The 57,671-nt window shown below is 43.1% G+C and carries 53 protein-coding genes and 1 tRNA gene (2 of these 54 running past the window's edge); 24 read left to right on the plus strand and 30 right to left on the minus strand.

The window, feature by feature from the left end; all coding sequences use genetic code 11:
- The 5 genes from gpmI to L0P89_RS02890 form a co-directional block, all read left to right on the plus strand.
- Positions 1 to 1,247, plus strand: partial view of a 2,3-bisphosphoglycerate-independent phosphoglycerate mutase gene (gene gpmI / locus L0P89_RS02870; protein ID WP_235266892.1) — the 3' portion only. 256 nt of this gene lie to the left of the window's left edge; only the last 1,247 of its 1,503 coding nucleotides appear in the window; the start codon falls outside the window, past its left edge; it ends in the stop codon at positions 1,245 to 1,247.
- A 7-nt stretch (positions 1,248 to 1,254) separates the two neighbouring features.
- A complete protein-coding gene (locus tag L0P89_RS02875; protein ID WP_235266893.1) occupies positions 1,255 to 3,393 on the plus strand; it encodes a glycoside hydrolase family 97 protein in 2,139 nt (712 codons plus the stop codon).
- Between the two features lie 55 nt (positions 3,394 to 3,448).
- On the plus strand, positions 3,449 to 4,264 hold the full coding sequence (gene map / locus L0P89_RS02880; protein ID WP_235266894.1) for a type I methionyl aminopeptidase: 816 nt from the start codon (positions 3,449 to 3,451) through the stop codon (positions 4,262 to 4,264).
- A gap of 10 nt (positions 4,265 to 4,274) precedes the next feature.
- Entirely contained in the window at positions 4,275 to 4,652 is a 378-nt protein-coding gene (locus L0P89_RS02885; RefSeq protein WP_235266895.1) for a GxxExxY protein, read from the plus strand.
- Between the two features lie 522 nt (positions 4,653 to 5,174).
- Complete coding sequence (locus tag L0P89_RS02890; RefSeq protein WP_235266896.1) at positions 5,175 to 5,939, plus strand: class I SAM-dependent methyltransferase; 765 nt, start codon at positions 5,175 to 5,177, stop codon at positions 5,937 to 5,939.
- Here the strand turns inward: L0P89_RS02890 and L0P89_RS02895 are convergent, their stop codons facing one another.
- The 8 genes from L0P89_RS02895 to L0P89_RS02930 are packed head-to-tail and all read right to left on the minus strand — an operon-like array spanning position 5,940 to position 13,464.
- Entirely contained in the window at positions 5,940 to 6,944 is a 1,005-nt protein-coding gene (locus tag L0P89_RS02895; protein WP_235266897.1) for an FAD:protein FMN transferase, read from the minus strand.
- The gene (locus L0P89_RS02900) at positions 6,941 to 7,309 is read right to left on the minus strand and encodes a Na(+)-translocating NADH-quinone reductase subunit F (protein ID WP_235266898.1); all 369 of its coding nucleotides are present in this window, start codon (positions 7,307 to 7,309) and stop codon (positions 6,941 to 6,943) included. Before L0P89_RS02900 ends, L0P89_RS02895 begins: the two co-directional genes overlap by 4 nt.
- 53 nt (positions 7,310 to 7,362) lie before the next feature.
- Positions 7,363 to 8,670, minus strand: coding sequence for an NADH:ubiquinone reductase (Na(+)-transporting) subunit F (nqrF, locus tag L0P89_RS02905; protein WP_235266899.1), 1,308 nt, complete (start codon positions 8,668 to 8,670; stop codon positions 7,363 to 7,365).
- The gene (gene nqrE, locus L0P89_RS02910) at positions 8,667 to 9,413 is read right to left on the minus strand and encodes an NADH:ubiquinone reductase (Na(+)-transporting) subunit E (RefSeq protein ID WP_235266900.1); all 747 of its coding nucleotides are present in this window, start codon (positions 9,411 to 9,413) and stop codon (positions 8,667 to 8,669) included. The genes nqrF and nqrE overlap by 4 nt, the downstream gene beginning before the upstream one ends.
- Positions 9,414 to 9,425: 12 nt before the next feature.
- A complete protein-coding gene (locus tag L0P89_RS02915) occupies positions 9,426 to 10,073 on the minus strand; it encodes an NADH:ubiquinone reductase (Na(+)-transporting) subunit D (protein WP_235266901.1) in 648 nt (215 codons plus the stop codon).
- A gap of 1 nt (position 10,074) precedes the next feature.
- On the minus strand, positions 10,075 to 10,827 hold the full coding sequence (locus L0P89_RS02920) for a Na(+)-translocating NADH-quinone reductase subunit C (protein ID WP_235266902.1): 753 nt from the start codon (positions 10,825 to 10,827) through the stop codon (positions 10,075 to 10,077).
- Positions 10,828 to 10,829: 2 nt separating this feature from the next.
- On the minus strand, positions 10,830 to 12,110 hold the full coding sequence (locus L0P89_RS02925) for an NADH:ubiquinone reductase (Na(+)-transporting) subunit B (RefSeq protein WP_235266903.1): 1,281 nt from the start codon (positions 12,108 to 12,110) through the stop codon (positions 10,830 to 10,832).
- Position 12,111: 1 nt separating this feature from the next.
- Positions 12,112 to 13,464 (minus strand): Na(+)-translocating NADH-quinone reductase subunit A, encoded by a 1,353-nt coding sequence (locus tag L0P89_RS02930; RefSeq protein WP_235266904.1) that lies wholly within the window; start codon positions 13,462 to 13,464, stop codon positions 12,112 to 12,114.
- Between the two features lie 157 nt (positions 13,465 to 13,621).
- Between L0P89_RS02930 and L0P89_RS02935 the strand changes: the two genes are divergently transcribed.
- The 5 genes from L0P89_RS02935 to L0P89_RS02955 all read left to right on the plus strand — a co-directional run bounded on the left by L0P89_RS02935 (position 13,622) and on the right by L0P89_RS02955 (position 18,860).
- Positions 13,622 to 14,866: a type IX secretion system plug protein domain-containing protein gene (locus L0P89_RS02935; protein ID WP_235266905.1), complete on the plus strand. Its 1,245-nt coding sequence runs from the start codon at positions 13,622 to 13,624 to the stop codon at positions 14,864 to 14,866.
- 32 nt (positions 14,867 to 14,898) lie between these two features.
- Complete coding sequence (locus L0P89_RS02940; protein ID WP_235266906.1) at positions 14,899 to 16,092, plus strand: DUF3667 domain-containing protein; 1,194 nt, start codon at positions 14,899 to 14,901, stop codon at positions 16,090 to 16,092.
- A gap of 5 nt (positions 16,093 to 16,097) precedes the next feature.
- Complete coding sequence (gene apaG / locus L0P89_RS02945; protein ID WP_235266907.1) at positions 16,098 to 16,484, plus strand: Co2+/Mg2+ efflux protein ApaG; 387 nt, start codon at positions 16,098 to 16,100, stop codon at positions 16,482 to 16,484.
- 75 nt (positions 16,485 to 16,559) lie between these two features.
- Positions 16,560 to 18,188 carry an L-glutamate gamma-semialdehyde dehydrogenase gene (gene pruA / locus L0P89_RS02950; protein ID WP_235266908.1) on the plus strand — a complete coding sequence of 543 codons (1,629 nt, stop codon included), beginning with the start codon at positions 16,560 to 16,562 and terminating at the stop codon, positions 18,186 to 18,188.
- Positions 18,189 to 18,317: 129 nt separating this feature from the next.
- Positions 18,318 to 18,860 (plus strand): DinB family protein, encoded by a 543-nt coding sequence (locus L0P89_RS02955; protein WP_235266909.1) that lies wholly within the window; start codon positions 18,318 to 18,320, stop codon positions 18,858 to 18,860.
- Between the two features lie 29 nt (positions 18,861 to 18,889).
- Here the strand turns inward: L0P89_RS02955 and rsmG are convergent, their stop codons facing one another.
- Positions 18,890 to 19,525, minus strand: coding sequence for a 16S rRNA (guanine(527)-N(7))-methyltransferase RsmG (rsmG, locus tag L0P89_RS02960; RefSeq protein ID WP_235266910.1), 636 nt, complete (start codon positions 19,523 to 19,525; stop codon positions 18,890 to 18,892).
- A 110-nt stretch (positions 19,526 to 19,635) separates the two neighbouring features.
- Here rsmG and L0P89_RS02965 point away from each other — a divergent pair, with 110 nt between their 5' ends.
- Positions 19,636 to 20,736: an acyl-CoA desaturase gene (locus L0P89_RS02965; RefSeq protein WP_235266911.1), complete on the plus strand. Its 1,101-nt coding sequence runs from the start codon at positions 19,636 to 19,638 to the stop codon at positions 20,734 to 20,736.
- A 15-nt stretch (positions 20,737 to 20,751) separates the two neighbouring features.
- A complete protein-coding gene (locus L0P89_RS02970; RefSeq protein WP_235266912.1) occupies positions 20,752 to 21,939 on the plus strand; it encodes a pyridoxal phosphate-dependent aminotransferase in 1,188 nt (395 codons plus the stop codon).
- Between the two features lie 69 nt (positions 21,940 to 22,008).
- On the opposite strand, the gene L0P89_RS02975 is transcribed toward L0P89_RS02970, so the two are convergent.
- Both L0P89_RS02975 and trkA read right to left on the minus strand, forming a co-directional pair.
- Positions 22,009 to 23,499, minus strand: a complete 1,491-nt coding sequence (locus tag L0P89_RS02975) for a TrkH family potassium uptake protein (RefSeq protein WP_235266913.1) — start codon at positions 23,497 to 23,499, stop codon at positions 22,009 to 22,011.
- A complete protein-coding gene (gene trkA, locus L0P89_RS02980; protein ID WP_235266914.1) occupies positions 23,499 to 24,848 on the minus strand; it encodes a Trk system potassium transporter TrkA in 1,350 nt (449 codons plus the stop codon). The genes L0P89_RS02975 and trkA overlap by 1 nt, the downstream gene beginning before the upstream one ends.
- A gap of 196 nt (positions 24,849 to 25,044) precedes the next feature.
- Between trkA and ubiE the strand changes: the two genes are divergently transcribed.
- Positions 25,045 to 25,773, plus strand: a complete 729-nt coding sequence (gene ubiE / locus L0P89_RS02985; protein WP_235266915.1) for a bifunctional demethylmenaquinone methyltransferase/2-methoxy-6-polyprenyl-1,4-benzoquinol methylase UbiE — start codon at positions 25,045 to 25,047, stop codon at positions 25,771 to 25,773.
- A 4-nt stretch (positions 25,774 to 25,777) separates the two neighbouring features.
- Entirely contained in the window at positions 25,778 to 26,476 is a 699-nt protein-coding gene (locus L0P89_RS02990) for a porin family protein (RefSeq protein ID WP_235266916.1), read from the plus strand.
- A gap of 27 nt (positions 26,477 to 26,503) precedes the next feature.
- On the opposite strand, the gene L0P89_RS02995 is transcribed toward L0P89_RS02990, so the two are convergent.
- Positions 26,504 to 27,229, minus strand: coding sequence for a TrmH family RNA methyltransferase (locus L0P89_RS02995; RefSeq protein ID WP_235266917.1), 726 nt, complete (start codon positions 27,227 to 27,229; stop codon positions 26,504 to 26,506).
- A 23-nt stretch (positions 27,230 to 27,252) separates the two neighbouring features.
- On the opposite strand from L0P89_RS02995, the gene L0P89_RS03000 reads away from it, so the two are divergent.
- The 3 genes from L0P89_RS03000 to accD all read left to right on the plus strand — a co-directional run bounded on the left by L0P89_RS03000 (position 27,253) and on the right by accD (position 31,863).
- A complete protein-coding gene (locus tag L0P89_RS03000; protein WP_235266918.1) occupies positions 27,253 to 29,850 on the plus strand; it encodes a BamA/TamA family outer membrane protein in 2,598 nt (865 codons plus the stop codon).
- Between the two features lie 72 nt (positions 29,851 to 29,922).
- Positions 29,923 to 30,990, plus strand: coding sequence for a class II fructose-bisphosphate aldolase (fbaA, locus tag L0P89_RS03005; RefSeq protein ID WP_235266919.1), 1,068 nt, complete (start codon positions 29,923 to 29,925; stop codon positions 30,988 to 30,990).
- 12 nt (positions 30,991 to 31,002) lie between these two features.
- On the plus strand, positions 31,003 to 31,863 hold the full coding sequence (gene accD, locus L0P89_RS03010; protein WP_235266920.1) for an acetyl-CoA carboxylase, carboxyltransferase subunit beta: 861 nt from the start codon (positions 31,003 to 31,005) through the stop codon (positions 31,861 to 31,863).
- 52 nt (positions 31,864 to 31,915) lie between these two features.
- Here accD and L0P89_RS03015 read toward each other — a convergent pair whose 3' ends face one another.
- Positions 31,916 to 32,803: a hypothetical protein gene (locus L0P89_RS03015; protein WP_235266921.1), complete on the minus strand. Its 888-nt coding sequence runs from the start codon at positions 32,801 to 32,803 to the stop codon at positions 31,916 to 31,918.
- A 198-nt stretch (positions 32,804 to 33,001) separates the two neighbouring features.
- Between L0P89_RS03015 and rpsO the strand changes: the two genes are divergently transcribed.
- The 7 genes from rpsO to L0P89_RS03050 all read left to right on the plus strand — a co-directional run bounded on the left by rpsO (position 33,002) and on the right by L0P89_RS03050 (position 40,308).
- Positions 33,002 to 33,271 (plus strand): 30S ribosomal protein S15, encoded by a 270-nt coding sequence (gene rpsO / locus L0P89_RS03020; RefSeq protein WP_235266922.1) that lies wholly within the window; start codon positions 33,002 to 33,004, stop codon positions 33,269 to 33,271.
- A gap of 200 nt (positions 33,272 to 33,471) precedes the next feature.
- Positions 33,472 to 35,682: a polyribonucleotide nucleotidyltransferase gene (locus L0P89_RS03025; protein ID WP_235266923.1), complete on the plus strand. Its 2,211-nt coding sequence runs from the start codon at positions 33,472 to 33,474 to the stop codon at positions 35,680 to 35,682.
- Between the two features lie 156 nt (positions 35,683 to 35,838).
- Positions 35,839 to 36,702 carry an RNA polymerase sigma factor RpoD/SigA gene (locus tag L0P89_RS03030; protein WP_235266924.1) on the plus strand — a complete coding sequence of 288 codons (864 nt, stop codon included), beginning with the start codon at positions 35,839 to 35,841 and terminating at the stop codon, positions 36,700 to 36,702.
- 219 nt (positions 36,703 to 36,921) lie between these two features.
- A complete protein-coding gene (locus L0P89_RS03035) occupies positions 36,922 to 37,698 on the plus strand; it encodes a leishmanolysin-related zinc metalloendopeptidase (RefSeq protein WP_235266925.1) in 777 nt (258 codons plus the stop codon).
- A 52-nt stretch (positions 37,699 to 37,750) separates the two neighbouring features.
- Positions 37,751 to 38,410, plus strand: coding sequence for a ribulose-phosphate 3-epimerase (rpe, locus tag L0P89_RS03040; RefSeq protein ID WP_235266926.1), 660 nt, complete (start codon positions 37,751 to 37,753; stop codon positions 38,408 to 38,410).
- A complete protein-coding gene (locus L0P89_RS03045; protein WP_235266927.1) occupies positions 38,410 to 39,375 on the plus strand; it encodes a YpdA family putative bacillithiol disulfide reductase in 966 nt (321 codons plus the stop codon). Before rpe ends, L0P89_RS03045 begins: the two co-directional genes overlap by 1 nt.
- Before the next feature lie 192 nt (positions 39,376 to 39,567).
- A complete protein-coding gene (locus L0P89_RS03050; RefSeq protein WP_235266928.1) occupies positions 39,568 to 40,308 on the plus strand; it encodes a hypothetical protein in 741 nt (246 codons plus the stop codon).
- Between the two features lie 27 nt (positions 40,309 to 40,335).
- Here the strand turns inward: L0P89_RS03050 and L0P89_RS03055 are convergent, their stop codons facing one another.
- From L0P89_RS03055 to L0P89_RS03130, 17 genes are all read right to left on the minus strand, one after another.
- The gene (locus L0P89_RS03055; protein WP_235266929.1) at positions 40,336 to 41,094 is read right to left on the minus strand and encodes a flavodoxin family protein; all 759 of its coding nucleotides are present in this window, start codon (positions 41,092 to 41,094) and stop codon (positions 40,336 to 40,338) included.
- A gap of 309 nt (positions 41,095 to 41,403) precedes the next feature.
- Complete coding sequence (locus L0P89_RS03060) at positions 41,404 to 42,606, minus strand: M50 family metallopeptidase (RefSeq protein ID WP_235266930.1); 1,203 nt, start codon at positions 42,604 to 42,606, stop codon at positions 41,404 to 41,406.
- A complete protein-coding gene (locus L0P89_RS03065) occupies positions 42,581 to 44,512 on the minus strand; it encodes a prenyltransferase/squalene oxidase repeat-containing protein (protein ID WP_235266931.1) in 1,932 nt (643 codons plus the stop codon). Before L0P89_RS03065 ends, L0P89_RS03060 begins: the two co-directional genes overlap by 26 nt.
- 25 nt (positions 44,513 to 44,537) lie before the next feature.
- Positions 44,538 to 45,710, minus strand: a complete 1,173-nt coding sequence (locus tag L0P89_RS03070) for a carboxypeptidase-like regulatory domain-containing protein (protein ID WP_235266932.1) — start codon at positions 45,708 to 45,710, stop codon at positions 44,538 to 44,540.
- Between the two features lie 138 nt (positions 45,711 to 45,848).
- Positions 45,849 to 45,989: a hypothetical protein gene (locus tag L0P89_RS03075; protein WP_235266933.1), complete on the minus strand. Its 141-nt coding sequence runs from the start codon at positions 45,987 to 45,989 to the stop codon at positions 45,849 to 45,851.
- A gap of 27 nt (positions 45,990 to 46,016) precedes the next feature.
- Positions 46,017 to 46,148 carry a hypothetical protein gene (locus L0P89_RS16955; protein ID WP_262911461.1) on the minus strand — a complete coding sequence of 44 codons (132 nt, stop codon included), beginning with the start codon at positions 46,146 to 46,148 and terminating at the stop codon, positions 46,017 to 46,019.
- A gap of 576 nt (positions 46,149 to 46,724) precedes the next feature.
- Positions 46,725 to 46,798 (minus strand) — tRNA-Arg (locus L0P89_RS03080).
- Between the two features lie 7 nt (positions 46,799 to 46,805).
- Complete coding sequence (locus tag L0P89_RS03085; RefSeq protein WP_235266934.1) at positions 46,806 to 47,258, minus strand: GatB/YqeY domain-containing protein; 453 nt, start codon at positions 47,256 to 47,258, stop codon at positions 46,806 to 46,808.
- 102 nt (positions 47,259 to 47,360) lie between these two features.
- On the minus strand, positions 47,361 to 49,301 hold the full coding sequence (gene ftsZ, locus L0P89_RS03090; RefSeq protein ID WP_235266935.1) for a cell division protein FtsZ: 1,941 nt from the start codon (positions 49,299 to 49,301) through the stop codon (positions 47,361 to 47,363).
- Between the two features lie 39 nt (positions 49,302 to 49,340).
- Positions 49,341 to 50,666 carry a cell division protein FtsA gene (gene ftsA, locus L0P89_RS03095; protein WP_235266936.1) on the minus strand — a complete coding sequence of 442 codons (1,326 nt, stop codon included), beginning with the start codon at positions 50,664 to 50,666 and terminating at the stop codon, positions 49,341 to 49,343.
- A 3-nt stretch (positions 50,667 to 50,669) separates the two neighbouring features.
- Positions 50,670 to 51,389 carry a cell division protein FtsQ/DivIB gene (locus L0P89_RS03100; protein WP_235266937.1) on the minus strand — a complete coding sequence of 240 codons (720 nt, stop codon included), beginning with the start codon at positions 51,387 to 51,389 and terminating at the stop codon, positions 50,670 to 50,672.
- Positions 51,379 to 52,731 (minus strand): UDP-N-acetylmuramate--L-alanine ligase, encoded by a 1,353-nt coding sequence (gene murC / locus L0P89_RS03105; protein ID WP_235266938.1) that lies wholly within the window; start codon positions 52,729 to 52,731, stop codon positions 51,379 to 51,381. Before murC ends, L0P89_RS03100 begins: the two co-directional genes overlap by 11 nt.
- A complete protein-coding gene (gene murG, locus L0P89_RS03110; RefSeq protein ID WP_235266939.1) occupies positions 52,731 to 53,816 on the minus strand; it encodes an undecaprenyldiphospho-muramoylpentapeptide beta-N-acetylglucosaminyltransferase in 1,086 nt (361 codons plus the stop codon). Before murG ends, murC begins: the two co-directional genes overlap by 1 nt.
- A complete protein-coding gene (locus L0P89_RS03115) occupies positions 53,803 to 55,011 on the minus strand; it encodes an FtsW/RodA/SpoVE family cell cycle protein (protein WP_235266940.1) in 1,209 nt (402 codons plus the stop codon). Before L0P89_RS03115 ends, murG begins: the two co-directional genes overlap by 14 nt.
- A 4-nt stretch (positions 55,012 to 55,015) precedes the next feature.
- Positions 55,016 to 56,350 (minus strand): UDP-N-acetylmuramoyl-L-alanine--D-glutamate ligase, encoded by a 1,335-nt coding sequence (murD, locus tag L0P89_RS03120; protein ID WP_235267985.1) that lies wholly within the window; start codon positions 56,348 to 56,350, stop codon positions 55,016 to 55,018.
- 2 nt (positions 56,351 to 56,352) lie between these two features.
- Positions 56,353 to 57,573 (minus strand): phospho-N-acetylmuramoyl-pentapeptide-transferase, encoded by a 1,221-nt coding sequence (gene mraY / locus L0P89_RS03125; RefSeq protein ID WP_235266941.1) that lies wholly within the window; start codon positions 57,571 to 57,573, stop codon positions 56,353 to 56,355.
- 6 nt (positions 57,574 to 57,579) lie between these two features.
- Positions 57,580 to 57,671, minus strand: partial view of a UDP-N-acetylmuramoyl-L-alanyl-D-glutamate--2,6-diaminopimelate ligase gene (locus tag L0P89_RS03130; protein ID WP_235266942.1) — the 3' end only. 1,372 nt of this gene lie beyond the right edge of the window; 92 of the gene's 1,464 nt are visible here — the last part of the coding sequence; its start codon lies beyond the right edge, outside the window; the stop codon is at positions 57,580 to 57,582.

Here is a 57,671-nt window from a genome sequence, read left to right on the forward strand (position 1 = left end):
AAGAAGATACCCTAAAAGATGAAAAAGTGCTTTTTGAAGCCTTTGAACATGCCAAAAACAACAACAAAGCCGTCCATTTTTTAGGTCTGGTAAGCGATGGCGGCGTACACAGCCATATCGATCATCTAAAAGCACTGATAAAGGCAGCTGATGAAAGTGGTGTTCAAGCATCATATGTTCACGCCTTCACAGATGGCCGCGATGTGGATCCAAAAAGCGGAAAAGGTTTTCTACAAGAAGTGGTCGATTTCAGTAAAGATAAGAACACAAGGCTGGCGTCGGTCATCGGCCGTTATTATGCCATGGACCGGGATAAAAGATGGGAACGGGTGAAATTGGCGTATGACCTCATCGTCAACGGCAAAGGTGAGCCTTTTGATGATATTACCGAGGCCATGCAGAAAAGCTATGACAATGACATCACCGATGAATTTATAAAACCGATTCTTTTAGAGGGCAACGGAATCATAAAGGAAGGTGACATCGTTATTTTCTTCAATTTCAGGACCGATCGCGGCCGAGAGCTCACCCAAGTGTTGAGCCAACAAAACATGCATGAGCACAACATGCACAAACTGAACCTTTATTATGTCACCATGACCAATTATGATGACACATTTGAAGGTATCAAAGTAATCTACGGCAAGGAAAATATAAGGGAAACCCTGGGTGAGGTACTCTCAAAAGCCGGTAAAAAACAGATCAGGATCGCAGAGACGGAAAAATATCCCCATGTGACCTTCTTTTTCAACGGTGGAAGGGAAGAACCTTTTGATGGCGAGGAGCGCATTCTATGTCCTTCGCCCAAAGTGGCCACCTATGATCTGAAGCCAGAAATGAGTGCTTACGAAGTAAGGGATGCCATTGTTCCGAAATTGAAGGATAGCGTTGCTGACTTTGTCTGTCTCAATTTCGCAAATCCAGACATGGTAGGCCATACAGGTGTCATGAAAGCTGCCATCAAAGCATGTGAAACCGTAGACGAATGTGCCCAAGCCGTCATCAATACAGGATTGGAAAATGGTTATTCGACCATTGTCATCGCCGACCACGGCAATTGCGATACCATGGTCAATGCTGACGGTAGTCCGAATACGGCCCATACCACCAATCCGGTACCCCTGATTATGGTAGATAATGAAATCAAACAAATAAAAAGTGGGGTTTTGGGAGACATTGCACCGACCATCTTAAAAATGATGGGTATTGAAAAACCGCAATTGATGACACAAGAACCGTTGATATAGCTTTGAAATGAAAAGATTTTCTCTTGTACTGACATTTATCTCCATTTCCATTTTTGGTCTGGCCCAAGAACTGCAATCTCCCAGTGCCAATTTTTCGATGACATTTTCTTTAGAGGATGGTAGGCCTACCTATGAACTATCGTTAGAGGGGAACAAAATCATAGCGCAAAGTAGCTTAGGGTTTGAATTGAAAGATATGCCGGCATTGTTGGATGGCTTTACCGTTATCGATACCAAAACCAGTACTTTCGACGAAACCTGGAAACCCGTATGGGGCGAATCCAACAGTATACGCAATCATTACAACGAATTGTTGGTAAAACTGGCGCAGCCTGCCACCAACCGTTTCATGAACATTCGATTTCGGCTTTTTGACGATGGTCTGGGCTTTAGGTATGAATTTCCCGAACAACCGAATCTGATCTATTTTGTCATCACCGACGAAAAGACCCAGTTCGCCATGACGGGCGACCACAAAACCTTTTGGATTCCCGGTGATTATGACACCCAAGAGTATGATTACACAACCTCAAAACTATCCCAGATTTCAAGTCTGATGCCCAAAGCGGTAACACCCAATGCCTCACAGACACCGTTTTCAAAAACAGGGGTGCAAACCGCTTTGTTGATGAAAACCGAAGAGGGAACCTATATCAATTTGCACGAGGCCGCACTAATCGGCTATTCTTGCATGCACCTTGAACTAGATGAGGAAAATCTCATCTTTGAGTCACATTTGACACCTGATGCGATTGGCAATATGGCCTATATGCAGGCACCGGCCAATACCCCTTGGCGTACGGTCATTGCCAGTAAAAATGCTGCTGACATTCTCTTGTCGAACATGACCTTGAACTTGAACGAGCCCTGTGTCTTTGAAGACACCTCTTGGATAAAACCGGTAAAGTACATAGGGGTCTGGTGGGAATTGATCACGGGTAAAAGCTCATGGGCCTATACCGACGAACTACCAAGTGTCAGACTAGGGGAAACCGATTACACCAAAACTACCCCAAACGGAAAACATGCCGCCAATACAGAACATGTAAAAAAACATATCGATTTCGCCGCCCAACATGGTTTTGACCAGGTTTTGGTAGAAGGTTGGAACCAAGGATGGGAAGACTGGTTCGGCAAATCGAAAGATTTTGTCTTTGACTTTCTGACACCCTATCCCGATTTTGACGTGAAAGAATTAAGAGACTATGCAAAAGAAAAAGAAGTTCGCCTTATGATGCACCATGAAACTTCAGGATCGGTGAGAAACTATGAACGCTTCATGGATGCCGCCTACGATTTCATGGTCGAAAACAATTACAATTCAGTGAAGAGCGGCTATGTAGGCGATATCATTCCAAGGGGTGAACATCATTATGGCCAGTGGATGATAAACCACTACCTCCATGCCATCACCGTGGCTGCCGAACACCATATCATGGTCAATGCCCATGAAGCGGTACGACCTACAGGTTTGCGTAGAACCTATCCTAATTTAATAGGCAACGAATCGGCTAGGGGCACTGAATATGAAGCTTTTGGGGGCAACAATGCCGATCATACGACCATTTTGCCCTTTACCAGGTTGATCGGCGGACCTATGGATTATACCCCGGGAGTATTCGAGCCAGATGTCAGTAAATATAACCCTAACAACCGTTCTTGGGTGAATACCACAATAGCCAGGCAATTGGCATTGTATGTGACCATGTACAGCCCCTTACAAATGGCCGCAGACCTACCCGAGACGTATGAAAAGCACTTAGACGCTTTTCAATTTATAAAGGATGTGGGGCTTGATTGGGATACCAGCTTGGTACTCGAAGCAGAACCAGGTGATTACATCACTTATGCCCGTAAGGAAAAGGATACCGATAATTGGTTTGTAGGCCGCACCAATGATGAAGAGCCAAGAACTTCGACCATTTCCTTTGATTTTTTGGATGACGACAAAAAGTATGTGGCGACCATTTACGGTGATACCAAAAACACCCATTACAAAGAAAATCCGAAAGAATATCAAATTCGAAAATATCAGGTTACCAGTAAATCCAAACTAAAGCAATTTTGTGCTCCTGGCGGGGGTTATGCCATCAGTATTATGGCCACTTCTGATAGAAATGACCTGAAGGGCCTAAAACGGTTATGATGTAGGTGAGCATGGTGTGAAAACCGTTTCGGCATTTCAGCTTATCTTTGCGCCCATGATCAATATCAAGACAGCAGAAGAAATCGAACTCATGCGCGAGAGTGCTCTGGTCGTTTCGAAGACCTTGGGTATGCTGGCTTCTGAAATAAAACCAGGGGCCAATCCTTTGAAGCTCGATAAAATGGCCGAAGAATTCATTCGCGGCCAAGGTGCCGAACCGGGTTTTTTGGGTATGTACGATTTTCCGAACACCTTGAATTGGAGTCCGAATGCCCAAGTGGTGCACGGTATTCCGAATGAAGAGCCCTTAAAGGAAGGCGATATCATCTCTGTTGATTGCGGTGCATTGAAAAATGGTTTTTACGGTGATCATGCCTATACCTTCGAAGTCGGCGAAGTGACAGAAGAAACCAAAAAATTGCTACAGGTCACCAAAGAGTCGCTTTATGTCGGTATTCGTCAGTTTAAATTAGGAAATCGGGTCGGTGACGTAGGTTATGCCATTCAGAATTTTTGCGAGAGCCACGGGTATGGTGTTGTACGTGAACTGGTTGGCCATGGTTTGGGCACCAAACTCCATGAAACCCCTGAAATGCCCAATTATGGAAAACGGGGCCGAGGAAAGAAATTCGTAAACGGAATGGTCGTTGCCATAGAGCCCATGATCAATATGGGTACCCGTCGCATCAAGCAGCTAAATGATGGTTGGACCATACTCACCGCAGATGGTAAACCCAGCGCACATTTTGAGCATGATGTGGCCCTGATCGATGGTAGACCCGAGCTACTATCGACTTTTCAGTACATATACGATGCCTTGGGCATAGTGTCTGATGAAGAAGTAGAGTTCAAAAGACACGAATTTCACTAATTGCACAGATTTGTCAAACAAACTGATTTATAAAGACGAATCATACTTTATCATTGGTTTGTGTATGGATGTTCATAAAGAGCTGGGAAAAGGATTTAGTGAAATCGTGTACGGCGATGCTTTGGAATTAGAACTGAAATCGAATGGGGTTCCATACAAACGAGAGGTAAAATTCGAAATTCAGTATAAAGGAAATGTGCTTCCCCATCATTACTTTGCAGATTTTGTGGTTGATGACAAAATTATATTAGAACTTAAGGCAATCGAATCATTAACCAAAAGCCATATCAAACAAACACTCAATTATTTGGCAACTTCAAAATTGAAATTAGGTCTTTTGGTCAATTTTGGCGAAGACAGTTTAGCCTATAGAAGAGCAATCCTTTAAAATTAGTGGGTATTCGTGCAATTCGTGTCAAAAACATTAAAATACCTCCTTACTTTTATGCCTGAATCAACAAACCCTTAATTACATGACAGCCCCAAAATTGAAGTTGGGCCCAGTAGTAAATTTTAGAGAAGATAGTTTAGCTTATAGAAGAGCAATACTTTAAAATTAGTGGGTATTCGTGCAATTCGTGTCAAAACATTAAAATACCTCCTTACTTTTATACCTGAATCAACAAACCCTTAATTACATGACAGCCCCAAAATTGAAGTTGGGCCCAGTAGTAAATTTTAGAGAAGATAGTTTAGCTTATAGAAGAGCAATACTTTAAAATTAGTGGGTATTCGTGCAATTCGTGTCAAAAACATTAAAATACCTCCTTACTTTTATACCTGAATCAACAAACCCTTAATTACATGACAGCCCCAAAATTGAAGTTAGGCCCAGTAGTAAATTTTAAAGAACATAGTTTCTCCTATAAAAGTGTAATACGCTAACCATTTGTAAAAATTCGTGTAATCAGTGTCATCGATATTCAAATACACCCTTAATCTCTTGCCTAGGCCATGGCTGATCAAATTGAGCTATCTGGCAAGACCCGTTCTGGCCTTTTTTCTTAAAGGGAACGAGTATACCGACCCCATTGACGGGCAAAGTTTTCGAGCCTTTTTACCCTATGGATATGAAAATACCAGGGAGAACGTGCTATCGCCCTCTACCCTATCGCTTGAGCGTCATCGTTTGCTCTGGCTTTACCTCAAAAATGAAACCGACTTTTTCTCCAGTAAGCTAAAAGTGCTGCATTTTGCCCCTGAACAAGCATTCTATAAGCGATTCAAAAAGCTCAAAAATCTACAGTACACCACGACCGACCTCAATTCTCCCCTAGCGGATGTCAAGGCCGATATCTGTGATCTACCTTTTGATGACGGTTCTTTTGATGTCATTCTTTGCAACCATGTCTTAGAGCACATTACCGATGACAGAAAGGCAATGCGAGAACTGTATCGCATCATGACACCTGGTGGATGGGGCATCTTTCAAATTCCTCAGGACCTGGGTCGCAAAACCACTTTTGAAGACGATTCCATTACCGACAAAAAAGAACGGACCAGAATTTTTGGGCAATATGACCATGTGCGCATTTATGGTCGTGATTACTTTGATAAATTAAGAAGTGTCGGTTTTACGGTCGATGAGGTCGATTATACCAAAAAACTCTCTCAAAAAGAAGTGGGCAGATATCGTTTGGCCAAAGGGGAAATCATTCCTTTGGTATCAAAATGATCATTCTTCGACCAATTTTTCAAAGCCTGAAGTCATATATTCTTTGGTCTCTCCTTCATCATCCAAATAGATGATATACGCTTCCAGTACAGGTTGTTCTTTTAAGATATTTTTTGAGCGCTCCAAATCCATCGCCATAAATGCCGTGGCATACCCGTCGGCAGTGGCACAATCGTCTGCTATGACACTAGTGGCCAAAACCTTTGCATTTTTGGTGAAGCCGGTTTTTGGATCTATGGTGTGCACAAATTTCTCTCCTGTAACCGAATCGATGCGAAACTTTCGATAATTGCCCGACGAGGCCATTGCCCTATCTTTTAGGAAAATGATCCGTTTCAGTCTTCTACCTCCCTCAACCTGTGGGTCATCGATACCTACCGTCCATCGTTTACCTGAGATCTTATTGGTGCCCTTGGCCAATAGCTCCCCTCCGACCTCAACAAGATAGTTATCGATCTTTTTTTGGTCTAAAAGGCTTCCCAATCGGTCAATGGCATAACCCTTGGCAATGGCGTTAAAATCAAAACGAATGTTCGCATACCTTTTTGTGATGGTATTGTCGGGGTTCAGTTGTACTTTTTCCCATCCTACAAATCGCAATAGACTATCCACTTTGGCACTGTCGAGGTTGAGTTGCTCACCGGGGCCAAAACCCCAGGCATCTACCAAGATTCCCACAGTGGGATCAAAATAACCATCTGTGCTTTGGTATATTTCCTTAGAAATTTGAAATACCTCTTTGAACATGGCATCTACCGTTACCGTAGAATCACCGTTATTGATCTTAGAAATATCAGAGGTGGGAATATAAGTGGACATTGATTGGTTGACCACCGCGAAAACTGAGTCGATTTCTGACTGGTAATCAAGTTGTTCGTCCGCGATATAAGTGATGGCATAGGTGGTGCCCAAAGCTTGCCCAAGGTTTTGGTTCTTGACCCGTTCATCAGGGCCACAGCTCATTGAAACAATCAAAACAGTAAGAAATAGAAATGTCCTTATCATAAAACCTCGATCAATCCTTGATATTCAACAATGTATTCTTCGTTCAAATATACCGGAAGTTTTCTGTCTGCCGCATTTGAAAGACCGACCCCGGCATAATAGGTTTTGGCCTCAAACTTCATGGCTTGGTTCTTCACTTTTTGCATCAAGTTTTCATCATAGATCTTAGGGTCTCTTGGGTACTCGACGCTTCTGACCACAACAAAGTGCAATTGCTTTTCTTTTAGGCAGACAAATTGGGGGTTTTTCTTTGGTTTGCTGTTCACGGCCATGAATTCAAAGCCTTTTGATTCGAGTTCTCGACCAACGATGTTCATCGCCAGATTGTGCAATTCTTGTTCGGTAAGTATGCGTCTTTTTTCCATTTACAAAAAAACCGATACGGCAGGTATCGGTTTGGTTCTATTTTTATGAAGTTTTATCCTCCAAAATCATCGAATCGTATATTCTCATCAGGAATACCAAAATCCTCACCCATTTTCTGAACCGCCTTGTTCATCAGGGGTGGTCCGCAGAAATAGAGTTCGATATCTTCGGGCGCATCATGGTGGTTCAAATAATTATCGATTACACAGTTGTGGATAAAACCAACAAACCCGTCACCTTCGTCATCGATGTCTTTCTTGACCTTCCAGTTATCTTCTTCCAAAGGTTCTGAAAGGGCCATATAGAACTTGAAGTTCGGAAATTCTCTCTCTAACTCCCTAAAGTGCTCAATATAGAACAGTTCACGTTTTGAACGACCGCCATACCAGAATGTCACCTTTCTATCGGTCTTCATTGTCTTGAACAAATGATAGAGGTGCGACCGCATGGGGGCCATACCTGCACCACCGCCCACATAGAGCATCTCGGCTTCGGATTCATTGATGAAAAACTCGCCAAACGGACCTGAAATAGTCACTTTATCGCCTTCTTTACAATTGAAGATGTATGATGAGGCTATACCCGGGTTTACATCCATCCATCCATTTTTTGAACGATCCCATGGTGGGGTGGCAATACGAACGTTCAACATGATTTCACGTCCTTCGGCAGGATAGGAAGCCATCGAATAGGCGCGTTCTACCGTTTCGGTGTTCTTCATGACCAAAGGCCAAAGGTCGAACTTGTCCCATTCAGTCTTAAACTTATCAGGTGTTTCGTGTTCTTCTGGGTGCGCGGTGATATCAATATCTGAATATTTGATCTCGCAAGGAGGAATCTCAATTTGGATGTATCCTCCCGCCTTATAGTTCATATCTTCAGGAATCTCTACGACAAACTCTTTGATAAACGAGGCCACGTTATAGTTTCTCACCACTGTAGCTTCCCACTTCTTGATACCAAAAACCTCTTCGGGAATGGTGATCTCCATATCTTGTTTGACCTTTACCTGACAAGCCAAACGGGCCCCTTCTTGCAATTCCCTTTTAGAAAAGTGTGGCGTTTCGGTAGGCAATGCTTCCCCACCACCAGAAAGCACGTGACATTCGCATTGAATACAGGTACCCCCACCACCACATGCCGATGGCAAAAAGACTTTCTTATTGCCCAAAGTGGCCAACAAAGAACTGCCCGATTCGACCTGCATCTGTTTTTCACCATTGATGGTAATGGTCACCGGGCCCGATGGGGAAAGCTTCTCTTTGGTAAAGAGCAACAGGGCCACCAAAAGCAAGATCAATATAAGAAACGCAACTACTGTAATTAAGATAGTACCTCCCGTACTGGTAGCTAGAATCATTTTTGTTCGTTTATGACTTCGTTATAAGAGACTTCTTTGTCTTTGTCTTCCATCTCTTTTTCAATTTCCTCTTTATTCACTTTTTCAACCGTTGTTGGGGTCGGTTGCTCGGGCGGTTCGTTATCGCCCGTCAGCATCCCTCCGAAGCTTTGAAAACCAATGCCCATCAAACCTGTGATGATAAAAGTGATACCCAATCCACGAAGTGGGGCGGGTACATTTGAATACCTTATTTTCTCACGGATGGCGGCTATGGCCAAAATCGCCAAGAACCAACCGATACCCGAGCTTACCCCATAATTGAGGGCCAAGCCCAAAGACGGTATTTCCCTTGCCTGCATGAACAGCGAGCCACCCAAAATGGCGCAATTTACCGCAATCAACGGCAAGAAAATACCCAAAGAGTTGTATAGTGCCGGTGAAAATTTCTCGACCACAATTTCAACCAATTGCACCATGGTGGCGATGGTGGCAATGAAAAGTATAAAGGAAAGGAAGCTCAGATTATAATCGGCATATTCGGGGCCCAACCATGCCAAAGCGCCTTCTTGTAAGAGATATTGGTCCAGTAACCAGTTCAAAGGCACCGTTACGGCCAATACAAAGATCACGGCCGCACCCAGGCCCACAGCCGTACTCACCTTTTTTGAAACGGCCAAATAGGAACACATTCCCAAAAACACGGCAAATACCATGTTATCGATAAAGATGGATTTGAAAAATAATTCTATATGCTCTAACATCTCAATACTATTTTAAGCTTCTTCAATCAATGCCCTGTTACGGGAGCGCTGTACCCATATGATGATACCGACCACGATCAATGCGGCGGGCGGTATGATCATGAAACCGTTGTTCTCGTAACCTATGGAATAAAGTCCGGTTTTTGCAATGGGGTCTCCCAAGACAGGAAAACCGAACAGCGTACCCGAACCCAAAAGTTCCCTAAAGAATCCCACGATGATCAGAATGACGCCATAGCCCAAAGCGTTGCCGATACCATCTAAAAACGATCGCCATATACCATTGCCAAGGGCAAAGGCTTCAAAACGGCCCATGATGATACAGTTCGTAATGATCAACCCGACGAAAACTGAAAGTGTCTTGCTCAATTCATAGGCAAAGGCCTTCAATACCTGGTCAACAATGATTACCAGTGCGGCTATGACCACCAGTTGCACAATAATCCGAATCTTTGAGGGAATAATATTTCGCATCAATGAAATCACCACATTGCCGACGCCCATTACGAACAGCACCGATATGGCCATAACTACCGAGGCTTTCAATTCGGCGGTAATCGCCAGGGCTGAACAAATACCCAAGACCTGAATGGTAATCGGGTTGTTGTCAGCTAATGGATCTAATATCAGATTTGTATCCTTCTTTGAAAGTAGTGCCATATTATTGGTTTCTAATCGTTTTTAAATAAGGCCTGTATAGCCTAAGGGTCTCTTTGATCATGGCGGTCACCCCATTTCCCGTAATGGTGGCACCAGCAAGTGCATCGACCTCATTGTCATCTTTGGTCTGGTTCAAGGGATCGTTGTTACCTTTGACCACCGCTATTCCTTTATACTGGTTGCCATCCAAAACATACTCACCCTCAAAGTCATCCATAAAAAAGCGCATCTTGATATTCGCGCCCAGACCGGGTGTTTCAGATTTATGGTCGAAATATACCCCTTGCACCACCATATTCTCATCGAGTGACATATAACCCCATATGGCATCCCAAAGTCCTTTTCCGTAAAGCGGTAAAATATAGTATTGTTGGCCATCTTTTTCACCCAAGAACAAGGGCAGTTTGGCTTCGTTGCCCTTTTTAATGGCATCCAATTGTTTTTTGAAGTCGATCAAGAAAGCCTCTGGATCTTCGGTGGCGTTGCCACTTTGGTCCAATACGATCTGTTTGGTAACGTATTTCAAAAACTCATCTTCGACCCTATTGGTCGGTACAAAATTTACGCTTCCGGCGCCTTCGTTCTCATTTACGCCCATAGCATACAGAATGTTCTGTTGCTTTTCAAAACGCTCGTTTTCTTTGATGGCAGGTCTTAGACTAGAGGCAAGAAATGCCAAGATCGAACCTACCACCACTACCATGAGGGTCGCAAAGATTACGGTATAAACGTTCTTTTCAGTATTGATCGCCATAATTATACTGTTTCAGCTTGTAATTCTTCTTTTCCTTCTGACAACTTTGGATAAACAGTGGCATTCTGGGCCCTTTTAAGACGTCTTCTCACATTGCCCCTGATTACATAATGATCGATTGTCGGTGCAAAGACGTTCATTAGCAAAATTGCCAAGAAAACCCCTTCTGGATAGGCCGGATTGAACACACGGATCATCACGGAGATAAACCCTATCAAAAAACCGTAGATCCACTTTCCCCTATTGGTCTGCGAGCCCGTTACGGGATCGGTCGCCATATAGACAATGCCAAATGCCAGACCGCCCACAATCAGATGTTGCCAGTAATCAAGGCTCATCAGACTATGAAATTTGCTGTACTCGGCAATCCATCCCGCATCGACGATCCAGTTAAAGATCAAGCCCATTAGCAATGACCCTATTACGGCACTGACCATAATGCGCCAACTTGCAATTTTACTAAAGATCAAGAACAGACCGCCCAGCAAAATCAGTAAGGCCGAGGTCTCGCCCACCGAACCTGGGATAAATCCGAAAAACATATCGGCCACATCATACTTCTGTGCCATTTCTGCCGTGTTGCCCTGGGCCAGATAGCCCAGTATTGTCTCACCAGATATGGCATCTGCGGTACCGGCCCGCTCTACGGCACCATGCACCCATACCTTATCACCGCTCATCCACGTTGGGTAAGCAAAGAATAAAAAGGCCCGAATGGTCAACGCCGGATTCAAAATATTCATTCCTGTACCGCCAAAGACCTCCTTACCGATAACAACCCCAAAGGCGACCGCCACGGCCAACATCCAAAGCGGTGTATCAACGGGTATGATCAATGGAACCAACATACCGGTCACCAAATAACCCTCTTCTACTTCTTGCCCTTTGATCACGGCGAACAAGAACTCGATGGCAAGCCCAACCCCATACGAAACGATGACCAAAGGCAGTACCGTTATGGCACCCAACCAAAAATTGTCCCAAGTCAAGAAGTGCTCGAACAATGAGAAATTTTCAGGAAAACCATTAATGGCCGAGTAGTGCTGGTAGCCGGTATTGAACATGCCGAACAACAAACAGGGCACCAAAGCCATAATAACAGTGTTCATGGTACGTTTCAGGTCATCGGCAGCTTTTACATGGGTACCCCGACCGTGGGTGGTCTCGTCAGGCATGTACAGAAATGTGTGCAACGCATTGAATGCCGGTGCCCATTTACTGCCCCTATAATGGTGCTTTAGAATGTGCAATCGTTTTTTGAAAGTCAATCTTTTATCACTCATTTTATCCTATTTCTTGGTGTAATAAATCGAGGCCGTCCCTAATTATTTTTTGGTGGGGCTGTTTTGAGACACATACGAATTCGGTAAGGGCAAAATCTTCTGGCGCCACCTCATAGAGACCCAATTGCTCCATCTCGTCCAAATCTTTTACCATGCAGGCCTTCAACAACTGAAGTGGGTAGATGTCCAATGGAAATACTTCTTCATATAAGCCCGTGACCACAAATGCGCGATGCTCACCGTTGGTATTGGTGTCGAGGTCATATTTCTTGTTGGGCCGCATCCAAGAAAAGGTCAAGGCCCTTGTCGTCGAAATTTTGTTGAAAACCGGTTTGTTCCAACCGAAAAATTCATAGTCATCACCTTCTGGAATAGCGGTAACGGTATTATTGTAAAACCCTACATATCCGTCGGGCTTTACTTTCGACCCTGTCAACACATCGCCATTGATGAGCCTAAACTTCTTCATGCTCACCCCACTGGCATACAAAAAAGTGGATATCTCGGCCCCGATCTTGGTAGTGTAGTATTTGGGTGCCTTGACGGCCGAACCGGTCAACGCAATGGTTCTCTCTGCATTGAATTTTCCGGTCAGTAGCCACTCACCGATAATGATAAGGTCTTGGGGAGATATGGTCCATACCACTTCCCCTTTGTTGATCGGGTCAATTTTATTGATCTGCGTTCCGACCAAACCCGCTGGGTGCGGACCTGAAACCTTGTGAAGGTCAATGCCCTCCATTTTACTGAAAGGTGATGTCGAAGTATTGCCGACCGAAACGTGGATCGAACCCGGGGTCATCTTTGCAAGAGCATTGATGGCCGTCTGTATTTCTTTCTCCCTTCCCCTTAAAACATAGTCAACTTCCGCGGCCAAAGGCGCTGTCGTATAGCCTGAGATGAAAATGGCCTTGGGCACCATGTCTGGATCGGCGATGATGTCATAAGGTCGCTGTTTGATGAATGGCCAGCAACCTGATTTTAGCAATGCCTCCCTAATTTCGTTTCCATCTGCCTTGGCCAGGTCGATCTTCTGACCGTTATGGAACTCTTGTTCTTTATCGGCCAAAATCTTCAAGGTCAAGATGCGCCTTCTTGCCCCCCGTACGATCTCTACCAACTCTCCACTGACCGGAGAGACGAAGAGCATATCTGCAATCTTCTTGTTGTAAAAGATGGGTTCGCCAGCTTTGATCTCAGCACCCTCTTTCACCAACATTTTGGGTGTGATGCCATGAAAATCATCTAAATTGAGAGCGTAAACGTTACTGATGACGGCTTTTGAAGTTGTCTGTTCTGCAGCCCCGACAAGGTTGATGTCCAACCCTTTTTTGATCCGGATGTCTCTAGACATATTGAATATTGACCTTAAGTGGTTATCAAAAAATGCACGCAAATTTACTACTTAAAGCATTGTTTTCATAATTATCGACCTATAAAAATGGTATTATGACGAGCTTACTTTGCTCGGCATACTTTTTGTTTACCTTTACCCCCAAAATAAGCGGTATATGCGGTTTTTGATTAAACAAATATCCTTTCTACTTATCTCTATTTCAGTGCTTGGCCAAGTACAGGAAGAGGTAAATCCGCCCCCGCATATCAAGACTGTGGTCTTCAAGGGACCGACCGAAGATCAATTTCCTATCATACGGTTGGGCGAGCGCATTACCTTAGAGTTTGATGATCTTTCTGCGAGTGAACAAGACTATTACTACAAGATTATTCATTGTGATTATGATTGGACCCCCTCCCAATTATTGAAATCACAGTATTTAGAAGGCAACGATAACCAGCGTATCATCGACCATCAAAACAGCTACAATACACTTCAACCCTATTCGAACTATCGCCTGGCCATACCCAACAACGAAGTTAGGCTCAAGGCCAGTGGCAACTACGTACTCGAGATCTATAACATGTTCAACGAACTTCAATTCTCGAGGCGATTCGTGGTCTATCAAGATTTGGTGAAAGTGGGCGCCACCGTGAAACGGTCAAGGGATTTCAACTACGTCAACACGAAACAAGTTATACAGTTTACCATAAATACTGCTGGCTTTCAGGTGATAAATCCCAAGAAAGAGATAAAAGTGGGCATTATAAAAAACCATTATTGGCCCACAGCCATTTACAATATAAAACCGCAGTTTACCATAGGCAATGAGCTTGTTTACCGATATGATCAAGAAACGGCTTTTTTCGGGGGCAATGAATTCTTGAACTTTGACACCAAAGATTTACGGGCTCCTTCGTTTGCCATCTCGAGGGTCGAGTTCAAAGACCTCTACCACCATTATCTCTTCACCAACGATTACCGTTATGATCAAGAATATACCTTTTTCCCAGACATCAACGGTGATTTTGTGGTCCGCACCCTTCAGGGAGATGATGTGGCACGTGAGGCCGAGTATTCAGAGGTGCATTTTAGCCTACCGTACAATGAACTACTTGGATTAGATGATGTTTATGTCGTGGGCAGGTTCAACAATTTTGACTTTAGTGAAGAGAACAAGATGTCGTTTAATGAAGAAAGTGGGAATATGGAGCTCATTTACCCCATTAAACAAGGTTTCTACAACTACAAGTATGTGGTCAAAAAAGAGAATGGCGAGATAGATTTCAATTTGGTCTCGGGCAATTTTCATTTTACGGAGAACAATTACCTCATTTTGGTGTATTACCGAGATTTCGGTGAGCTTTACGACAGTATCATCGGCATCGGCTCTACCAACTCTCGAGATATCAGCAATTGACTTATCTTTAGCGCTAAAACCGACCAAAAAAGATGGGCAAGGGCAAGGGCCTTATCACCAAAGGCAGATATGAGCTTTCGTATCGTGGCACCAAATGTTTGAACTGCGGTCATCCTTTGGATGTCAGTGACAAATACTGCCCCAACTGTTCGCAGGCCAACAGCACCAAAAAATTGGTGCTCAAAGATTTTTTCGACGAGTTTTTTTCCAGTCTCGTCAATTACGACTCAAAGCTGCTCAAAACGCTTTATGCGCTTTTGGTGAAACCCGGCACCATTACCAAAGATTACGTTAGGGGCAAAAGAGTTTCTTACACCAATCCGTTTCGGTTTTTATTGAGTTTGGCATTCATCTATTTTTTGATGTTTACCTACAACAACAACTTCTCGAGATTAGATAGGTTTGGCAAACAGCTCAACGACAACATCAAACAAACGGGGCCTTTTTCCTTTTCTATGGAATCTGGAACGTTCACCAATGACAATACCGCCCTCAGAGAGGAAATTGACAAAGCCTTGAAACAACAGGACTCCCTAGGCCAGAATACCACAATGATCAAAGAACAGATCAACAATCTGGATTCTTTGATCACCACGGGGCAAAAAAAGGAAATCGAACAAGATTCCTTAATCTTGGCCGACCCTAAGGCCTATTTCAAAACGATCGGTGATAGCACAGACTCAAATATATTCTATGAAAAGATGGGCTATTTCAGTTTGTTGATGCGAAACGACTCCATAGAAAGCTTTCATGATGCCCAAACCAAATATGGGATTGAAAATTCAGCTTCAAACAGAATGGCTTTCAATTTTTCAAGTAGTGCCCTACGAGCTATTGAAAAGCCAGGTTCATTCATAAACACCACCATTTCAAGGTTGCCGTTCGTCGTATTTTTCTTCTTACCAGCCTTCGCTGTTTTTATTTGGGTGGTGTACATCCGTAAAAAATACACCTATACCGATCATTTGATCTTTAGTTTTCACAACCAATCGTTATTATTTATCTTGCTCATCCTTAGCTTGATAGTAGATGCTATTTTCAATACGGCCAGTGCAGGATTGTTTTTGTTGGTTTTTGCCATTTACCTGTACAAGGCCATGCGAAGATTCTATGGACAAGGTAGGTTCAAAACGATTGTTAAATATATCTTTCTGAACACGGTTTTTGCATTTTTGGCCCTTTTGACCATTATGTTACTGTTTACAGGAAGTGTCTTTACCTATTGAAGATTATGATTACGCAAGTCACCAAAGGAATAAAAGTCTCCATACATACTAGTTTTGAGGGCACTTTCTTCAAAAACTATAAGATGCACTATGCTTTTGGCTACACCATTACCATAGAAAACCAAGGTAAGGATGTGGTACAGTTGACCGCTAGGCATTGGGACATTCTTGATTCTTTAAAGGAAAAGGAGACTGTCGACGGTGAAGGCGTAATCGGCAAAAAACCGGTCATTCAACCTGGCAAATCGCATACCTATAGTTCTGGTTGCCTCTTGGCCTCGCCCATAGGGGCTATGCGCGGCTTTTACAACATGGTGAATTTTTCATCATCAGAGGAATTTGAGGTTGAAATTCCGACCTTCAAGTTTGCCGCTCCTTTTGCGATGAACTAAGCCCTTTTTCATTTTACTTTCGACATCCCTTTCACTACCTTTGTGGGCATTGTTCAATCCATAAAAATTTCCACGATGGGTAAAGGTTTTTTTCAAGTTCCTATAGCAGTCAATGAACCGATAAAGAGCTACGCTCCGGGCACTCCTGAACGAGAGGGCGTGCTTAAACAATACCGGGCATATTACAATGCACAAGTTGAAGTTCCACTCTATATAGGATCTGAAGAAATCACGACGGGCAATACCCGCCCTATGACGCCCCCCCATGAGCACCAGCATATTGTGGGCAACTACCATACTGCCGAGAAAAAACACATTGAAAATGCCATTGCCAATTGTTTGGAAGCCCGAAAAAAATGGGCCGATCTTACTTGGGAGCAGCGGGCGGCCATATTTTTGAAGGCTGCAGACTTAATTGCCGGTCCGTACCGGGCCAAGATAAATGCCGCCACCATGATGGCCCAGTCCAAGACCATTCATCAAGCTGAGATTGATTCTGCCTGTGAACTGATAGATTTTTTACGGTTCAATGTAGCTTTTATGAGCCAGATCTATGAAGAGCAGCCCTACTCTTCAGAGGGTACTTGGAACCGTGTCGAATACCGACCCTTGGAAGGATTTGTCTATGCCATCACCCCGTTCAATTTTACGGCCATTGCCGGGAATTTGCCCGCCAGTGCGGCCATGATGGGCAATGTAGTGGTATGGAAGCCCAGCGATAGCCAGGTCTATTCTGCAAAGGTAATCATGGATGTCTTCAAAGATGCAGGCCTGCCCGATGGTGTTATCAACATGGTCATGGGCGATCCCGTAATGATCACCGAGACCATTTTGGCAAGTCCTGATTTTTCTGGCTTGCACTTCACAGGTTCGACCATCGTGTTCAAAGAGCTTTGGAAGCAGATTGGCAACAATATCCACAACTACAAGACCTACCCCAGAATTGTGGGCGAAACAGGTGGAAAAGATTTCATCATTGCGCACCCTACGGCCAAACCCAAACAGGTGGCCACGGCCATATCAAGAGGTGCCTTTGAATTTCAGGGCCAGAAATGCAGCGCCGCCTCACGGGTCTACCTGCCCAAATCGACCGCTAATGAGATTTTAGATCTGGTCAAAAAAGATGTTGAAAGCTTTAACAAGCCCGGTTCACCTGAAGATATGTCTAACTTCATCACAGCTGTCATTCATGAAGGCTCATTTGACAAGCTTGCCAAATACATCGATCAGGCCAAAGCTGATAAAAATGCGGAAATCGTTGCTGGTGGAGGGTATGACAAATCGGTCGGCTATTTCATTGAACCCACGGTCATTTTAACCACAGACCCCAAATATACCACCATGTGCACCGAACTTTTCGGACCTGTGGTCACTGTGTATGTGTATGAAGACAAGGATTGGAGCAAAACTCTTGAACTGGTCGATAGCACTTCTGAATATGCCTTGACAGGTGCTGTACTCTCACAAGACCGTTACGCCATCGATGAGGCTACAAAAGCTTTGCAAAACTGTGCAGGAAACTTCTACATCAATGATAAGCCAACGGGTGCAGTGGTAGGGCAACAACCCTTTGGCGGGGCCCGTTCTTCAGGCACCAATGACAAAGCCGGTTCGGCCCAAAACCTATTGCGTTGGGTATCGCCTCGATTGATCAAAGAAACCTTTGTCAGCCCTGAAGACTATCGATATCCTTTTCTAGGGTAAAACAACCAATTTGGTCAGATGTCTCAAACGCCCCCTATTTTGGCTCAAATGGGCCGTAATTTGCCCATTATAATTCCATATATTTGATAAAATCCCTGAAAATCAGGTTTTAACAATAAAACACTATCAATGAAAAGAGTATTTCTGATTACATTCTGCTTGTTATCTTTTGTGGCCTTTTCACAAGAAGACACAACAGTACAAACGACCATTCAAGGTATGGTCGCAATGATGCAGGGCCAGGTCGTTCAGTTGGCTGAGGCTTTCGGCGAAGAACAATACGATTGGCGCCCTGCCGAAGGGGTGCGTTCGGTAAGGGAATCTATCTTGCACATTGCCGTCGCCAATTACTTTCTGGCTTCGAAAATGGGTTATCCCCCACCAGAAGGTGTTGATTTCATGACCATGGAGTCTAGCATAACCGGTAAAGACAATGTAATTGCCGCCCTAAAAAAATCCAACGAGTTTGTTTTAAGCAAGATCAGTGAAGAAGAGACGTCCAAATTGGGCGAGGAAGTCGATTTTGGTTTTATGAAACTCAACAGATTGGGAGGTCTACTCGTGGTTCTTGAGCATAACGGGGAACACAAGGGCCAATTGATCGCCTACGCCCGTTCAAACGGGGTCGTGCCCCCTTGGAGCCAACCAAGTGAAGGTTCAGGTGAAGAATAGATGCCAAAGCCCCATCATCGGGGCTTTTTTCATGGCTTAAATTTCTGGGGCAGATAGACTACCTTCTTCGTCTCGAAAAAAGGCTCATTGAAAAATTCGCCCAATTCAAATTGTTGGGCGTTTTTGTAATTTTTCAATTCCTCGGTCAAGTCTCCCCCTTTTAAATATAAAATGCCATTTTTTCGTTCATGGGCCGAGTCTTTTTTGATTTTTCCCTTGGTCCAATGCACAAAAGTGGGCATGGCGGCCACCGCACGGCTTACGATAAAATCGAATTGACCGGGTAAATCTTCCACCCTTTTGTGATGGGCCGTGACATTTTTCAATTGCAGCCCATCGACCACTTCTTGAACCACCTTTATTTTTTTGCCAATGGCATCGACCAAGATAAATTCGGTGTTCGGGAACAAAATAGCCAACGGAATACCGGGAAAACCGCCTCCCGTACCCACATCCAATACCTGACCACCCTCATTGAACCGTTGTATTTTGGCGATGCCCAAAGAGTGCAGCACATGACGTAAGTAGAGTTCGTCGATATCTTTTCTTGAAACCACATTTATTTTTTGGTTCCAATCTTGGTATAGCTGTTCTAGCGCAAGAATCTGTTCTCTTTGAATCGCCGTTAACTCTGAAAAATACTTGAAAACTAAATCTGCCTTCATTAAAATCATGCTAATTCCGGCAAAAATAATACTTTTGGCAACCAACAAACGTTTTCATCTTAGGCAACCCGATTCGCTTTAAGTTGGTTACCTTTGCAAAAATTCGGTGCATGCAGAACAAAACGATACGCTTCTCGAGAAAAGATTCAGCACAATTTTTTAAGACCCTGAACCGACGGGTAAATCAATATTTCAAGGAACAAAACATCAAAAAGACGGGCAATTGGAAACTGCATCTGAAAACCATTATTATGTTCAGTTGCTATCTGACCCCATATTTTTTATTGTTATCCCTAGACCTTCCAACATGGGCGCAATTGTTATTGACCATTTTGATGGGCGTCGGCATGGCCGGGGTGGGCATGAACGTGATGCACGATGCAAACCACGGCTCATATTCCACTAAAAAATGGGTCAATAAACTGATGGGGGGCAGTATGTACCTTTTGGCCGGTAATGTCTATAACTGGCAGGTGCAACATAATGTATTGCACCATACCTACACCAATATTCACGAGCATGATGAAGATATGGAAGCAGGCCGTATAATCCGCTTCTCTAAACATGCAGAGTGGAAAAAACATCATAAGTTTCAACACTGGTACTCTATCTTTCTATATGGGCTCTTGACCTTCAATTGGGCGATTACCACAGATTTTAAACAAATGTACCGCTACACAAAGCGCAAGCTTTCGTTCGGAAAATTTCCCAACCCAGTTCTCAATTGGAGTACATTGGCCATCACAAAAGCATTGTATTTTACCGTATGGATCGTGCTGCCGATATTATTCTTTGACATACCCTGGTGGCACATATTGATAGGCTTCTTTATCATGCACTATGTAGCAGGGCTCATTCTCAGCATCGTCTTTCAATTGGCCCATATTGTCGATGAGGCAGAAACTCCGTTGCCCGATGAGTCAGGGGGCATGAAAAATACGTGGGCCATTCACCAATTGTTGACAACCGTCAATTTTGGCACAAAAAACAAAATTGTGAATTGGTTCACCGGTGGACTCAACCACCAGGTCGAACATCACATCTTTCCACATATTAGCCATATACACTACACAAATATTTCCAAAATTGTGAAACAAACGGCGAAGGAGTTCAATTTGCCCTACAACGAGTACAAAACTACCAGAAAAGCCATAATTTCGCACTTCAAGCATTTAAAGGAATTGGGCAAGAAGCCTGTTTTGCAATACTGATAAACGAGCACAGAGATGAGCAACCAACTGTCTGAAAGGGTACAGAAAATGTCCACTTCGGCCACACTGGCCATGGCCGCCAAGGCCAGGGAACTTCGAAATGAAGGCAAAGATATTATTGGGCTTAGCCTTGGCGAGCCCGATTTCAACATCCCTGATTTTGTCAAAGAAGCCGCCAAGCAAGCGATTGACGACAATTATAGCAGCTACACCCCGGTCGATGGCTATGCCGAACTGAAACTGGCCATTTCAAAAAAATTCAAACGCGATAACGACCTCGACTATGGTGTAAAGCAAATTGTGGTCTCGACCGGTGCCAAACAATCGCTCTTCAATGTGGCAATGGTGGTTTTAGATGCTGGAGACGAGGTCATTCTACCTGCACCCTACTGGGTCAGCTACAGCGATATTGTAAAATTGACCGAGGCCGTACCTGTCGAAGTGCCGACCAGTATCGAGACCGATTTTAAGATGACCCCTGAACAATTGGAGGCTGCCATCACCCCCAAGACCAAGATGCTTTGGTTCAGCTCACCCTGCAACCCAAGTGGATCGGTCTATGGAAAGAAAGAGTTGGAAGCATTGGTCGAAGTATTGAAAAAATATCCACAGATCATTGTCGTTTCAGACGAAATATACGAGCACATCAATTTTAAGGGCAGTGGCCACGTGAGTATAGCGGGCATCGATGGCATGTACGATAGAACAGTGACCGTAAACGGTGTCTCAAAAGCTTTTGCCATGACAGGTTGGCGTATCGGTTACATCGGTGCACCTGAATGGATCGCAAAAGGCTGCACCAAACTACAGGGCCAGGTCACCAGTGGGGCCAATGCCATTGCCCAGCGTGCCACGATTGCAGCTTTGGAGGCTTCTAAAAGCAGGATCCAATACATGATCGACAAGTTTCACCAACGTCGCGATTTGGTGCTCGGTTTATTGGATCATATCGATGGCTTCAATGTCAATGTGCCCGAGGGTGCTTTTTATGTGTTTCCCGATGTTTCGGCTTTCTTCGGAAAGACCTTGAACGGCACCAAAATCAGCAATGCCTCAGATTTCGCCCTTTATTTGTTAGAGCATGCCAATGTGGCCACCGTTACCGGGGAAGCGTTCGGCAACCCGAACTGCATTAGAATTTCGTACGCCGCGTCTGAAGCCGAATTGAAGGAAGCGATTTCGAGGATAGCCAAAGTGGTTTGACCTTTTTCACCATTTGTTTAAAATGATTGTAAAATGTCTTTCTCTCTAAGCCAATAAGCTAGAGCAGTATTACGTACGTTTCCAGAAAACAGGGGTCAAGACAATCAATACGGTAAACAGTTCAAGACGCCCCAAGAGCATCAAAAAGGCGCACCACCACTTGCCAAAAGCGGGCAAACTGCTAAAATTCACCACAGGGTTCAGATCACCCAATGCCGGACCCACATTGCCCAAAGAAGAAGCGGCACCCCCTATGGCCGATTCAAAATCGAGTCCTAAATAGCCTAGAACCAGTGCCCCGATGATGAACAAGAGCATATAGAGTACGAAAAAAGCGATGATGTTATATACAATGTGCTCTGAAACCGACTTGTTATTATAGCGTACAGGTATGATGGCATTGGTGTGCAAGGTGCGCTTAAACTCTAGAATTCCGTTTTTGATGATGAGTATATGCCGCATGACCTTAATGCCCCCAGAGGTCGAGCCTGCCGACCCTCCCAAGAACATCAATCCGAAGAAAAAGACAGTGAGAAAAGGCGTCCAATTCGTGAAATCTGCCGTTACAAAACCTGTTGTGGTCACAATGGCCAAAACCTGAAAAAGACCGTGGCGCACAGCGCTTTCAAAATCACCCAACACCTTTGGGTGGTAATCTGATACCGGAACATCGGCCTGAAAGTAAACGACAAGAGCCGCTATAATGGTAAACACCAAAAGGAAGAGCGCATAAAATTTAAACTCCTCATCTTTTATGATACGCTGTACCTTGCCTGTAAAGGCAAAGTAACTGATGACAAAGTTGGTGCCCGCCAAAAACATGAATACAATGATGATGTACTGTATCAAGGGCTGGTCGTTCCAGTAAGCTACACTAAGGTTCTTGGTAGAAAAGCCTCCAGTAGATAAGGTAGAGAGCGAATGGTTGATGGCATCAAAAAAAGTCATGCCCGCCAATTTCAACAGAAGCGTTTCAGCTATGGTATAGCCCACATAGATCAACCACAAACGTTTGGCCGTATCGGTAATACGGGGATGCAGCTTATCGCCTCCCGGCCCAGGGGCCTCTGCAGCGAAAAGCTGCATACCCCCAATACCCAATAGTGGTAAAATGGCAATGGCAAGCACGATGATCCCCATTCCACCTATCCAATGGGTCAGGCTGCGCCAAAAAAGGATTCCTTCAGGAAGGGATTCTATGTCGTTCAATATCGATGCTCCCGTGGTCGTATAGCCCGACAAGGTCTCGAAAAAGGCATTTGTCAAGGTAGGTATGGCCCCTGAAAAAAGATAGGGCAGCACACCTGATAACGACATGATAATCCATCCAAAAGTGACAATGATATAGCCCTCTTTGCGTTTCACCTCCTTTTTATGCCCCCTTGTGTAGAACATGGCCATCACCCCGACAAACAATGTCACTAAGGCCGCCAAGGTAATATCCAATGTTGCACCGTCTTGGTATATACCGCTCACCAATGCGGCCAAAAGCATAAAAGAGCCATTGCACAATAGCAAAAGGCCCATGATATGAACGATAATCCTAAGGTTGAGCCCCATTAGAGAAACAACTTTTCAATTCGCGGAATGGCTTTTGGCAGACAACAGACCACTACCCTATCACCTTGTTGTATTTTAAAATCTCCCAAGGCGATAATGCCTTTGTTATCGCGTATCACCCCACCGATAATGGCCTCACGCGGAAAATCAAGTTCTTTGATGATCTCTCCGTTCACAAGGGAAGTGGGTTTGACGATGAATTCCAATATCTCAACGTTCAGATTGTTGAGACGGGTCAGGGCGACCACTTCACCCCTTCTGATATACCTGAAAATATTGTTGGCGGCCAAGAGCTTTTTGTTGATCAACGTATCAACGCCAATAGATTGTGAGAGTTGAAAGTAGTCCATGTTCTCGACCATGGCAATCGTCTTCTTGATGTTTTTTGACCGTGCCATGAGACATGACATGATATTGGTCTCTGAGTTTCCGGTCACGGCGATGAAGGCGTCCATAGATTCAAGGCTCTCTTCTTCAAGTAATTCAACATTTCGCCCATCGCCATTGATGACCAGCGCATTGGGCAGATTATCGGCCATATCAAAGGCTTTATCTTTGTTCTGCTCAATCAGCTTAACGTTGAACTTGTTGTTGCAAAGGTCTCGGGCCGTTTTGAAACCGACCTTGCTTCCACCAAGAATCATGACATTCTTGATTTCTTTTCGCTGCATGCCCGTCAGTTTATAGAGTTCATCGACACCCTCATCAGAAGTGATGAAATAGACCAGATCCCCTTCCTTGAAAACTGTATCGCCGCGTGGAATATGGGTATATTGGGTACCCATACGCTGCAGGGCAATGGGCATGAAATGCAACTCTGGGAAAACCCTTGCGGCCTCTTTTACCATTTTGCCCACAAAAGGGGCATTTTTAGGCAAGAAGACACCGACCATGGTCAAAAGTCCCTCTTCAAATTCATAGGTGTCATTGAAAGCAGACTGGTTGAGAAGCAGCTGTATCTCTGAAGCTGCCAATTCTTCAGGCGAAATAAGTTCATCGATGCCCAGTTGCGAAAAATCGATCGTCTCTTTGTTATCGATGAACTCAGTATTTGAAATTCGGGCAATCGTACGTTTACAGCCCAACTGTTTTGCCAAAAAACAAAGGGTAAGATTGGTGGTCTCAGAAGAGGTCACCCCAATGGTCATGTCAGAGTTTTGTACGTTGGCGTCCCTAAGTACCTCTATCGAAGTGGCATCGCCGCGCAATACCCTAATGTCTAAATGATTATCTGCATATGAAAGGCTTTGCTTATCTGTATCGATCAGCGTAATATCTTGTGCTTCATACGACAACAATTTTGCCAAATGAAAGCCCACCTCACCTGCTCCTGCAATGATTATCTTCATTAATTCAGATTAACAAACAGCTTTTATCTTAGAAGTCAATGGGTTATCGGAAGAAAATCGACCTTTCGTCACACAACTAAATGCTTTGCTCATTCAGTAGTACATTCTTGAATCACCGCACAAAATTACAACAATTATTTTGTTCGCTTGAAATGTGGCATGGTCACTATGCCGTATCTTTGCGCAAATTTTTTTGATGGCAAAAAAAGTAACCCCCTATAAAGGTTCAAGTGATGGCAAAAAAGACCAAGTCACGCAGATGTTTGATGCCATCTCAAAAGATTATGATGGCTTGAACAGGATAATCTCTTTTGGGGCAGACGTGAAATGGCGAAAAAAAGTAGTGGCCCTGGTACAGCGTAAAAACCCAAAAACGGTCTTGGACATTGCCACTGGTACCGGCGACCTTGCCATTGCCCTGGGGCAGACCGGCGCTGAAAAGGTAATCGGATTGGACATTTCAGCAGGAATGCTTGACGTAGGAAAGGAGAAAGTCATCAAAAAGAACCTTCAAAAAACAGTTGAAATGGTTATTGGTGACAGTGAAAACCTAGCATATGATGACAATACTTTCGATGCCATAACGGTAGCCTTTGGTGTTCGAAATTTTGAAAACCTTGAAAAGGGCCTTTTAGAGATTTACCGTGTACTGAAGCCATCGGGCATTTTTGTGGTACTTGAAACCGCCGTACCCACTAAGTTTCCTTTTAAGCAGGGTTACCACTTCTATTGTCGCTTTCTGCTTCCATTGATCGGCAGATTGTTCGCTAAAGACCGTTCGGCCTACTCGTATTTGGGTGAATCGGCCTCGGTTTTTCCCTACGGAAAAGATTTCAACAATATTTTGGCCAAAATCGGGTTTATAGGTATAGAGAACAAACCCCAGACATTTGGGGCAGCATCGATATATGTTGCTACAAAATAAATTGATGAAAAACATCATTCCGTTGTTGGGCCTGCTACTGTTTGCATGTCCGTTTATCCATTCGCAATTCAACAAAGACCCTATTCTCAATATTCAAAATGAGGACAAGAAGTTTTTGAACTGGGGCTATTATCTTGGGTTCAACCAATATGATTTTCAATTTGAATATGAAAATGATATCGGGCAAGATATTCTGGTGGATAAGAGTTTTGGCTTTAATGTGGGGCTTATCGGCGAAATGCGCGTCAATGATTTTGTCGATCTGCGTTTTGAACCAGGATTGCTCTACACCCAGCGGATTCTTGGGTTCCCCGGCTTTACAGATGAATCTGATGCCATTAGGGAGGTGCGCTCGACCTATATCCGTTTTCCTTTGTTGCTAAAGCTAAGCACCAAACGTTTCGGTAATTGGAAACCTTTTATCATCGGAGGCGGGTATACGGCCATCAATTTGGGGAGCAACGAAGACAGCCTTGATGATAACAGCAGTGGTGAATTTCGCATGAAGAAAAATGTCTTTGGCTATGAGTTGGGCTTTGGCATCGATTTCTATACCGAATACTTCAAGTTTACCCCTTCAATTCGTGGGGTTTTCGCCCTAACTGATGAATTGGTACCTGACAACGACCCCAATAGTCCGTGGACGGGAAATATCACAGGCATGCGCACTAGGGGCTTCTTCATCAATTTTACCTTTGAATAACCTAGATGTTTGACAAAAATCACCGATCTAGGCCTCTCTTCTAATCTCATTGAGCAATACCGCCGTTGCAGTGGCCACATTTAAACTTTCAGCCGTTTGGGTCCCATATTGTGGAATGCCTATTTTCTTCTGAACAAGTGCTGTGATCTGATCGGAAATACCGTTCGCCTCGTTTCCCATGACCAGAATGCCCTTATCGGGAAGCTTTGTTCGATATATGTTCGCACCATCCATAAAAGTTCCAAAAATGGGCAAATCGCTCGATTTCAAAAACTGGTCTATATCTGTATACATCACATTCACCCTTGCTACCGAGCCCATCGTTGCCTGTAATACCTTTGGATTATAAACATCGACCGTATCTACAGAACAAATCAAATGTTTGACGCCATACCAATCACAAAGGCGAATGATGGTACCAAGATTCCCCGGATCCCTAACGGCATCCAAAACCAAGGTCCAATCCACAAAATCAATCGTTTCAGGTTCGGCCATCGTGAAAACCGCCAAAACCTCACTGGGTGTTTTTAATCCGCTCATCTTTCCCATTTCCGAAGGCGAAACCAAAATGGTTTTTTGGGAAGTGTCACCAAGAATTTCTTCTGACAAAGCATAAATTTCTACAACCTCAATACCTGAAGACAAAAGCTCACCCACTAGTTTTTTTCCTTCCGCCACAAATTGTCCGAATTTATTTCGGTACTTTTTTTGCTGTAAACTTTTCACCAATTTGATTTGGTTTTTCGTAACCATTAAATAACGTATTTTTGGCTTCTATGAGTGGTTTTACAGTACGAGGTATCTGGGCAAAAATAGGATTATTACTGCTCATGTTTGCCCATTTCGGCTGCAATACCCTAAAAAAAGTTGGCGATGACGAGCTCTTGTTGACCAAAAATACCATCTACGCAGATGAAGAGCAGGTCAATGAAGAAGAAATCAAAAATCTCATCGTTCAAAGGCCCAACAGTAACCTTTTGGGCTATCCACTTCGATTGAACCTTTACAACCTTGCCAAAGACGATCCCGATTCTTTATTTCGAGACTGGTTGTACCGAAAAAAAAAGCGTGAAAAAAGACTGTCGAACCTTTTGTCAAAAAAGCAAGTGAATGCCTTGGGCAACTCGTTCGTGGTCAAGGGTATGAGTGAATTCTTGAAACGTATCGGTGAGCCACCGGCCATCATCGATACGGTCAAGACCAATAAATCTGTAGACTTGCTAACCGCCTATTATGGCAGCAAGGGGTTCTTTAACAACTCAGTCGATTATGACATTGTTAAGGGAAAAAGAAAAAAAAGGGCCGGAATCAATTATAAGATAGACCTGGGCAAACCCTTTATCGTTGATTCACTCTTGACCAACATCGCCTCGCAGCAATTAGACTCTATATATCAGAGCAATACCGATGGGTCATTTGTGAAAGCGGGCAAACAATTTGACCTGGCCGATTTCGACAATGAACGCAAGCGGTTGACCAACCTTTTTCGAAATACTGGGGTTTACAATTTTCAAGAAAGCTCGGTAAACTTCGATGTCGTAAGGGATACCACTAAATTTGCCGATGATCAAAATATGGAGGTTACCCTGAACGTCAGAAAACCCCGTACTGCCAGTGACAGTATAAGCCCTTCGGCTTCATATGAAGTACACCGGTTTGAAAAAATCAATATTTACGCAGACTACCAATTCAACGTTAGTGCCGATTCGTTGAAATCAATTGATTTTGACAACTATACCATTTATTACAAAGACAGGCTACGCTACAGGCCAAAGGCCCTTACCGACGCCATATTCTTTGAGAAAGACAGCATTTATCGTGAAATCGATAAAATTCGCACTACGCGTCAGATCACAAATCTCAACGCATTTAGATACCCAAACATCGAGTTCATTCCTGATTCGACCAAAGCACGGCTTATCTCCAATGTATACCTTTCTTCGAGACCCAAATATTCACTGGGGCTTGACCTAGATGTCACCCACTCGAACATACAACAGGTGGGTACGGCCTTCAGTACCTCGGTGACCTCTCGAAATGTATTTGGAGGAGCAGAAACCTTGAACATTTCTGCAAGGGGGTCCATAGGTCTATTGAGCGATGCCTCGTTGTCTGATGAGACGTTTACTTCAGAAATTGGTGGGGATGTGAACATCACCTTTCCCAGAATTTGGTTTCCATTCAACACTGAAAGCGTTATCCCGTACTATATGCTGCCACAGACCAGAATGTCTGCCGGTACCAACTTTCAAAGAAATATCGGGCTTGACAGGCAATCATTGAATACCGTACTATCGTACAACTGGTCACCTACCGATTTTCTTAAGAACAATATAGAACTGTTGAACATTGAATTTGTTCGAAATACCAATGTAGACAACTTCTTCAATGTCTACAACAATACCTATGACCGTCTTGATGAAATAGCCAATGACTTTGAAGACAATGTTGATTTTGCGGAGTTCTATGATGAAAATGTCGATCCTGATAGGGATTCTGACACAGAGCTTGACCTGACCATACCCAATGGGGCCAACGATTTCATTGATGCGGTCACGGTTCCGGGCTTTTCGATATCTCCCGATGATTTAAGTGATGTTAGAAGCATTCGTGAACGTAGAGACAGGTTGACCGAGAACAATCTCATCTTTGCCTCTAACTACACCTTTACCAAAAACAACAAAGTGGGCATCAATGACCTTGCTTTCTATCAATTCAGGTTCAAGATCGAAAGTGCGGGCAACCTGTTATCTGCCGTTTCGAACATTATTCCCTATGAAAAGAATGACAACAACCAATCATTGGTTTTTGGGGTACCCTTTTCACAATATGTAAAAACAGAACTTGACTACATCAAACATTGGCAAACATCAAGTACTGATGTATTGGCATTTCGTAGCTTCTTTGGTATTGCGATCCCCTACGGAAATTCAACCAGCATACCTTTTGTGCGCAGTTATTTTGCAGGGGGCTCAAATGACAACCGTGCTTGGAACGCTTATGAACTGGGCCCTGGCAGCACTTCGAATGTCAATGATTTCAATGAGGCCAATCTAAAATTGGCGCTGAATCTCGAATACCGTTTTCCAATAGTGGGCGACATTAAAGGTGCTCTTTTTGCCGACGCCGGAAATATTTGGAACGTACTCGATAGCGAAGACAATGAAGACGCCATTTTTTCAGGGTTCGATTCTTTAAAGGATATTGCCTTGGGAACCGGATTCGGACTACGCTATGATTTTACCTATTTTGTGTTCAGGGTCGATACCGGTTTCAAAACCTATAATCCTGCTGAAGAGGCCTCAAAACGTTGGTTTAGGGATTATAACTTTAGAAATGCCGTATTCAATATCGGTATCAACTATCCTTTCTAAAACCAAATAATTCATTACTTTAATCATTTTATTACTTTTGTTGCCTATTTAACCCATAACTAACTTAAAAACATGTCCCACAATATAAAACCAGGTGTTGCCACTGGCGACGAGGTACAAGCTATCTTCAACTATGCCAAAGAAAAAGGCTTCGCCTTACCAGCCGTAAATGTCATCGGTTCGAATACCGTCAATGCCGTTATGGAAACCGCAGCGGCACTCAATTCACCGGTCATCATACAGTTTTCAAACGGAGGTGCACAATTCAATGCGGGCAAGGGTCTCTCGAACGAGGACCAAAAAGCTGCCATTTTAGGTGGTGTGGCCGGTGCCAAGCATGTTCATGAAATGGCCAAGGCCTATGGCGCCACCGTGATCCTTCACACAGACCACTGTGCGAAAAAGCTATTGCCTTGGATCGACGGACTTTTGAATGCCAGCGAAGCACATTATAAGCTTACCGGCAAATCACTCTACAGCTCGCATATGATCGACTTGTCAGAAGAGCCCATCGAAGAAAATATCGAAATCTGTAAAAAATATTTAGAGCGCATGTCAAAGATGGACATGACCCTTGAAATCGAACTTGGCGTGACAGGTGGCGAAGAAGATGGTGTTGACAATACCGATGTCGATAGCTCAAAACTTTACACACAGCCCGAAGAAGTGGCCTATGCCTACGAAGAACTTTCAAAGGTCAGCCCTCGTTTCACCATTGCGGCCGCTTTTGGCAATGTACATGGCGTGTATAAGCCCGGCAACGTAAAATTGACGCCCAAGATCCTAAAAAATTCACAAGAATATGTTTCAGAGAAATTCGGTGTGGGCCACAACCACATCGACTTTGTTTTTCATGGGGGGTCTGGTTCTACCCTCGAAGAAATTAGGGAGGCCATAGGCTATGGGGTCATCAAAATGAACATCGATACCGATTTGCAATACGCATTCCTCTCTGGTGTAAGAGACTATGTTCAAGGCAAAAAAGATTACTTACAGGCACAGATAGGTAATCCTGATGGTGATGATCAGCCCAACAAAAAATTCTACGATCCACGGGTTTGGCTACGTGAAGGTGAAAAATCATTCTCAGACCGTTTGAAAAAGGCTTTCGAAGACCTCAATAATGTGAACACCCTATAATACCCCCTTGTTATGTCGTCTTGGTTTAAAAGAAAGGAAAAGGGAATACAAACATCAACAGAAGAAAAAAAGGATACCCCGAGGGGGCTCTGGTACAAGTCTCCCACCGGAAAAATCGTTGAATCAGAAGAACTTGCCGAGAATTTTTATGTGAGCCCTGAAGATGATTACCATGTTCGTATCGGTAGCAAAGAGTACTTCGAGATTCTTTTTGACAATAACAAATTTCGTGAACTCGATGAGAAATTGACCTCAAAAGATCCCTTGAAATTTGTCGACACCAAAAAATACTCAGAGCGGCTGAAAGCTGCCCAAAAGAAGACCGGCCTTAAAGATGCCGTTCGCACGGCTGTCGGCAAATCGATGGGCAAAGACCTGGTTGTCGCCTGTATGGACTTTTCCTTTATTGGCGGATCTATGGGTAGCGTTGTGGGCGAAAAAATCGGCCGGGCCATCGACTACGCCAAAAAGCGAAAGCTGCCTTTCTTGATGATTTCAAAGTCAGGTGGGGCACGAATGATGGAAGCGGCCTTTTCACTGATGCAATTGGCCAAGACTTCGGCCAAATTAGCGCAGCTGGCCGAGGCCAAAGTGCCTTATATTTCGCTATGCACCGACCCTACCACGGGGGGCACCACCGCTTCTTATGCCATGTTGGGCGACATCAATATCGCCGAACCCGGAGCCTTGATCGGTTTTGCAGGGCCCCGAGTAGTCAAAGATACGGTCGGCAAAGACCTGCCCGAAGGTTTTCAAACCGCTGAATTTGTAAAAGAGCATGGCTTTTTGGACTTTATTACCCATCGCAGGGATTTGAAGAAGAATGTCAATCTCTATATCGACCTCATAACCAACCAACCTATACGTAACTAAAAAAAAGCCCCAACATGTTGTTGGGGCTTTTTTCAGTTACTGTTTCTGATGTTCAATTCTTCCAAAATCTCCTAAGGAAAATTTCTTCTGAAGTACCATCAGCATGGGTTAAAATACCTTTGGCATCACAACTACCATCTCCAAAATCCAAACTTGCAGTGGCATCGTTTCGCGAAATCTCCAATACTCCGCTGACGATAAACCTACATGACATTTCTCTGCGCAATGGTACGATCACCTCTTTTGTAAAAACGTTGCCCAACCTACCGGTATAGGTGCCTTTCCCTGTGATCAAGAACACATTGTCTCCCCAAAAGCCCGAACCATACCCTTCAATCCATTCGCGGGTGCGTGTACCCTCGAACGAGGCAGTTGTTTCATCTGGCCATGTGGCGTTGAAACTGGCATTGGCAACACTCTGTGGATTGCCATCGGCATTGGCCCTCTCGCGAAGTATGTCAGCGCCACCCTCTATGGCCACACCATTGAACGTGAAATTCTCTAAAGCGAGTTCCAGCGTTTTGGTGGCGGCATCCATGTCTTTTTCATAGCTCAAATAGATAATGCCGCCCAGAACATTGCCATTGGGCAATTCACAGCCTTCACCAAAATCAATGGTCTTTTCTTTGGTAGTATCGGTCACGACAGTGGTAATCGTCACACAATCAGGCAAGAAATCTGAAGAATAGTCAAATTTTGAGGTCGCTGCAATCTCATCTGTGGCGTAGACATCTTCAGCGATTCCAGAAACTTCTTCAGAAATGAGCTCCGCTTCGTCGCTGTAGTTCAGTTCAGTGGCAGAAATCACTTCTTCACTGTTCACATCTTCCTCCAATGAAGAAGATCCATCCTCACTACACGACGTGAACAACACAAGCATCAAGGCTGTGCAGCCCATCAATACTTTTACTAAATTTACTTGTTCGAGACACTTTTTCATAATTTCAATTTTTAAAGTTTGTTACTGTGACATGGTAAAATCAAAAAGGTTTAATAAGGGGCCAAAAAATTTTTCCTTACAAAAAAAGAATTATCTTTGCGCCCTGATTGTTAGCCCAGAACATATTTACGCCCATTAAGGGAAGAATGTTGACGGCAGACCAATCAGATACATAAAAATCATTTTAACAATATTGGCATGTATTTGACGAAAGAAGTAAAAGCTAAAATTTTCAAGAAACACGGGGGGTCTGAGACCAACACGGGCTCAACGGAAGGGCAGATTGCCCTATTCACCCACCGAATCAACCATTTGACAAAACACCTTAAAGAGAACCACAAAGATTTCAACACCGAGCGTTCTTTGGTAAAACTGGTTGGTAAAAGACGTAGTCTTTTAGACTATTTGAAGAAAAAAGACATTGAGAAATACCGGGCTTTGATCAAAGAGTTGGGTATTAGAAAATAATTTATGGGGAGAGGTTTCTCCCCATATTTTTTACCCTCAGCACAATAGCTATGGGTACGAAGTCCCTAGGTAAGGGCAAAACAAAAAGCTACTTATAGTTTTTCATTGGTCAACAACACAACACAACACAACATGGCCGTCGATAAGGCGGCAGACCCAATGTTTAACTGGCCCATTTGATTTGGGCATGAAAAAAATTTATGATTCCAAAAACTTTTAGGGAGGTCATCGACCTCGGTGATGGAAGGGAGATTTCCATCGAAACAGGAAAATTGGCCAAACAGGCCCATGGCTCCGTTGTGGTTCAATCGGGTAAATGCATGTTGCTCTGCACCGTGGTATCGAACTATCACGCCGCAGATGTTGATTTTTTACCCCTCACAGTTGATTACCGTGAAAAATTTGCTGCAGCTGGGAGGTACCCCGGTGGATTTTTTAAACGAGAGGCCAGGCCCAGTGATGGCGAGGTCTTGACCATGCGATTGGTCGATAGGGTGCTTCGACCCCTATTCCCGAAAGATTATCATGCAGAAACGCAGGTGATGATCCAATTGATGTCGCACGACGAAGAAGTCATGCCCGACGCCATGGCAGGTTTGGCAGCTTCAGCGGCCATTCAACTATCAGATTTTCCGTTTGAGTGTGCCATTTCAGAAGTAAGGGTTGGTCGCGTTGACGGAAAATTGATCATTAACCCCACCAGGGCGCAATTGGAAGAATCAGATATCGATATGGTCATCGGCGCTTCTGAAGATTCGGTCATGATGGTCGAGGGCGAAATGAGCGAGATTTCCGAAGAAGAAATGGTAGAGGCCATTCAATTTGCCCATGATGCCATCAAGGTTCAATGTGCCGCCCAGATGAAACTGGCAGAAGCCTTTGGCAAGAAAGAGGTCCGCGAGTACGAGCCCGAAGAGGAAAATGAAGAATTGGAACAAAAAATCCATGATATGGTATACGATAAGTCGTATGCCATTGCAAAAGCCGGTAGTACCAAAAATGAGCGTGGTGAGGCCTTTAGCGAGTTGAAAGAAGAGGTTTTCGAATCTTTTAGCGAAGAAGAGCAAGAAGAATTGGGCAAGCTAATCCATAAATATTTTTCAAAAGCGCAAAAAAGTGCGGTACGTAATTTGACACTTGAAGAAGGTACCCGTCTCGACGGAAGAAAAACGACCGATATACGCCCCATTTGGTGCGAGGTCGACTATTTACCTTCTACCCATGGGTCGGCGATATTCACAAGAGGTGAAACCCAGGCCTTGGCCACTGCGACCCTAGGTACCTCACGAGAGGCCAATGTCATCGACATGCCCTCATTTGAAGGGGAGGAAACGTTCTATCTACACTATAATTTTCCGCCGTTTTCAACAGGTGAAGCCAGACCTATCAGGGGTACATCACGTAGGGAGGTCGGCCACGGAAACTTGGCCCAGCGCGCATTGAAACGCATGGTTCCCGAAGATTGCCCCTATACCGTTCGCGTGGTCTCTGAAGTATTGGAATCTAATGGATCTTCATCAATGGCGACCGTTTGTTCGGGCACCATGGCCTTGATGGATGCCGGTGTGCAATTGAAAAAACCCGTATCGGGCATTGCCATGGGGTTGATTACCGATACCGAAACAGGCAAATATGCCGTACTTTCAGACATTTTGGGCGATGAAGACCATTTGGGCGACATGGATTTCAAGGTCACGGGTACCGCCGATGGTATCACGGCCTGCCAAATGGACATCAAGGTAAAAGGACTCTCGTATGAAATCTTGGTCAAGGCATTGATGCAGGCCAAAGATGGAAGAATGCACATACTTGAAAAACTGGTCGATACCATTTCAGAACCTCGTGCAGAAGTGAAACCACATGCACCAAAAATTGTCACTACCGTTATTCCTGGTGAATATATCGGTGCTTTGATCGGTTCAGGTGGAAAGGTCATTCAAGAATTGCAAAAAGAAACCAAAACGACCATTGTTATCAATGAAGACCCGGTAACCGAGGAAGGAATCGTAGAGATTCTGGGTACCGATCAAAATGGAATCGATGCCGTACTTGCCAAAATCGACGCATTGATGTTCAAACCTGAAGTGGGCAGTGTCTATGAGGTAAAAGTCATCAAAACCCTAGATTTCGGTGCGGTGGTAGAATATACCGAAGCTCCCGGCAATGAAGTGCTCTTGCATGTTTCTGAACTGGCTTGGGAACGTACCGAAAACGTAACCGATGCCGTAAATCTGGGCGATGTGTTCGATGTCAAATATTTTGGCTTTGATCCTAGGACCAAAAAGGAAAAGGTTTCGAGAAAAGCCTTATTGCCCAAACCTGAAGGATATCGGGAAAGACCTCCAAGGGATAGGGACAATAGAAATCGCGGAAACGACAGAAACCGCGACCGAAGACCCAAAAGAAACTGATATAATTTCTCTTTTTGTTATAAGGCCCCGGACGTTCGTTCGGGGCCTTTTTTATATTAATATCAATTAATTCTTTACGAATTGTAACTTTTTTACGTTTTATACGTATAATCTAATGAGTTCAGCTCATAAATAAAATTGAAAGGGAAAATTTAGATGAGACAGTTAAAGATCACAAAACAGGTTACCAATAGGGAAACCGCTTCGTTGGACAAGTATCTTCAAGAAATCGGCAAGGTTGATTTGATCACTGCCGAAGAAGAGGTAGAATTGGCACAACGCATCAAGGCCGGTGACCAAATCGCCCTTGAGAAATTGACCAAGGCAAACTTGCGGTTCGTGGTATCTGTGGCCAAACAATACCAAAACCAAGGTCTGACCTTGCCAGATTTGATCAACGAAGGAAATTTAGGCTTGATCAAGGCCGCACAGCGTTTCGACGAGACCCGCGGTTTCAAGTTCATCTCATATGCCGTTTGGTGGATCCGCCAATCCATTTTGCAAGCATTGGCAGAACAATCGCGTATCGTTCGCTTGCCCTTGAACAAAATCGGTTCCATCAACAAAATCAACAAAACCTTCGCCTACTTGGAGCAGGCCCATGAACGTGTGCCCTCAGCGGAAGAAATAGCCAAAGAGTTGGATATGACGGTCGAAGATGTAAAACAGTCATTAAAAAATTCTGGTCGCCATGTTTCCATGGATGCCCCGTTGATCGATGGTGAAGACTCAAACCTTTATGATGTACTGCGAAGTGGAGAATCACCAAATCCTGATAAGGAATTGTTGCATGAATCACTGCGCACCGAGATAGAAAGGGCATTGGAAACCTTAACGCCAAGGGAGGCTGATGTCATTCGACTGTACTTCGGTCTGGCCGGTCAGCATTCGATGACCTTGGAAGAAATCGGCGAAACCTTTGATTTGACCCGTGAGCGCGTGCGCCAAATCAAGGAAAAAGCCATCAGAAGACTGAAACATACGTCTAGAAGCAAGATTTTGAAGACCTATCTAGGGTGATTCACAGTAAATTACAGTTAAATAAACCTTAAATTGTTTTTTTGGCAAGAAAATTGTAATTTAGTAAACTACAACAGTTTATCATGACTGTTCGTTTTTTGATTGATGAATAAACTCCGGCTGATTACCGGAGTTTTTCATTCTATATACTTCACTGCGATTTTTGTTAAACTTTTCTGCTAAAACGCCCAAACCAAGCCCTATGAGCGTATATTCTATATGGCATTTACCATCGAAATACGGTTTTTGGGAGGGTTGACCGATGCGCAAATAGCGGTTTTTGAAACCGCGGCCAATCGATGGTCACAGATTATTACCGAAAACCTACCTCCCGTACGACTGCCAAATGGTGAAATAGTGAACGATGTACGCATCGATGCCCAAGGCGGCAATATTGATGGCCCGTCGGGCATCTTGGGCCAGGCAGGGCCCACGCAATTACAATCCGGTTCATTGCTGCCGGCCACTGGTATGATGCGATTTGATAGTGCCGATTTGGCACGGATGGAGGCTGAAAACAGCCTTTTGAACGTCATCGTACATGAAATGGGCCATGTTTTGGGTTTTGGCACCTTATGGTCTGAACGATTCTTGGGGCTGATCATCGGTGAGGGGTCTGACAATCCCAAATTTGTGGGAAAAAATGCGGTTAAAGAATATATGGCCCTTACCAGTGATGAAAATTCTGAATACGTGCCCCTGGCCAATACAGGTGGTACGGGGACCCGTGATGGACATTGGCGAGAACGAGTCTTTGACAATGAACTGATGACCGGTTTTATCGATAGTGGCGATAATCCGCTGAGTCGATTGTCAATTGCCGCTTTTGAAGATATGGGGTATACAGTTGACTATGGTGCCGCCGATGAATACAAACTGCCCGATGCAGAAATCTTGGCCTTAAAAGTACTTCGAAAAAGTCACCAATGTAGAATGTGCAGTACCAAAATCATGCGCATCGACCCCATTATTCTGCCAAAAAGTGCCTTTCTGTAACAGGTAAAACCTTCCAAAGCATTTGCTTATTTTTGCATCTATAATTCAAGATATGGATTCAAAAATAGTCGCTCCTTCCCTATTGGCAGCCGATTTTGCCAACTTACAACGAGATATTGAGATGGTCAACCAAAGTGATGCCGATTGGTTTCATCTAGATATCATGGACGGGGTATTTGTGCCCAATATTTCTTTTGGCATGCCCGTGGTCAAAGCCATGGCCAAACATGCCGAAAAACCATTGGATGTACACCTGATGATCATCGATCCAGACCGCTATGTCAAAACCTTTGCCGAGTTGGGTGCAGCTGTGCTTTCCGTTCACTATGAGGCCAGCCCACACCTGCACCGTACGCTTCAGGCCATCAAGGCAGAAAATATGAAAGCAGGGGTGGCCATCAATCCGCATACCGCCGTACACCTTTTGGAAGATACCATACAAGACATAGACCTGGTATGTATGATGAGCGTCAATCCTGGTTTCGGTGGGCAATCATTTATTGAGAACACCTATAAAAAGGTCAGCGACCTAAAAAACATCATCGAAAAAAGAAATGCCAAAACCCTCATCGAAATCGATGGTGGTGTCAATGCCGATAATATCAGCAAACTTGCCGATGCAGGTGCCGATGTGTTCGTGGCGGGCAGCTTTGTCTTCAAAAGCGAGAGTCCGACCGAAACCATTAAAACCCTCAAGCAAAAGGTTGCCTAATGCAGCAATTTGACGTCATCATAATAGGGGGTGGCCCCATCGGTATTGCGTGTGGACTGGAGGCCAAGAAAAGGGGACTCACCTATCTTATCATCGAAAAAGGGCCCATTGTCAATTCATTGTTCAATTACCCCATCAACATGCAGTTTTTCTCGTCTTCTGAAAAATTGGAAATCGATGAAATACCCTTTATCAGTAAAGATGCCAAACCAAAACGCAATGAGGCCTTAGAATATTACCGCCGAATCGTGGTCTCGAACCAACTGAACATCCATCTGTTCGAAAAGGTGGTAGATGTCGTCAAAAAAGAGGCACGCTTCACCGTTGAAACGGACAAAGACCGGTACACCGCCAAAAACATCATTGTGGCCACAGGTTTCTATGACCTCCCGAACAATATCGAGGTACCGGGCGAACAGCTTCCCAAGGTTTCCCATTATTATAAAGACCCCCATTTTTACGCCAGTCAGAAATTGGTTGTTATCGGGGCCAGCAATTCTGCGGTCGATGCGGCTTTGGAGTGTTGGCGAAAAGGTAGTGAAGTGACCATGGTGGTCAGGGAACCCGAAATTGGGCAACGCGTCAAATATTGGGTCAGGCCAGATATTCTGAACAGGATCGAAGAAGGAAGCATCAAGGCCTACTTCAATTCAAATGTCACCGAAATCAAAGAAAAAGAGATTGTCGTCAAAACCCCTGAGGGCGAAGTCGTTTTGGAAAATGACTTTGTGCTTGCCCTCACAGGCTATAGGCCAGATTTTAAGTTTCTGCAACAATTGGGCATTGAGCTCTCAGACGATGAAAAACGATTGCCCAATTACGACCCTGACACTATGGAAACCAATGTAGATGGGCTATATCTGGCCGGGGTCATCTGTGGTGGTATGGAGACCCATAAATGGTTTATCGAGAATTCGCGCATTCATGCCCCCATCATCATCAATTCCATTCTGAAAAAGAAATAGGTAAACGTAAATTGTTCCGGGTAACCCCATAGTTATCAAGACACGAAGCACGATAGCGGAAAACCATTTTTGGTTTCTAGGCAGGTCTTTGAGCATATAATTCCGATTATCGCGTAAACAATTTGAATCATTTTCGACCAAGGTACGTAGTTGCTATCACCTTGATACCCAATAACATCAAAATTGAATACTATGCTTGAACAAGTGCACTTGGTGGCCCAATATTTGGCCATGGCAGGAAAAAGTTTTCTAAAGGAAAAAGAAGATGACAGCCATACCAATGTTGGGTTTGTTACGGAAACCAAATTTCTGGAAACCTGGCCCTTGAACGAGAACGGCACCAAACTGCAATTAGATCTTTTGAATTTCTCATTGTCTTGGAGTTCAAATAAGTCAGCACTATCTCTAGACGGAAAATCACATAAAGAAGTCATCACTTGGATAACGGAAACAGCCCAGGCAACCGGAATTCGGAAAGCCTTCAACTACCAATTGCACTATACATTGCCCTATTCCACCACAGATACGTTCAAGTATCAACGCTTCAACCAAGATCACCTCGTCGAATTGGCCCAACTGAGAACCCTGGCCGATACGGTGATACGGTCTTTTTTGAAAGAAGAGGGACTGCAATCCAACATCCGTATTTGGCCACACCATTTTGATACGGGCGCCTTTGCCCATCTAAAAGATGGTTCTGGAAAATCAATGGGATTGGGCATGGCGATACCCGATACCCTTGTCGATGAGCATTATTTCTACATCAGTGGTTATCATGACCACGGTGCGATCGACGTGTCGAGGTTTGCGCCCCTTCGACATGGTGAGTGGAAGAACGAAGGTTTCAAGGGAGCCATCTTGCCCGTTTCACAAGCCGATGAGACCAAGGCCCTTATCTTTTTTCAAGATGCCCTGAAGGCTTATACGAATTAATCGCCTGTTCTTTACTAAAAAACATATTTACCTTTTATGCTCTGGGCTATCGAATCCTGCCCTGCAACCGGCATCCCATTCATCGGGTTGGTTACCATAGGCTGGAATGCCCCCGTTATCTTTTAGCATTCTGGCCAAGTGAAGACAATTCCAGACCAAAAATGTGGTATTTCTATTGGTAAAGTCATTATCAGGTCCGCCCGAACCCTCATCCCTATACGATGGTCCCGGGCCTGCTTCGCCCATCCAGCCGGCATCAGCTTGGGGCGGAACGGTATAGCCTATGTGCGACAACGAAAACAAGATGTTCATGGCACAATGCTTCACACCATCTTCATTACCGGTGATCAGGGTGGCCCCTACCTTGTCATAATCGCGATATTGCCCCTTGGCATTGAACTGGTGCGTGTACCCGTACATACGCTCAAGGGTGCGATTGCAAACCGATGATTTTTCACCGAGCCATACCGATGTACAGATGATCAAAATATCGCAAGCGTCAATCTCTTTTTGAATGATAGGCCAATCATCTTTGTCCCACTCAGGGGTTTTCGACATATCAAGACCCAGACCTGCCGGAATTTCATAGTCAACAGGGCGAATTATCTTCGTGCTCACCCCATTGGCCTCAAATATGCGTTGGGCCACATGGATCAGGCCTTCGGTATGTGAAAGCACTGGGGTACGGTTCAGGGTACAGTTCAAAAACAACACCTTGAGGTCATCGTATTTCGCCGGTGGGTTTTCACAGTGTTTTTCGGTCAGTTTCTTTAGTTGCTCTGTCATTTTGATATATAGTTATGGGTTTTTAATGATGTTTAATAGGTCGGTCTGTTTCTGTATAGTTTACACAAGTAATTTATGGAAAAAACAGCGAGAAAGAGAAGAAAATGGCATTAAAAAAGGTCACTGGAACATTGGTGACCCTAAGGAATCGCGGGAGGATTGAGCTTACACTTGAAGGAAAAGGTTTACTTGCTCTGCTTTTTGGTGATAAGAAAAAGTAAAAGGTAGTTCCTCGAAAAAAGATGCCTCAATAATTAGAGTTTAACAATGTTTAATTTTGTTAAGCTTCTTTTGTTCTAAATCTATTTTTTACCCTTTGTCAGCAATACTTTTTGAAATTAGAATTTTAGATACATGTTTTCGCAAAAAGTTGAATAGTAAATAATAGAATAAGATGGGAATGATAAATTCCGCTAGACCGGAAAGAGTAATTGATTGGGTTCCATGATATACATTAGAAAAATAATTGTAGATATTATTTGGAAAGTATATCACGGATGTTGGATTAACTATGATTACATAATAAATGAACATGCCAATTAAAATATAGTTGATTGCAGCATATAGGGCCAATAAAACCTCACGTTTACTTGGCCTATTTTTTTTGGACTTTAGATTGGAATTCAGTAATCTTTTCAGCGATTGTGACGAAATTTTGTATAAGTTGGGTATTTCCAATAAATCCGTTAGAATCCAATACCCATCGCTTCTTAGAAAGGGGTTAAGATTAAAAAGAGTATTAAGAAGAATGAACAAACCTACAATTGAGAGAAAGTCAATTTCAAAGGCAATTCCAATCAATATATAAACTGAACACACTATCATTTCAAAATAGATGCCTGCTAAATTAACTACAATACGTTTTTTAGAACTAAGCTTCCATATGTCGGTTACATCTGCAAAATACACTGGAGAAAAAAGATAGAAACCTCCTCCTATTCCCCCATGTTTAGCTCCATAATAATGCGCTGCGGTAGCATGTCCGAATTCGTGAAATGTAACAGATATAAAACCAAATATCAACAAGTGAAGCCATATTGACTCCAAATTTTGCTGATTAAGGACGCTGAAGTTGAGGTAAAGGCCCAACAAAGTAATGCACGTGCTAAGACACATTACAATCTTAATGATTTTTGGTTCAAAAAGAAATTTGAGATATGGAGTCAGTTTGGCGATTACCCCTGCGGGAATTACTATAAAACTAAGCTTTAAATAATCAGGTTTAGGTCTTTTTTTGACCTGAATATTATCAGCCTCAATTATTCCATAAGAACCAAGTCTATTGAAAAGTATTTCATACAAGAAATCTACATTGTATTCATTTGATTCAAACTCCTTGGCAAGTTCTTCCAGATTTTTCTTCCCATCTACTTTTTTTAATAATTCATAAAATTCAAGACCAATTTTTATTCTATAATCATATACTTTTTGATGGATAAAATAAAAGTTCTTTGAGAATTGATGATATTCAATATCATCAGAAATCTTAGGTATTAGAAGACGCCTTGTCATACTCAAAAAGACTCTTTAATGCACAAACTGTTGTAAAAAGTCGATTGAACTCTCTAGCACGAACTGATGTACCATAGCACGACAGCTCGTAATATTCTTTTTTAGAAACACCCACAGAGGATGGTTCTGGAATTTGTAGCGAATGTGAATTTTCCCAGGATCCGTCTTTATACTGGTTTTTAAGAATATATTCTTTAATCTTCTCAATATCTTCTAAATATTCATCCTTCTTTAGAAGCAATATCTCTAGAACCATTCCAGTGAAAAAAATGTTTTCCCCATAGGAATCCTTAACACATCCCGTTTTTTTGTCTATCTTCTTCTTAATTTGTTTTTGTATAATCTTTAGTTTGTCCAATTTTTTTAATGCAGCGAAGCTTTTGGCTAAAAAGTAATATGTATAAATATTACTTGTCCACCAATAAGAGTTGATTGCTTTACTGCTAATTAGAGGTTCAAAATACTTTTCAAGCTCTAAAGCTGTTTTAGTATTTGCATTGTATAGCACCATGAAGTAAAATGAGACGGCACTTACGCATTGATGTGTGGCTGTCCATCCGGTTACATCATCAATTTTTTTATCATGCAATGATTTCAAAAGGAACTCTTCATCCAAATAAGTAGAAAAACCAGACCTATTCCTTCTATACCGTAACCAGTTGTGCAATATTCTATTCTCTATCTCTACACTGTTGAACAAAAAAGATAAAAGTACCAAATTAGTGGTATCTGAATCCTCTATCCACGTTTGGTTGTATCCCCATAGCAAGCCTATTCTATTTTTTTTCAAGAAGGAAATAGACTGTGCAAGATTATTTGAAAAAAGCTTTTTCAGATGTTTATTTTCAGATAAAATAGCGGAAACGAAAGCTGTGGACCAAGAATCACTTATACCACCTTGAGTTATATATTCGCACCATGTACCATTTTGTTTTTGTTTATTTGAAATGAATTTCACCGCATCTTCAATGCTTTTCTCTATCGAGTTTTTAGTTCTGAACTCATATGAGTGAGAAACCTCCGAATTCAATTTTTCCGTGTAATTTTCAATCTCATTAATTGAACTTTTCATTTTGTTCTTGAAAATTTCAATCTGCTGTTTCCACAAAGGAACATCTATTTTCTCTACCTCAACAAATGCCTTTTCCAAATAGTAAATCCCTTTCTTAAAAAGAGATTGAGCAGTGCCATTTATGTAGAAGAGCTTTTTCAGCTTGTCGATATCATCGTAATAAAATCCACCACAATGTTTCAGCGCACTATGGACCGCTATATTGAACTGGCCATTTTTATGGTCTTCTTGAAAATCAAGAATATCGTCATTGATTTGGAAGGCTATTGAAAAATATTTGTGTGAGTTTAGAAGGTCTTGATGGCAATTTTTATAGCAATCCTTATTTAAAACATATAAGGAGTCTATTGCGGCCTTCCCAAAAGCGGATTTATAATCTGCTAGTTTTTCGTAATTCCTGATTAAAATATCTTTTCCTGATTCTAGGAGATTTTTTTCTAAATAATCAGCTTCAAAAAATTCATTGCGCCTTTGGTTCCATAATCGCCAGTATTCGGATTCAAGATCAAAAATGGAGGACAAAATTTTTATAGCTTCTTCTTGACAAATCATTGAAGCAGCCAATCTTGAACTATCATGTTCATCCATTAAAGCATCCAAAAAAAGTGTGGATTGATAAAAAAAGTATCCCGCAATGCTCAAATCATTTAAGAGATTGTCATTTATACTTGAAGGCAAGGAAAAGAGGCATGGATAATAAACATAGAAAGGGGGATTTTCTTCAACAAAGCCAAAGTCTGATATTATTTCTTTAAAATTAGGATGAATCTCTAAGCTGTTGACATATTGGATGAAGCTTTTCTTAGATTTTTCAAAAATGTCGATACCATTCATCTAAAACTAAATTTGAAAACAAAATTTATTTCATATTGGAAATAAATTGTGATTCTTCTTTGGAGCTATTAAGCTCATTAACAAATACATTCATTTCATCGGTGAGTAAGAGAGTTTTTTGGTTACGCCAAAAAGCCTCATTGTATGGAAAGTCAAGTTTGAAAAGGTCCTTGTTACTGGAAACATTTTTGTTAATATCATTATCGACCAGATTTAGCCCTACCCACAAATAGCTTGCATCATAAATAATAGGGGCTGATGATAAATTTTCTTTGTCATATAATTCAACCCTAGCATTTATTTTAGCCTTATCAACATAATAGAGCTTATCTCCAAAATCTTTTTCAAAATGTACGTTCAATTCAAAAAGGATGGTACGATATTTAACACCCCAGTTTTCATCGAAGATATCCGTAGGTCTTTTTTCTATCAAATAAAACTCCTGAATTGCTTTGTCTTCAGAATCTATGATATAATAACCCTCTGTATCTGGAATATCGTGTTTCGTATTGGCCTTGAAAAATAATTTGATGGTCTTTCCACTGGCCGATGGGTAATCTTCAATATGGTAATATTTAGGGTTTATTGCTATAGATGAAAGAATTTTGTCTATTTCATTGAATCCCCACATCTTAAAATAGATTTCTTTTTCCTCTTTCGCAGCTTTGCGCATATTGGTAATTTCAACTTCGACATTGTTCTTCGGTTTAGGATTCTTTCTGGTAGATAAAAGTTGTTTTCTTTTCATCAATCCACTGATGTCTTGTAATTTTAACAAGCTGCTGTCCTTTTTTAAAGAAATCCGAAGGAAAAAAGCTTCAGAAAATGGTTCAAAAGAATGGTTGTTGCCAATTGTAATATAATCACCTAAAGGAAATGCTTCCTCGGAAATAACAACTTCTTCAAGTTCAAGAAATTTGCTCTTTAAAAATATTGTGTCTCCAATTGAAGGTGACCCTTCATAGCTTTTTGAGAATGGCTCGTAACCGATTATATTAAAATTGAGGGTATCTCTGAAAACCTCTATTTCGAACCTTCCATCTTCGTTGGTTAGAGTGTGATTACCTCCTGAGAAAACATCAACAAATGCTATTGGGTGTTTAGTTTCTTCGTCTAAAACTACACCTGTTGTTTTAGTCTGTGCAGATACTAAATGAAAAATTATAAGATTAGTTGACAAAAAACGTAACGTTCTCATTCTAAATATCTTTAAGATGATGCTGGGAACTGTAACCGAACAAAATACCATTTTAAGAATCAGTAAATCACCAAACTTTTTGCAACGAAAAAGAAAAGGGGATAGAATAATCCCCTCCAAATCAAAATTAGCAGAAACCTATTCTATATCAAAAGTAGCTTCATAGCTTACACCTTCATAACTCGCACCAACCTTAACTCGGCTAATCCAGCCCATTTCAAATCTTTTCTCTAATTCCTCAGTTTGAAAACTTTTAAGCAATTCTTCTTGTTCTTTCATACTTCAATATTTGTGTTAAACTCTCAATTACTCAATTCCATCCCAGCTGCCACTGCCTTTGCACTTGACCTCACCCCTTCTTAATCTCCAGCCCATTTCGAAACGTTGTTCAAGTTCTTCTGGATTAAATTTTTCTAGCACTTTCTTAGATTTTTCCATAGATATAAATTGTAACTGATAAATGAATGACTGAAACTATTTTGAGCTTGTTTTATCCTATATTCAAAAACATTAGGCAAATCAAACCCCATTTTAAATGATGCTCATCTAGTACTCATGAAAACCAATACTTCATTCAGTAAATTCAGGCATATGAATCCTATTTAATGAGCTACACGGATTCTTCGCATACACGATTGTAAAGACAAATAAACAAAAAATTTCTATATACAGCAATTTTTAAGATTTTTTTCTTGAGACTTCATAAAAAAGATAAGGAAACACGTAAAAAGCGGAAGATCGAGATCAATGACCTTTACCTACTGTAGATAAGAAGAAATCAACTCTTTGACAGAAACCTGCACCCCTCTGAAGTGGGCCACTTCAAGATAATGGGTAACAATCTGAAGAAGAAGAAAAAAAGAGAAGGAATGGTCAGAAAAATAGAAAAACTGTTCGAAAGAACAGTTTTTGTATGTGACCGCGGGAGGATTGGCCCTGCCCTTCCCCGCAACGCTTCGCGTTGAAAATCAAAAAAGCAAGCTTTAAGATTTTGCTTGCTTTTCGATTTATTCGTGACCGCGGGAGGATTCGAACCCCCAACCCTCAGAGCCGAAATCTGATATTCTATCCAGTTGAACTACGCGGCCTAATTTATTATGAACTTAATTTTGATCTTACAATCGTAGAAATCGTCTTGCCATCGGCCTGGCCCGCCAATTCTTTGGTGACAATACCCATTACCTTTCCCATGTCTTGCATACCCGATGCCCCTATGGAATCAATGGTCTGAACGACAACTTTCTCAATCTCTTCTTCGGTCAATTGTTCTGGCAAGAATTTTTCAATGACGGTGACTTGGGCCAATTCTGGTTCTGCCAGATCATTTCTGCCCTGTTCTTTGAAAATGGCCGCGCTGTCTTTTCGTTGCTTGACCAGTTTTTGTACCAGCTTCACCTCATCTTCCTCACTCAATGCGGCACCAGCACCTTTCTCGGTCTTTGCAAGCAAGATGGCCGACTTAATGGCACGAAGCGATTCTAAAGCCACGGTGTCCTTGGCCTTCATCGCTATTTTCATTTCTGTCATTACTTGTTCTTGCAAACCCATTTTTTGACCTGTTTAGGGCTGCGAAGATAAAAAATAAACCCGAAAATTTATTCAACTTTCGGGTCTAAAACATCCTTTGTCAAAGATGCCAACTAAACACTACTAATCAACATTATCGTGTAAAAATGAATTGTTCGAACGCAACTGTATTTCGTCGTTACTGTCTTCGCTCAAAGTGGTTCTTGATACTTTTTGTTCTTTCGGTACCTCGTTCAAATCGACTCCCTGTCGCTTATAGGCCGGTTCTTTCTCAATTTCATCAACATTGTTCACACTGTTTTTGAACTTATAGTTGAAGTTTTTAAGCTTTTTTCTGCGCTCATCGGCCCTGCTCTTTAAAAGGTCATCTATAGAGCTTTCAAACGGATTTACATTACCTCTCTTACTATCGTCACCCCCCTTTGAGGCCTCGGTTTTGATTACCTTTTTTTCGAAGACCAGTTCATCCTCTACCAGTTTGGGTTCGTGGGTTTCCGCTATAGAGGTGGCACCTGTCAACTTGTTTTCAAGTTCCATATATTCTTGAAGGTCATATCTGGTTTCTCCTTCTTTGTTAAAATCCAAAACAGGTTCTACCTCCACATACTCATTGATATTGATGTCTTTGACCTCTTCATCTAGATCAAAGGTGACCGTATGCTGCGTTTCTGGCTCTTCTTCTTTGTTCAACGGCATGTCAAAGGCCAATGCGAATTGGTCTTCTTCTTCCTTTTTTGAGGAAACCTCTTCGGCATCTACGACCTCAATGTCATTGAGAATACTCTTTGCCTCAACGATCACAAAATCATCCTCTACATTCTCAGCGACCACTTCTTCATAGAAGACATTGAAATTTCTGATATAACTGGTCGTAGGAATCAATTCATCTTCCGGCATTTTCAAATCACTTTCAACATCTTCTTCCAACTGATGTTTTATGATCGGCTCTTCATCGGCCATGGTCCGCATTGACGAGGTTGTTTGGGTCTGATCGGTCTGTAGCTCTTGTTCTGCCTTTTGTTCGTCTTCAAGGGTATGGATGATCTTTTTAGATTCGGTATTGACGATATCGTTCTGTTGATCGGCTGTAAAACCCGTTGCGATGACTGTAACGGCAATGGCGTCACCCAAATCTTCATCTTCGCCCACACCCATAATGATATTGGCACCGTGCCCTGCCTCAATTTGTATATGATCATTGATCTCACCTATTTCATCGATGGTAATCTCTTGGGAACCGGAAACAATCAACAACAGCACATTCTTTGCACCCGTTATCTTATTGTCATTCAACAATGGGGAATCCAACGCTTTCATAATGGCCTCTGAAGCCCTTGAAGAACCTGATGCCGTAGCAGAGCCCATGATTGCCGTACCACTATTGGAAAGCACTGTCTTCGCATCGCGTAAATCGATGTTCTGCGTATAGTGATGGGTAATTACCTCTGCAATACCCCTTGCCGCCGTCGACAATACTTCGTCAGCTTTTGAGAAACCGGCCTTGAAGCCAAGGTTACCGTAAACCTCACGTAGTTTGTTGTTATTGATAACGATCAATGAATCGACATTGGCACGAAGTTTCTCGATTCCCAATTGCGCCTGTTTACAACGCATGACCCCCTCAAATTGAAAAGGAATGGTTACGATACCCACGGTCAAAATATCCATTTCACGAGCCAATTTGGCGATGATCGGGGCAGCCCCGGTACCTGTTCCACCACCCATACCAGCAGTGATGAACGCCATTTTGGTATTGCCCTCCAACATGGTTTTTAGCTCTTCCATACTTTCAACGGCCGCTTGTTCACCCACTTCAGGATTGGCACCCGCACCCAATCCTTCGGTCAATGAAACGCCCAATTGTATTTTATTCGGTACTGCACTATTCTGCAATGCTTGGGCATCGGTATTACAGATTACAAAATCGACCCCATTGATCCCTGCCTGAAACATGTGGTTGATGGCATTGCTACCGCCACCGCCAACGCCGATTACTTTTATGACATTGCTCTTGTTTTTCGGCAGATCAAAAGAAATGTTGTCTAATTCAATGTTCTTGCTCATGATGTTTTTCTTACGGGTTATTTTTTTGATGGATGTTTTTTACTCTGCGTTATCTAAAAAATCTTTTAATTTCTCTGACCACTTGTCAAAAATGGACTTTCGCTCTTTTTGAGCCTGGCCTTTTTGTGCTGCCGAAGCTTCCTGGCCGACCAAAACTTCTTCTGGCTCGGTCTCGGCCGCTGCCCATTCTTTTTTGTTTTCCTTGATATTCTTAAGGGCGTTCATTAACAGACCGACTGCCGTGGCATAAAGGGGACTGGCAATTTCTTCATCGGAATCACCTGCCAAATGCTCATTCGGATAACCGATTCGGGTATCCATACCGGTTATATATTCTACCAACTGCTTTAAATGCTTCAATTGGCTTCCGCCACCGGTCAATACGATACCGGCAATCAGTTTTTTCTTTTGGTCTTCATGGCCATAGTTCTTGATCTCTACATACACCTGCTCAATAATTTCCACTACGCGGGCATGAATGATCTTTGAAAGGTTTTTCAAGGTGATTTCCTTGGGCTCCCTTCCCCTTAAACCAGGAATTGAAACAATTTCATTGTCTTTGTTTTCACCGGGCCATGCCGAACCGAACTTGATTTTCAACAGTTCAGCCTGCTTTTCGATGATCGAACAGCCTTCTTTGATGTCTTCGGTAATCACATTGCCCCCAAAGGGTATCACACTGGTATGGCGAATGATACCGTCTTTGAAAATGGCAAGGTCAGTGGTACCGCCCCCAATATCGATAAGTGCGACACCTGCTTCCTTTTCTTCTTGGCTGAGTACCGCTTCGGCCGACGCTAAAGGCTCTAAGGTGATGTTGGCAAGGTCTAAACCCGCACTTTTGATACATCTTCCTATATTTTTGATGGACGATACCTGACCGACCACCACATGAAAATTGGCTTCCAATCGACCACCGTACATGCCTATGGGCTGTTTGATTTCTGACTGCCCATCGACCTTGTACTCTTGTGGCAATACGTGTATGATTTCTTCCCCGGGAAGCATGACCAGTTTATAGACCTGGTTGCAAAGTCTATCGAGATCGTCTTCATTGATGACCTCTTCAGAATCTGGCCGGGTGATGTAATCGCTGTGCTGTAGGCTTCTGATGTGCTGACCGGCAATACCGACCACCACAGAGCCTATTTTGAGCCCTGAGTTCACCTCTGCTTGCTCTATTGCTTGCTGGATCGAAGAAATCGTTTGGGTGATATTATTGACCACCCCACGGTGTACGCCCAGACTCTTTGAACGACCTGTGCCCAGCACCTCGATCTTGCCGTATTCGTTTTCCCTACCGATGATGGCGACTATCTTGGTGGTACCGATGTCTAAACCAACTGAATAATTACCTTGTTCCATACCCTATATTTTGGTGCAAACCACTTGATTTTCGAATTCTAAACTTACTGTTGCGTATTTTTCCAAAGTCTTGTCTTTGGTAGCCTTCGCATAAAAGGCCATGAAATTTTTGAACTTTTCATTGAGATTTTCGATTCCACCAAGGTCCACTACAAAATTCTCCATCCTGAATTTGAGCTGGTAACTGCCCTCATCTTCTATGTGGATACCGATGACGTTCATCCGAAGAAATTCATCCTTGTTGATGTACTCCAATATGGTGTACGCATCCTCAAGGCTCTTACCTGTTATTTTACCTGTGATGATGGGCACCCGTGCCGAATGGTTCTTTGACAACGGCATGTGTTTACCTTGGTCATCCAAATAAAATTTAGAGGCCCCTTCGACCCTTCCGATGGGTCTTCGTTGAACGATTTTTGTGATTAAATCTCCGTTTACAGTAAAATAGACCTGGGCATTCTTCACCATGGCATTAGACTCAACTAACTGCTCTATGGTATTCAAAGCTACCTCTTCTTTAGGCCTATTCTTTAAGCTTCCGTAATTTTTCATTAACAATTTATTAACCGTAGCTTCGGTTAGGTACAAGTCGTTGTCTCCCAAAAATTTAATCGATATTTCATTGACCTTTTTCAGGTTGCTGCGATGGTTTGAGAAACCATAAAGACCTATAATGGCCAAAACCAGCACAGATAATTTTATGTGGTCAGCATTAACTCGCATATGCTAATTGTCTTTTGATGTTGGGCACCTCAAGGCCTATGTCACCGGCCCCCATGGTCACTACAACATCGGGTTTATATACTTTTATTCTTTCAACAAGATTTTGCTTGTCTACCAGTTCTTTGTTCGGATTTTCAATCTGCCGTAACAACCACTCGGCATTGACCCCTTCAATGGGTTCTTCTCTTGCGGGATAAATTTCAAGCAAAAGCACTACATCAAACTTGCCCAAGCTCTTGGCAAAACCATCGGCAAAATCTCTGGTTCTAGAAAAAAGATGGGGTTGAAACACCGATACCACTTTTTTCTGGGGATGCATTTCTGCAATGGCTCCATACACGGCATCTATCTCTGTTGGGTGGTGGGCGTAATCGTCGATGAAGACGAAATCTTTTTCTTTGATCTGATATGAGAACCTTCGCTGCACCCCTTTGAACGTACCCAGGGCCTTGGCAAGGCGGTGGGGTGGGCAACCCAATTGCACCGCCATTGCAAAAGCAGCTAATCCATTGAGCAAATTGTGTCTGCCCGGTTTGCCGAATCGAACGTTCGTCAATGTTTCGGCGGGAGTTTTCAGATCAAATAGGTAGGTACCATGTTCAACTTTGATATTTTCTATTTCATAGTCTGATGCGTCTTCAATACCAAACGTTATGCCCTTTAAAGGCAATCCGTTTTTAACGAACAGCTTGCCTTCAGGTTTCAGTTTTTTGGCAAAGTCATTGAATGACTTTTGCAGTTCGCCGGCATCGCCATAAATATCTAAATGATCGGCATCCATAGAGGTAATGCAGGCAACATCTGGTGAAAGGTGCAAAAATGAACGGTCGTATTCATCTGCCTCAACTACAGCATGTTCTATGCCCTCTAATACAAAGTTGCTGTCGAAATCTTCAGAAATACCACCCAGAAAAGCAACGAACGGAACACCTGATTCTTTCAACAGGTGAGCCAAAATACACGATGTAGTGGTTTTACCATGGGTGCCTGCAACGGCAAAGCAGAAGGTATCACGGGTAATCATGCCCAAAACCGCTGCCCTCTTTTTAACGACGAAGGCCTTATCGATGAAATAATTAAGTTCTTTCAACTCTTTGGGCACAGCCGGTGTGTAAACAACCAAGGTGTCTTCAGAATTCTTGAATTCTTCAGAAATGAGATCGACATCATCTTTATAGTGGACCGATATACCTGAATCGATCAGTTCAGCGGTAAGCGGTGTGGCCGTTTTATCATATCCGGCAACATTTTTGCCAATAAATTTGAAGTACCGCGCCAATGCCGACATGCCAATGCCACCGACACCTATAAAATACACGTTATGTACACGGGTCAAATTCACTATATCAATTTTTCAATTTCATCCACAATCTGTTCGGTTGCCTTGGGCATGGCCAATTCTTTAATATGGTCTGCCAATATTTTTTGTTGGCCTTCTGATCGGATCAGGGCTGTAAATACTTTTTCAAACTGGTCATCCAACTCTTTTTCCCTGATCATCAATGCCGCACTTTTCGCCACTAGCGCCTTTGCGTTTTTGGTCTGGTGGTCTTCGGCCACATTGGGCGAGGGAATGAAAACCACGGGCTTACCCACCAAACACAGCTCTGAAACCGCGCCTGCACCTGCCCTAGAGACTATAATATCTGCCGCACCATAGGCAAAATCCATCTTATCGATGAATGGCCTTACCTTGACCGAACCATTTTCATGTTTTCTGTATTCTTCGTAATACAGTTTGCCACATTGCCAAATCAGCTGCACCTCTTTATGCTTAAAGAAACTCAGTTCTGTTTCTATCAATTGGTTGATTCGACGGGCGCCCAAGCTTCCTCCCAAAACGAGCAAGGTCTTCTTCTCCATATCCAATCCGAAGTGCCGTACCGCTTCTTTTTTATCCACGGTCAAATTGACCAAATCGGCCCGGATGGGATTGCCCGTTTTCACGATCTTATCCTTTGGAAAGAATCGTTCCATGCCATCGTAGGCCACACAGATCTTTTTAGCGTGCTTGGCCAGTAATTTGTTGGTGATGCCCGCATATGAGTTTTGTTCTTGCAGTACACAGGGAACATCTTTTTTTGCCGCCATCTGTACCAAAGGTCCACTGGCGTATCCACCGGTACCTATGGCCACATGGGGCTTAAATCTGTTCACTATTTTTCTTGCTCTCAACAAACTGCTTATCAGTTTAAAAGGAAACATCAGGTTTTTGACCGTCAGTTTTCGTTGTAATCCACTAATCCAAAGTCCTTCGATCTTGTATCCAGCAGCGGGCACTTTTTCCATTTCCATTTTGTCTTTCGCCCCGACGAATAAAAACTCAGCATCGGGATGCCGCTTTTTCAACTCATTTGCGACGGCGATGGCAGGATAAATATGACCCCCTGTGCCTCCCCCAGAAAGAATGAATCTATAATTGCCCACTCAATATTTCTAAAGGATTGCCATCTTCTATTTCAGGGGATTGTTCCCCAACACCATTATTTTTTACACTGGCACTCAATACGATGCCAACGGCCAGACAGGTCATCCAAATAGACGTACCCCCCATACTGATCAATGGTAAGGGCTGTCCCGTAACAGGGAACAACTGTACCACCACTGCCATATTGATAAATGCCTGTATAACGATCGGAAGCCCCACACCTATCACCAACAATTTCGAAAACACATTCTTGGCCCCATTGGCCACGACCACGATTCTGAACAACAACAACAGATAAAAGAACATCAAGGCACCACCCCCCAAAAGGCCATATTCTTCAATGATGATGGCAAAGATGAAGTCAGAGGTGCTCTGTGAAAGCATATTCTTCATCACACTTTTACCTGCACCTTTACCTGCCAATCCGCCTTGGGCAATGGCAATCTTCGCCAAAGTTGGTTGGTGGGTACTATCTTTATCGGCCGCATCAGGATTCCAAAAGGTTTCAATTCTTGATTTCCATGTAACGGCACGTTCGCCCGGTATCACTTCGGGTGTTTTGAACAAGACAAAAAGGAACATGCCCGCGAATACCAGTCCGATCCCGATCATCGACAATAGATATTTAAAGGGGTAACCTCCCAAAAAGCATAACACGAGCACCAGAAAACCAATAATGGCCGCTGTGGAAAAGTTCTCGGGCAAGATCAACAGAATGACCAATGCCGTTGGAAGCCATAATGGTAAAATGCTGTCTTTAAAGGTGATGACCGAATCTTTTATTTTGGCTAAATAGCGCGCCACCCAAATCATAAGCACCACTGATGCCAAGGTCGACGTTTGAAAATTCACGCCTATAAAGGGTATCTGAATCCATCGGTTGGCACGAACGCCACCAATGTTGGTCTCTACCGTTAACGTGTAGGCCAACAACAACAGCACAATGGGCATTGCAATGATAGAGAGCCCCTTAAAATAATGGGCCGGTATACGATGTACGGCATAGATGATACCAAAGCCCAAGAACAACAATAGCCCGTGTTTCACCAAATGGCCCACGGTGGTACCATTGCCCAACACATAGACCAAATTGGTACTGGCACTGTACACTGGCAAAAATGAGAACAGCCCCAATAGGGCCGCAATGCCCCAAATGGCTTTATCTCCTTTAAGATTTTTCAACAGTGCCCTCATTATCTTACAGGTTTTTTACGGCTTCTTTGAATTGATCGCCCCGATCTTCATAATTCTGAAACAGGTCAAAACTGGCACAGGCCGGTGACAGCAATACCGCATCACCTCGCTCTGCTATTTTATAGGCCACTTTGATCGCCTCTTCAATAGAAAAGGTCTCGACCATCAAGTCGATGACATTCCCAAATGTGTCTACCAGTTTGGTATTGTCCATACCAAGACAGATAATCGCCTTTACCTTTTCACGAACCAAGGGCATCAAGGCCGTATAGTCGTTGCCCTTATCGACCCCACCGGCAATCCATACAATAGGCTTTTTGATGCCTTCAAGTGCATAATAGGTAGCATTGACATTGGTCGCTTTTGAGTCGTTGATGTACTCGACATGGTTGATTTTCAATACCTTCTCCAATCGATGGGGAACCCCTTGAAACGTTTGGATACTTTGGCGCAAAGCTTCTTTTCTGACGTTGCTCAAGAGAGCGGCCATTGTCGCGGCCATGGCATTCTTTACATTGTGCTTGCCTTCAAGGGCCAAAAAATCAGTACTCATTTCAAAGGTTTTAGATTCTACATTTATGTTGATCGTTCCATTTTTCATCCAAGCCCCTTCTTTCAGCTCTTCTTTGAGCGAAAAAGGGAGCAATTTTGACTGAACGGGATGTTTTTTAAAGCCTTCGGCAATTGCATCATCATCGGCGTCATAAATCAAATAATCACTGGCATCTTGGTTCATGGCTATGCGAAATTTGGAGGCCACATAGTTTTCAAACTTGTACTCGTACCGATCTAAATGATCGGGCGTGATATTGGTGATCATCGCAATATGGGGTTTGAAACCAGTAATGCCATCTAACTGAAAGCTGCTGATTTCAAGCACATATTGATCTACATCTTCTTCTGATACCATTTTGGCAAAACTGTCACCGATGTTTCCCGCCATGCCCACATTTAAACCTGCTTCTTTGAGCAAATGATGGGTAAGCATGGTAGTGGTGGTCTTGCCATTGCTTCCTGTAATTCCAATAATCATGGCATCGGTATACCTCGATGCAAACTCGATTTCAGAAATCACCGGTACACCTTTTTCGATCAGGTTTTTTACCAGTGGAACCGTATCGGGAATACCCGGACTCTTCATCACCACATCAGCATTCAGAACACCGGCCTCGCTATGTTGGCCTTCTTCCCATTCAATCTCATGATGTATAAGAACTTCTTTATATTTTTCTTCTAGCTTTCCTCGATCGGAAACAAAAACTTCATACCCCCTCTGTTTTCCCAATATTGCAGTGCCCACTCCGCTTTCTCCTGCACCCAATATCACCAAGCGCTCCATCTTTACCGTATCTTCAAGGTGACAATGCTTATAATGGCCAACAGAATGCCGATGATCCAAAAGCGTGTCACTATTTTACTTTCGTGGTACGATTTCTTTTGAAAATGATGGTGCAATGGTGCCATCAAGAAAATTCGTCTGCCTTCTCCATGTTTTCGTTTGGTGTGCTTGAAATAAGCTACCTGCATCATTACTGAAAGCGACTCGGCAAAGAAGATTCCGCATAACAGGGGAATCAACAATTCTTTGCGCACCATAATGGCAATCACGGCAATGACACCGCCTATGGTCAGACTGCCCGTATCGCCCATAAAAACTTGCGCCGGATAGGCGTTATACCACAGAAAACCTACCAGTGCCCCCACGAAAGCAGCGATAAAGACCACCAATTCACCTACACGGGGTATATAAAAAATGTCGAGGTAGTTAGAGAACTCCACATTACCCGATACCCAGGCAAAAATGCCCAAGGTGAGTACTATAATGGCCGATGTGCCACCTGCCAGACCATCAATGCCGTCGGTCAAGTTGGCTCCGTTCGACACGGCCGTAACAATAAAAATCACTATGGGAATAAATACCAGCCAAGCATACTTTTCGGCCCCATCACCGATCCATGAAACGATTTCGGCATAGTCAAGCTCATTATTCTTGAAGAACGGCACATTGGTACGAACCGATTTCTTTTCACTGCCCACAACTTTCTCTACCCTAAAATTTTCATTGATAATGGTCTTGTCTTTTTCTTTCATGGTCACCTCGGGATGGAAGTACAAAACAGCCCCCACGATGAGCCCAAGAACGATCTGCCCCATCACCTTGAAACGGCCCCTGAGGCCTTTCTTGTTCTTCTTGAAAATTTTGATGTAATCATCGATGAATCCGATAACGCCCATCCATATCGTGGTAATTATCAATAGCACCACATAGATGTTCTTAAGGTCGCCGAACAGCAACACCGGAATCAACGTGGCCATGATGATAATGATACCCCCCATGGTCGGGGTGCCCGCTTTTTGCTTCTGGCCCTCAAGGCCCAAATCACGAATGCTCTCGCCGATCTGCTTCTTTTTCAGATACAATATGATGCGCTTGCCATAAATCATGGCAATGGTAAGCGATAACAAAACTGCCATGGCCGCCCTGAATGTCAAAAACTGAAAGAGACCTGCACCCGGCAGTTGATATTGTTGCTCTAAATATTCAAACAGATAGTAAAGCATTCGTTGTTATTTTTCCAGTTCGGCCAAAGCCTTTTTCACTTCCTTGAAATCATCAAATTCTTTTCGTACGCCATTGGTCTCTTGATAGGTCTCATGCC

Origin of the sequence: Muricauda sp. SCSIO 65647, from assembly GCF_021534965.1 — a bacterium.
Taxonomy (GTDB): Bacteria; Bacteroidota; Bacteroidia; order Flavobacteriales; family Flavobacteriaceae; genus Flagellimonas_A.

Excerpts from the sequence above, each read along its gene's own strand:
- L0P89_RS02875 (WP_235266893.1), top strand. The coding sequence starts at position 1,255 with ATGAAAAGATTTTCTCTTGTACTGACATTTATCTCCATTTCCATTTTT.
- map (WP_235266894.1), top strand. The coding sequence starts at position 3,449 with ATGATCAATATCAAGACAGCAGAAGAAATCGAACTCATGCGCGAGAGT.
- L0P89_RS02895 (WP_235266897.1), bottom strand. The coding sequence starts at position 6,944 with ATGATAAGGACATTTCTATTTCTTACTGTTTTGATTGTTTCAATGAGC.
- L0P89_RS02900 (WP_235266898.1), bottom strand. The coding sequence starts at position 7,309 with ATGGAAAAAAGACGCATACTTACCGAACAAGAATTGCACAATCTGGCG.
- nqrF (WP_235266899.1), bottom strand. The coding sequence starts at position 8,670 with ATGATTCTAGCTACCAGTACGGGAGGTACTATCTTAATTACAGTAGTT.
- nqrE (WP_235266900.1), bottom strand. The coding sequence starts at position 9,413 with ATGTTAGAGCATATAGAATTATTTTTCAAATCCATCTTTATCGATAAC.
- L0P89_RS02915 (WP_235266901.1), bottom strand. The coding sequence starts at position 10,073 with ATGGCACTACTTTCAAAGAAGGATACAAATCTGATATTAGATCCATTA.
- L0P89_RS02920 (WP_235266902.1), bottom strand. The coding sequence starts at position 10,827 with ATGGCGATCAATACTGAAAAGAACGTTTATACCGTAATCTTTGCGACC.
- L0P89_RS02925 (WP_235266903.1), bottom strand. The coding sequence starts at position 12,110 with ATGAGTGATAAAAGATTGACTTTCAAAAAACGATTGCACATTCTAAAG.
- L0P89_RS02930 (WP_235266904.1), bottom strand. The coding sequence starts at position 13,464 with ATGTCTAGAGACATCCGGATCAAAAAAGGGTTGGACATCAACCTTGTC.
- L0P89_RS02935 (WP_235266905.1), top strand. The coding sequence starts at position 13,622 with ATGCGGTTTTTGATTAAACAAATATCCTTTCTACTTATCTCTATTTCA.
- L0P89_RS02940 (WP_235266906.1), top strand. The coding sequence starts at position 14,899 with ATGGGCAAGGGCAAGGGCCTTATCACCAAAGGCAGATATGAGCTTTCG.
- apaG (WP_235266907.1), top strand. The coding sequence starts at position 16,098 with ATGATTACGCAAGTCACCAAAGGAATAAAAGTCTCCATACATACTAGT.
- pruA (WP_235266908.1), top strand. The coding sequence starts at position 16,560 with ATGGGTAAAGGTTTTTTTCAAGTTCCTATAGCAGTCAATGAACCGATA.
- L0P89_RS02955 (WP_235266909.1), top strand. The coding sequence starts at position 18,318 with ATGAAAAGAGTATTTCTGATTACATTCTGCTTGTTATCTTTTGTGGCC.
- rsmG (WP_235266910.1), bottom strand. The coding sequence starts at position 19,525 with ATGAAGGCAGATTTAGTTTTCAAGTATTTTTCAGAGTTAACGGCGATT.
- L0P89_RS02965 (WP_235266911.1), top strand. The coding sequence starts at position 19,636 with ATGCAGAACAAAACGATACGCTTCTCGAGAAAAGATTCAGCACAATTT.
- L0P89_RS02970 (WP_235266912.1), top strand. The coding sequence starts at position 20,752 with ATGAGCAACCAACTGTCTGAAAGGGTACAGAAAATGTCCACTTCGGCC.
- L0P89_RS02975 (WP_235266913.1), bottom strand. The coding sequence starts at position 23,499 with ATGGGGCTCAACCTTAGGATTATCGTTCATATCATGGGCCTTTTGCTA.
- trkA (WP_235266914.1), bottom strand. The coding sequence starts at position 24,848 with ATGAAGATAATCATTGCAGGAGCAGGTGAGGTGGGCTTTCATTTGGCA.
- ubiE (WP_235266915.1), top strand. The coding sequence starts at position 25,045 with ATGGCAAAAAAAGTAACCCCCTATAAAGGTTCAAGTGATGGCAAAAAA.
- L0P89_RS02990 (WP_235266916.1), top strand. The coding sequence starts at position 25,778 with ATGAAAAACATCATTCCGTTGTTGGGCCTGCTACTGTTTGCATGTCCG.
- L0P89_RS02995 (WP_235266917.1), bottom strand. The coding sequence starts at position 27,229 with ATGGTTACGAAAAACCAAATCAAATTGGTGAAAAGTTTACAGCAAAAA.
- L0P89_RS03000 (WP_235266918.1), top strand. The coding sequence starts at position 27,253 with ATGAGTGGTTTTACAGTACGAGGTATCTGGGCAAAAATAGGATTATTA.
- fbaA (WP_235266919.1), top strand. The coding sequence starts at position 29,923 with ATGTCCCACAATATAAAACCAGGTGTTGCCACTGGCGACGAGGTACAA.
- accD (WP_235266920.1), top strand. The coding sequence starts at position 31,003 with ATGTCGTCTTGGTTTAAAAGAAAGGAAAAGGGAATACAAACATCAACA.
- L0P89_RS03015 (WP_235266921.1), bottom strand. The coding sequence starts at position 32,803 with ATGAAAAAGTGTCTCGAACAAGTAAATTTAGTAAAAGTATTGATGGGC.
- rpsO (WP_235266922.1), top strand. The coding sequence starts at position 33,002 with ATGTATTTGACGAAAGAAGTAAAAGCTAAAATTTTCAAGAAACACGGG.
- L0P89_RS03025 (WP_235266923.1), top strand. The coding sequence starts at position 33,472 with ATGATTCCAAAAACTTTTAGGGAGGTCATCGACCTCGGTGATGGAAGG.
- L0P89_RS03030 (WP_235266924.1), top strand. The coding sequence starts at position 35,839 with ATGAGACAGTTAAAGATCACAAAACAGGTTACCAATAGGGAAACCGCT.
- L0P89_RS03035 (WP_235266925.1), top strand. The coding sequence starts at position 36,922 with ATGGCATTTACCATCGAAATACGGTTTTTGGGAGGGTTGACCGATGCG.
- rpe (WP_235266926.1), top strand. The coding sequence starts at position 37,751 with ATGGATTCAAAAATAGTCGCTCCTTCCCTATTGGCAGCCGATTTTGCC.
- L0P89_RS03045 (WP_235266927.1), top strand. The coding sequence starts at position 38,410 with ATGCAGCAATTTGACGTCATCATAATAGGGGGTGGCCCCATCGGTATT.
- L0P89_RS03050 (WP_235266928.1), top strand. The coding sequence starts at position 39,568 with ATGCTTGAACAAGTGCACTTGGTGGCCCAATATTTGGCCATGGCAGGA.
- L0P89_RS03055 (WP_235266929.1), bottom strand. The coding sequence starts at position 41,094 with ATGACAGAGCAACTAAAGAAACTGACCGAAAAACACTGTGAAAACCCA.
- L0P89_RS03060 (WP_235266930.1), bottom strand. The coding sequence starts at position 42,606 with ATGACAAGGCGTCTTCTAATACCTAAGATTTCTGATGATATTGAATAT.
- L0P89_RS03065 (WP_235266931.1), bottom strand. The coding sequence starts at position 44,512 with ATGAATGGTATCGACATTTTTGAAAAATCTAAGAAAAGCTTCATCCAA.
- L0P89_RS03070 (WP_235266932.1), bottom strand. The coding sequence starts at position 45,710 with ATGAGAACGTTACGTTTTTTGTCAACTAATCTTATAATTTTTCATTTA.
- L0P89_RS03075 (WP_235266933.1), bottom strand. The coding sequence starts at position 45,989 with ATGAAAGAACAAGAAGAATTGCTTAAAAGTTTTCAAACTGAGGAATTA.
- L0P89_RS16955 (WP_262911461.1), bottom strand. The coding sequence starts at position 46,148 with ATGGAAAAATCTAAGAAAGTGCTAGAAAAATTTAATCCAGAAGAACTT.
- L0P89_RS03085 (WP_235266934.1), bottom strand. The coding sequence starts at position 47,258 with ATGGGTTTGCAAGAACAAGTAATGACAGAAATGAAAATAGCGATGAAG.
- ftsZ (WP_235266935.1), bottom strand. The coding sequence starts at position 49,301 with ATGAGCAAGAACATTGAATTAGACAACATTTCTTTTGATCTGCCGAAA.
- ftsA (WP_235266936.1), bottom strand. The coding sequence starts at position 50,666 with ATGGAACAAGGTAATTATTCAGTTGGTTTAGACATCGGTACCACCAAG.
- L0P89_RS03100 (WP_235266937.1), bottom strand. The coding sequence starts at position 51,389 with ATGCGAGTTAATGCTGACCACATAAAATTATCTGTGCTGGTTTTGGCC.
- L0P89_RS03115 (WP_235266940.1), bottom strand. The coding sequence starts at position 55,011 with ATGAGGGCACTGTTGAAAAATCTTAAAGGAGATAAAGCCATTTGGGGC.
- murD (WP_235267985.1), bottom strand. The coding sequence starts at position 56,350 with ATGGAGCGCTTGGTGATATTGGGTGCAGGAGAAAGCGGAGTGGGCACT.
- mraY (WP_235266941.1), bottom strand. The coding sequence starts at position 57,573 with ATGCTTTACTATCTGTTTGAATATTTAGAGCAACAATATCAACTGCCG.